50 protein-coding genes and 1 pseudogene (1 of these 51 cut by a window edge) are annotated in these 57,409 nt (G+C 66.9%); 21 read left to right on the top strand and 30 right to left on the bottom strand.

Annotated features, from left to right (window positions below):
* Positions 1-686: pseudogene (locus tag Q4F19_RS09680) on the top strand (hypothetical protein); the annotation flags it as partial.
* On the top strand, positions 683-1,237 hold the full coding sequence (rsmD, locus tag Q4F19_RS09685) for a 16S rRNA (guanine(966)-N(2))-methyltransferase RsmD (protein WP_303542011.1): 555 nt from the start codon (positions 683-685) through the stop codon (positions 1,235-1,237). The pseudogene Q4F19_RS09680 and the gene rsmD, both read left to right, overlap by 4 nt.
* Here rsmD and Q4F19_RS09690 read toward each other — a convergent pair.
* From Q4F19_RS09690 to dapA, 8 genes are all read right to left on the bottom strand, one after another.
* Complete coding sequence (locus tag Q4F19_RS09690) at positions 1,197-2,465, bottom strand: MFS transporter (protein WP_303542013.1); 1,269 nt, start codon at positions 2,463-2,465, stop codon at positions 1,197-1,199. The genes rsmD and Q4F19_RS09690 overlap by 41 nt on opposite strands.
* A 167-nt stretch (positions 2,466-2,632) precedes the next feature.
* On the bottom strand, positions 2,633-3,703 hold the full coding sequence (recA, locus tag Q4F19_RS09695) for a recombinase RecA (RefSeq protein ID WP_303542015.1): 1,071 nt from the start codon (positions 3,701-3,703) through the stop codon (positions 2,633-2,635).
* Positions 3,704-3,809: 106 nt separating this feature from the next.
* Complete coding sequence (locus Q4F19_RS09700; RefSeq protein WP_303542016.1) at positions 3,810-4,166, bottom strand: response regulator; 357 nt, start codon at positions 4,164-4,166, stop codon at positions 3,810-3,812.
* A 53-nt stretch (positions 4,167-4,219) separates the two neighbouring features.
* Complete coding sequence (locus Q4F19_RS09705; protein WP_303542019.1) at positions 4,220-6,616, bottom strand: hybrid sensor histidine kinase/response regulator; 2,397 nt, start codon at positions 6,614-6,616, stop codon at positions 4,220-4,222.
* Between the two features lie 14 nt (positions 6,617-6,630).
* Positions 6,631-7,113 (bottom strand): SsrA-binding protein SmpB, encoded by a 483-nt coding sequence (smpB, locus tag Q4F19_RS09710; RefSeq protein ID WP_303542021.1) that lies wholly within the window; start codon positions 7,111-7,113, stop codon positions 6,631-6,633.
* Between the two features lie 38 nt (positions 7,114-7,151).
* The gene (locus Q4F19_RS09715) at positions 7,152-7,418 is read right to left on the bottom strand and encodes a BrnA antitoxin family protein (protein WP_303542023.1); all 267 of its coding nucleotides are present in this window, start codon (positions 7,416-7,418) and stop codon (positions 7,152-7,154) included.
* On the bottom strand, positions 7,411-7,668 hold the full coding sequence (locus Q4F19_RS09720; RefSeq protein WP_303542025.1) for a BrnT family toxin: 258 nt from the start codon (positions 7,666-7,668) through the stop codon (positions 7,411-7,413). The genes Q4F19_RS09715 and Q4F19_RS09720 overlap by 8 nt, the downstream gene beginning before the upstream one ends.
* Before the next feature lie 43 nt (positions 7,669-7,711).
* On the bottom strand, positions 7,712-8,587 hold the full coding sequence (gene dapA, locus Q4F19_RS09725; protein ID WP_303542026.1) for a 4-hydroxy-tetrahydrodipicolinate synthase: 876 nt from the start codon (positions 8,585-8,587) through the stop codon (positions 7,712-7,714).
* A gap of 44 nt (positions 8,588-8,631) precedes the next feature.
* Between dapA and Q4F19_RS09730 the strand changes: the two genes are divergently transcribed.
* Together Q4F19_RS09730 and greB are read left to right on the top strand one after the other, a co-directional pair.
* A complete protein-coding gene (locus Q4F19_RS09730; protein ID WP_303542028.1) occupies positions 8,632-10,716 on the top strand; it encodes a lytic transglycosylase domain-containing protein in 2,085 nt (694 codons plus the stop codon).
* Between the two features lie 146 nt (positions 10,717-10,862).
* Entirely contained in the window at positions 10,863-11,339 is a 477-nt protein-coding gene (greB, locus tag Q4F19_RS09735) for a transcription elongation factor GreB (RefSeq protein ID WP_303542030.1), read from the top strand.
* Here greB and Q4F19_RS09740 read toward each other — a convergent pair.
* The 3 genes from Q4F19_RS09740 to aspS form a co-directional block, all read right to left on the bottom strand.
* Positions 11,327-12,112, bottom strand: coding sequence for an EAL domain-containing protein (locus Q4F19_RS09740; RefSeq protein WP_431312390.1), 786 nt, complete (start codon positions 12,110-12,112; stop codon positions 11,327-11,329). The two genes, greB and Q4F19_RS09740, sit on opposite strands and share 13 nt — an antisense overlap.
* Positions 12,113-12,172: 60 nt before the next feature.
* Positions 12,173-12,967, bottom strand: a complete 795-nt coding sequence (locus Q4F19_RS09745; RefSeq protein WP_303542032.1) for a polyphosphate kinase 2 family protein — start codon at positions 12,965-12,967, stop codon at positions 12,173-12,175.
* A gap of 154 nt (positions 12,968-13,121) precedes the next feature.
* The gene (aspS, locus tag Q4F19_RS09750) at positions 13,122-14,921 is read right to left on the bottom strand and encodes an aspartate--tRNA ligase (RefSeq protein WP_303542034.1); all 1,800 of its coding nucleotides are present in this window, start codon (positions 14,919-14,921) and stop codon (positions 13,122-13,124) included.
* A gap of 136 nt (positions 14,922-15,057) precedes the next feature.
* Between aspS and rnd the strand changes: the two genes are divergently transcribed.
* Both rnd and Q4F19_RS09760 read left to right on the top strand, forming a co-directional pair.
* On the top strand, positions 15,058-16,227 hold the full coding sequence (rnd, locus tag Q4F19_RS09755; protein WP_303542036.1) for a ribonuclease D: 1,170 nt from the start codon (positions 15,058-15,060) through the stop codon (positions 16,225-16,227).
* 32 nt (positions 16,228-16,259) lie between these two features.
* Positions 16,260-16,511, top strand: a complete 252-nt coding sequence (locus Q4F19_RS09760) for a hypothetical protein (RefSeq protein ID WP_303542038.1) — start codon at positions 16,260-16,262, stop codon at positions 16,509-16,511.
* Positions 16,512-16,540: 29 nt separating this feature from the next.
* Here Q4F19_RS09760 and Q4F19_RS09765 read toward each other — a convergent pair whose 3' ends face one another.
* The 4 genes from Q4F19_RS09765 to Q4F19_RS09780 form a co-directional block, all read right to left on the bottom strand.
* The gene (locus Q4F19_RS09765; protein ID WP_303542040.1) at positions 16,541-18,034 is read right to left on the bottom strand and encodes a Ppx/GppA family phosphatase; all 1,494 of its coding nucleotides are present in this window, start codon (positions 18,032-18,034) and stop codon (positions 16,541-16,543) included.
* A 59-nt stretch (positions 18,035-18,093) separates the two neighbouring features.
* On the bottom strand, positions 18,094-20,217 hold the full coding sequence (locus Q4F19_RS09770; RefSeq protein ID WP_303542042.1) for an RNA degradosome polyphosphate kinase: 2,124 nt from the start codon (positions 20,215-20,217) through the stop codon (positions 18,094-18,096).
* A 63-nt stretch (positions 20,218-20,280) separates the two neighbouring features.
* Positions 20,281-20,901 (bottom strand): HdaA/DnaA family protein, encoded by a 621-nt coding sequence (locus tag Q4F19_RS09775; protein WP_303542044.1) that lies wholly within the window; start codon positions 20,899-20,901, stop codon positions 20,281-20,283.
* Positions 20,898-22,124 (bottom strand): heavy-metal-associated domain-containing protein, encoded by a 1,227-nt coding sequence (locus Q4F19_RS09780; protein ID WP_303542045.1) that lies wholly within the window; start codon positions 22,122-22,124, stop codon positions 20,898-20,900. The genes Q4F19_RS09775 and Q4F19_RS09780 overlap by 4 nt, the downstream gene beginning before the upstream one ends.
* Positions 22,125-22,336: 212 nt before the next feature.
* Between Q4F19_RS09780 and purM the strand changes: the two genes are divergently transcribed.
* The 4 genes from purM to Q4F19_RS09800 are packed head-to-tail and all read left to right on the top strand — an operon-like array spanning position 22,337 to position 24,998.
* A complete protein-coding gene (purM, locus tag Q4F19_RS09785) occupies positions 22,337-23,428 on the top strand; it encodes a phosphoribosylformylglycinamidine cyclo-ligase (protein ID WP_303542047.1) in 1,092 nt (363 codons plus the stop codon).
* Entirely contained in the window at positions 23,429-24,001 is a 573-nt protein-coding gene (purN, locus tag Q4F19_RS09790; protein ID WP_303542049.1) for a phosphoribosylglycinamide formyltransferase, read from the top strand.
* Entirely contained in the window at positions 23,998-24,375 is a 378-nt protein-coding gene (locus tag Q4F19_RS09795; protein ID WP_303542051.1) for an MmcQ/YjbR family DNA-binding protein, read from the top strand. Before purN ends, Q4F19_RS09795 begins: the two co-directional genes overlap by 4 nt.
* Positions 24,372-24,998 (top strand): hypothetical protein, encoded by a 627-nt coding sequence (locus Q4F19_RS09800; protein WP_303542053.1) that lies wholly within the window; start codon positions 24,372-24,374, stop codon positions 24,996-24,998. Before Q4F19_RS09795 ends, Q4F19_RS09800 begins: the two co-directional genes overlap by 4 nt.
* 9 nt (positions 24,999-25,007) lie before the next feature.
* Here the strand turns inward: Q4F19_RS09800 and Q4F19_RS09805 are convergent, their stop codons facing one another.
* The 7 genes from Q4F19_RS09805 to tldD form a co-directional block, all read right to left on the bottom strand.
* Positions 25,008-25,631, bottom strand: a complete 624-nt coding sequence (locus Q4F19_RS09805; RefSeq protein WP_303542055.1) for a TMEM175 family protein — start codon at positions 25,629-25,631, stop codon at positions 25,008-25,010.
* Between the two features lie 96 nt (positions 25,632-25,727).
* Positions 25,728-26,150 (bottom strand): nucleoside-diphosphate kinase, encoded by a 423-nt coding sequence (ndk, locus tag Q4F19_RS09810; RefSeq protein WP_303542057.1) that lies wholly within the window; start codon positions 26,148-26,150, stop codon positions 25,728-25,730.
* A gap of 348 nt (positions 26,151-26,498) precedes the next feature.
* Complete coding sequence (locus tag Q4F19_RS09815; protein ID WP_303542059.1) at positions 26,499-27,923, bottom strand: ammonium transporter; 1,425 nt, start codon at positions 27,921-27,923, stop codon at positions 26,499-26,501.
* A 16-nt stretch (positions 27,924-27,939) separates the two neighbouring features.
* Positions 27,940-28,278: a P-II family nitrogen regulator gene (locus tag Q4F19_RS09820; RefSeq protein WP_303542061.1), complete on the bottom strand. Its 339-nt coding sequence runs from the start codon at positions 28,276-28,278 to the stop codon at positions 27,940-27,942.
* A gap of 224 nt (positions 28,279-28,502) precedes the next feature.
* The gene (locus Q4F19_RS09825; protein ID WP_303542063.1) at positions 28,503-28,898 is read right to left on the bottom strand and encodes a bleomycin resistance protein; all 396 of its coding nucleotides are present in this window, start codon (positions 28,896-28,898) and stop codon (positions 28,503-28,505) included.
* A complete protein-coding gene (locus Q4F19_RS09830; protein ID WP_303542065.1) occupies positions 28,885-29,346 on the bottom strand; it encodes a MarR family winged helix-turn-helix transcriptional regulator in 462 nt (153 codons plus the stop codon). The genes Q4F19_RS09825 and Q4F19_RS09830 overlap by 14 nt, the downstream gene beginning before the upstream one ends.
* A gap of 126 nt (positions 29,347-29,472) precedes the next feature.
* Positions 29,473-30,897: a metalloprotease TldD gene (tldD, locus tag Q4F19_RS09835; protein ID WP_303542068.1), complete on the bottom strand. Its 1,425-nt coding sequence runs from the start codon at positions 30,895-30,897 to the stop codon at positions 29,473-29,475.
* A gap of 154 nt (positions 30,898-31,051) precedes the next feature.
* On the opposite strand from tldD, the gene Q4F19_RS09840 reads away from it, so the two are divergent.
* Positions 31,052-32,062 (top strand): SDR family oxidoreductase, encoded by a 1,011-nt coding sequence (locus tag Q4F19_RS09840; protein WP_303542070.1) that lies wholly within the window; start codon positions 31,052-31,054, stop codon positions 32,060-32,062.
* Here the strand turns inward: Q4F19_RS09840 and Q4F19_RS09845 are convergent.
* A complete protein-coding gene (locus Q4F19_RS09845) occupies positions 32,053-32,244 on the bottom strand; it encodes a zinc-finger domain-containing protein (protein ID WP_303542072.1) in 192 nt (63 codons plus the stop codon). The two genes, Q4F19_RS09840 and Q4F19_RS09845, sit on opposite strands and share 10 nt — an antisense overlap.
* A 72-nt stretch (positions 32,245-32,316) precedes the next feature.
* On the opposite strand from Q4F19_RS09845, the gene Q4F19_RS09850 reads away from it, so the two are divergent.
* Positions 32,317-33,240 carry an ABC transporter ATP-binding protein gene (locus Q4F19_RS09850; protein ID WP_303542074.1) on the top strand — a complete coding sequence of 308 codons (924 nt, stop codon included), beginning with the start codon at positions 32,317-32,319 and terminating at the stop codon, positions 33,238-33,240.
* A gap of 94 nt (positions 33,241-33,334) precedes the next feature.
* On the opposite strand, the gene Q4F19_RS09855 is transcribed toward Q4F19_RS09850, so the two are convergent.
* On the bottom strand, positions 33,335-34,516 hold the full coding sequence (locus Q4F19_RS09855) for an acyltransferase family protein (protein WP_303542076.1): 1,182 nt from the start codon (positions 34,514-34,516) through the stop codon (positions 33,335-33,337).
* 195 nt (positions 34,517-34,711) lie between these two features.
* On the opposite strand from Q4F19_RS09855, the gene nadB reads away from it, so the two are divergent.
* The 4 genes from nadB to Q4F19_RS09875 all read left to right on the top strand — a co-directional run bounded on the left by nadB (position 34,712) and on the right by Q4F19_RS09875 (position 39,439).
* Positions 34,712-36,310, top strand: coding sequence for an L-aspartate oxidase (gene nadB, locus Q4F19_RS09860; RefSeq protein ID WP_303542077.1), 1,599 nt, complete (start codon positions 34,712-34,714; stop codon positions 36,308-36,310).
* Positions 36,311-36,684: 374 nt separating this feature from the next.
* Positions 36,685-38,106 carry a pilus assembly protein gene (locus tag Q4F19_RS09865; protein WP_303542078.1) on the top strand — a complete coding sequence of 474 codons (1,422 nt, stop codon included), beginning with the start codon at positions 36,685-36,687 and terminating at the stop codon, positions 38,104-38,106.
* Entirely contained in the window at positions 38,103-38,690 is a 588-nt protein-coding gene (locus Q4F19_RS09870) for a TadE/TadG family type IV pilus assembly protein (RefSeq protein ID WP_303542080.1), read from the top strand. Before Q4F19_RS09865 ends, Q4F19_RS09870 begins: the two co-directional genes overlap by 4 nt.
* Positions 38,687-39,439, top strand: coding sequence for a TadE/TadG family type IV pilus assembly protein (locus Q4F19_RS09875; RefSeq protein WP_303542082.1), 753 nt, complete (start codon positions 38,687-38,689; stop codon positions 39,437-39,439). Before Q4F19_RS09870 ends, Q4F19_RS09875 begins: the two co-directional genes overlap by 4 nt.
* A 15-nt stretch (positions 39,440-39,454) precedes the next feature.
* Here the strand turns inward: Q4F19_RS09875 and Q4F19_RS09880 are convergent, their stop codons facing one another.
* The 4 genes from Q4F19_RS09880 to Q4F19_RS09895 all read right to left on the bottom strand — a co-directional run bounded on the left by Q4F19_RS09880 (position 39,455) and on the right by Q4F19_RS09895 (position 45,036).
* Positions 39,455-40,114: a TadE/TadG family type IV pilus assembly protein gene (locus Q4F19_RS09880; protein WP_303542084.1), complete on the bottom strand. Its 660-nt coding sequence runs from the start codon at positions 40,112-40,114 to the stop codon at positions 39,455-39,457.
* Positions 40,111-40,695: a TadE/TadG family type IV pilus assembly protein gene (locus Q4F19_RS09885; RefSeq protein WP_303542086.1), complete on the bottom strand. Its 585-nt coding sequence runs from the start codon at positions 40,693-40,695 to the stop codon at positions 40,111-40,113. Before Q4F19_RS09885 ends, Q4F19_RS09880 begins: the two co-directional genes overlap by 4 nt.
* On the bottom strand, positions 40,695-42,629 hold the full coding sequence (locus Q4F19_RS09890) for a TadE/TadG family type IV pilus assembly protein (RefSeq protein ID WP_303542088.1): 1,935 nt from the start codon (positions 42,627-42,629) through the stop codon (positions 40,695-40,697). The genes Q4F19_RS09885 and Q4F19_RS09890 overlap by 1 nt, the downstream gene beginning before the upstream one ends.
* Before the next feature lie 118 nt (positions 42,630-42,747).
* Complete coding sequence (locus Q4F19_RS09895) at positions 42,748-45,036, bottom strand: MHYT domain-containing protein (protein WP_303542090.1); 2,289 nt, start codon at positions 45,034-45,036, stop codon at positions 42,748-42,750.
* A 104-nt stretch (positions 45,037-45,140) separates the two neighbouring features.
* Between Q4F19_RS09895 and Q4F19_RS09900 the strand changes: the two genes are divergently transcribed.
* From Q4F19_RS09900 to Q4F19_RS09915, 4 genes are all read left to right on the top strand, one after another.
* On the top strand, positions 45,141-46,067 hold the full coding sequence (locus Q4F19_RS09900; RefSeq protein ID WP_303542780.1) for a histone deacetylase family protein: 927 nt from the start codon (positions 45,141-45,143) through the stop codon (positions 46,065-46,067).
* Positions 46,064-47,284 (top strand): cell wall hydrolase, encoded by a 1,221-nt coding sequence (locus Q4F19_RS09905; protein ID WP_303542092.1) that lies wholly within the window; start codon positions 46,064-46,066, stop codon positions 47,282-47,284. Before Q4F19_RS09900 ends, Q4F19_RS09905 begins: the two co-directional genes overlap by 4 nt.
* A 90-nt stretch (positions 47,285-47,374) precedes the next feature.
* Positions 47,375-49,891, top strand: coding sequence for a TonB-dependent receptor (locus tag Q4F19_RS09910; RefSeq protein WP_303542093.1), 2,517 nt, complete (start codon positions 47,375-47,377; stop codon positions 49,889-49,891).
* Between the two features lie 230 nt (positions 49,892-50,121).
* Positions 50,122-50,430 carry a hypothetical protein gene (locus Q4F19_RS09915; RefSeq protein ID WP_303542094.1) on the top strand — a complete coding sequence of 103 codons (309 nt, stop codon included), beginning with the start codon at positions 50,122-50,124 and terminating at the stop codon, positions 50,428-50,430.
* Positions 50,431-50,574: 144 nt separating this feature from the next.
* On the opposite strand, the gene lepA is transcribed toward Q4F19_RS09915, so the two are convergent.
* Both lepA and Q4F19_RS09925 read right to left on the bottom strand, forming a co-directional pair.
* Positions 50,575-52,368 (bottom strand): translation elongation factor 4, encoded by a 1,794-nt coding sequence (gene lepA / locus Q4F19_RS09920; RefSeq protein ID WP_303542096.1) that lies wholly within the window; start codon positions 52,366-52,368, stop codon positions 50,575-50,577.
* Between the two features lie 73 nt (positions 52,369-52,441).
* The gene (locus Q4F19_RS09925) at positions 52,442-53,737 is read right to left on the bottom strand and encodes a putative bifunctional diguanylate cyclase/phosphodiesterase (RefSeq protein WP_303542098.1); all 1,296 of its coding nucleotides are present in this window, start codon (positions 53,735-53,737) and stop codon (positions 52,442-52,444) included.
* A 1,183-nt stretch (positions 53,738-54,920) separates the two neighbouring features.
* On the opposite strand from Q4F19_RS09925, the gene Q4F19_RS09930 reads away from it, so the two are divergent.
* Positions 54,921-57,409 carry the 5' portion of a PAS domain-containing protein gene (locus Q4F19_RS09930; protein WP_303542100.1) on the top strand. Its footprint extends 439 nt past the window's final position, so 2,489 of the gene's 2,928 nt are visible here — the first part of the coding sequence; its start codon is at positions 54,921-54,923; the stop codon falls past the right edge of the window.

Here is a 57,409-nt window from a genome sequence, read left to right on the forward strand (position 1 = left end):
GTCCTGCCCGGCCTGCCGGCGACGGCGCGCGTCCGGCCAGGGTCGATCGCCGACCGCTGCGCGACGATGCGCGCCCGGCGGCGGCAACGGATCGCCGGCCGTCGCGCGACGGCGTTCGCGCTGCACCCGCGACGGAGCGCCGTTTCCTGCGCGACGGCCCGCGTCCGACGCCCGCGCCGGATCGCGACGCGTCGCGCCGCTCGAACCGGGGCGAGCAGGAGCGGCCTTCTTCGGCAGTCCGCGCGCCGAACCCGCGCGCTGCGCGCGGCCCGGATCGGGACGCGGCACGGCCAGTCCGGCCGACGCCGCGCAATGTCGCCCAGCGCGCGGATCGCGCCCCGTCATCCGAGCCGCGTTCGATCGAAAGCGGGGACGCGCCGCGTCCGCCGCGGCCGGTCAAGGGCAAGGGCTGGGCCAAGGCGACCAAGCCGACCAAGCGCGTCGGCAGCGGCAGCAAGCGCCCGACGCGCGCCGACCGGCCGATGACCGACGAGCGCAAGGATTATCATTTCGACGCGCCGCGCCCGCCGCGTGTGCCCGAGGCGGAAGGAAAGCCGTTTCGCGCGCGGCCCACGGGCGGTGATGCCGCTCCGGCACGACCGTCGCGCCCGGCAGGTCCGCCGCGCGCGACGCCCGGCGGACGGGGGCCGCGGCCGACCGGTCCCCGGCCGGACAAAAACCGGTGAGGATCATCGCCGGCCAGTGGCGCGGGCGCGCGCTCGTGGCGCCCGCGGGCGATGCGACGCGGCCGACCGCCGATCGCACGCGCGAGGGGCTCTTCTCGATGCTCGCGAGCCGGATCGGCAGCTTCGAAGGATTGGCGGTGGCCGACATCTTCGCCGGCACCGGCGCGCTCGGGCTGGAGGCGCTGTCGCGCGGCGCGGCCAAGGCGACCTTCGTCGAGATGGACAAGGCCGCGCTGACCGCGCTCAAGGCCAATATCGCCAAGCTCGGCGCGGCCGCCGACGTCGTGCCGACGAGCGTCTCGGGCCTGAGCGCGGCGCGGACCGCGCACGATATCTTGTTCTTCGATCCGCCTTATGGATCGGGCGGCGCGGGCGCGCTGATCGAGCGGCTGACGCGGCTCGGCTGGGCGAGCGAGTCCGCCTGGGCGAGCATCGAGACCGCGGTCGGCGAAGAGGTCAGCGCCAAGGGCTGGACGGTCGATGCCGTCCGCCGCCACGGCAAGGCGCAGCTTACGCTCTTGCGGCGCGGGTCATCAGAGCCAGAAGACTGATCGCGGCCATAGCGCTCAGATAATAGCCGACCTCGGTGAGGCCGCCATGCGCGGCCAGCCATTGCGCCGCGAACGGCGTCAGCCCGCCGCCGAGCACGCCCGCCACGTTGAAGGCGATGCTCGCCCCCGTATAGCGGACGCGCGCCGGGAACAGGTGCGGGATCCAGGCGCCGAGCGGGCCATAGACGAAGCCCATCACGAACAGCAGCAGGCTCAGGAACACGAAGACGAGGGCCAACGTGCCGCCGCCCATCAGCGGCTGGATCGCGAAGCCAAGAGCGATCGCGCCGACGCAGCCAGCGGCGAGCACGCGCCGCTCGTCATAATGCGCGTCGGCGGCATAAGCCGAGAGCATGATCCCGAGCGCCATGAACAGGATCGCGCCGAGCTGGACGCCGAGGAAGGCCTGCATCGAATAACCGAGCGTCTTGACGCCGTAGCCGAGCGCGAAGGCGGTCGCGATATAATAGACCGCGAAGCAGGCGATCGCGCCGAGCGTGCCGATCACGAGCGCGCCGCCATGACGGCCGATCGTCTCGGCGAAGGGCACCGACGGCGGCGGCCCCTCCTCCAGCACCTTCGCGAAGGCGGGCGTCTCGTGGAGGCGCAGCCGGATCCACATGCCGACGCCGACGAGCGCGGCGCTGACCGCGAAGGGCACGCGCCAGCCCCAATCGTGGAATTGGGCCGGGGTCAGCGCCAAGCCGAGCAGCAGGAACAGGCCGTTGGCGGTGACAAAGCCCAAAGGCGCGCCCAATTGCGGGAACATGCCGTAGCGCGCGCGCCAGCCGGGCGGCGCATTCTCGACCGCGAGCAGGGCCGCGCCGCCCCATTCGCCGCCTAGCCCGAAGCCCTGGCCGAAGCGGAGCAGGCACAGGATCAAAGCGGCCGGCCAGCCGATGCTGGCATAGGTCGGCAGAAAAGCGACGAGCGTGGTCGACAGGCCCATCGTCAGCAGCGAGGCGACGAGCGTCGACTTGCGGCCGATGCGATCGCCGAAATGACCGAAGAAGACCGAACCCAATGGCCGCGCGACGAAGGCGACCGCGATCGTGGCGAAGGCGAGCAATTGCGAGGCGGCGGGCGAGGAGCGGGGAAAGAAGAGCTCGCCGAAGACGAGCGCCGCCGCGGTCGTATAGACATAGAAATCGTAGAATTCGATTCCGGTGCCGACGAGGCTCGCGAGCAGGATACGGCGCGTCGAGGCCGGGCTGTGTGTCAGGTCCATGCTCCGCCTCTTGGCGGGAGCGGCGGCGCGAGACAAGCGGTCCTCGCGCAAGAACGGAGCGCTAAACCCGCAATTGCCTCACGCAACGCATGGCGTCTGACGCGCGGCGGCGTAATTTTATTGCGCGCGCCGATAGTCCTCCCCGGCTTTGCCGGGGAGGATCCGGATCAGAGATCGTCGTCCGGCTCGGGGCCCGTCATCATCTTGTCGGCGACGTCGGCGGCATTGCCGCGGATCGCGCGCTCCAGCTTGAGCGCCATTTCGGGATTTTCGCGCAGATAGGTCTTCGAATTCTCGCGGCCCTGGCCGATGCGGACGCTGTCATAGCTGAACCACGCGCCCGATTTCTCGACGACGCCCGCCTTGACCCCGAGATCGAGGATCTCGCCGACCTTCGAGATGCCCTCGCCATACATGATATCGAATTCGACCTGCTTGAACGGCGGGGCGACCTTGTTCTTGACGACCTTCACGCGCGTCGTGTTGCCGACGATATCGTCGCGATCCTTGATCTGCCCGGTGCGGCGGATGTCGAGGCGGACCGACGCGTAGAATTTGAGCGCGTTGCCGCCCGTCGTCGTCTCCGGATTGCCGTACATCACGCCGATCTTCATGCGGATCTGGTTGATGAAGATGACGAGCGTCTTGCTGCGCGAGATCGAGCCGGTGATCTTGCGGAGCGCCTGGCTCATCAGCCGCGCCTGCAGGCCGACATGGCTGTCGCCCATCTCGCCTTCGATCTCCGCCCGCGGCACGAGCGCGGCGACGGAATCGATGACGAGCACGTCGATCGCGTTCGAACGGATCAACGTATCGGTGATCTCCAGCGCCTGCTCGCCCGTATCGGGCTGGCTGACGATGAGCTCGTCGACATCGACGCCGAGCTTCTTGGCATAGCCCGGATCGAGCGCATGTTCGGCATCGACGAAGGCGGCGGTGCCGCCGGCCCTCTGCGCCTCGGCGATGGCATGGAGCGCGAGCGTCGTCTTGCCCGACGATTCAGGGCCGTAAATCTCGACGATGCGCCCGCGCGGCAGGCCGCCGATGCCGAGCGCGATATCGAGGCCGAGGCTGCCGGTGGAGATCGATTCGATCTCGATCTTCTCGCGGCTGCCCAGCTTCATCGCCGAGCCCTTGCCGAAGGCGCGATCGATCTGCGCCAGCGCGGCGTCGAGCGCCTTCTGCCGTTCGGTTGCACTCGCCATATTGTTGTCGATCACCTTCAGGGAAGCCGCCATGTCGATGCCCTTTCGCCTGCCGGATGTCCATCACCCGTTCGGTCTGTGACACGCATGTACACGGGATGTTCCCCGGGAACAAGATGGGAACAGAGCGAAAGCGAAATCAGCTGCGGCCCAGGGCCTCCAGCGCGGCGCGGACGCCATCGAGCGTGAAGGGCTTGGCGAGGTGGCGCGCGCCGGCATGGTGCGCGGGCGGCGGCTCGACGAAGCCGCCCGAGGCGATCACGAACGGCTTGTTCGCGGCGGCAAGCGCATCGGCGACGGGCCAGCAGGCGCCGTCGCGCAGATTGACGTCGAGGATCGCGACATCGAACGCACCGACGGCGACCTTTTCGAGACCCGCGACCACGGTATCGCAGCTGCCCGCAATCTGGTGCCCCAGCAGATCGACGAAATCCTCGATCATCATGGCGATAAGCGGCTCATCTTCGATCACGAGCACGGAAAGGCATTCAGTCATCGCCACGTCCATATGATCGTTGCGGCCCCGCGCCAATCGCTTTCATGCGCCGATCAGGCATCCGCCATCGCGTCGCGCGCGGCCTGGCCGAGCTGCTGGACCGAAAAGGGCTTGGAGAGGAAGCTGACGCGATCGATCGCGATCGATTTGCGCAGCTGTTCCTCGGCATAGCCCGACATGAACAGCACCTTCAGATCGGGGAAGCTTTCGCGCGCGTGGCGGACGAGCGTCGGCCCGTCCATCGCCGGCATGACGACGTCGGAGACGAGCAGGTCGATCACGACACCGTCGCGATCGAGGATCTCTAGCGCTTCCTCGCCATTGCCGGCGACGAGCACCTTGTAACCCTGACGGGTCAGCGCGCGTTCGGCGACGGCGCGGACCATCGCCTCGTCCTCGACGAGCAGGATCGTGCCCGTGCCCCACAATTCGCCCGTCGCCTCGACGCGCACCGGCGCCTGCGGGACCGGCGCGGCCGAATGGTTGACGGGCAGATAGATGACGAAGCTGGTGCCGTGGCCCATCTCCGAATTGGCGAAGATGAAGCCGTCGGTCTGTTTGACGATGCCGTAGACGGTCGAGAGGCCCAGCCCCGTGCCCTTGCCCACTTCCTTCGTGGTGAAGAAGGGCTCGAAGATCTTGCTGAGATTCTCCTGCGGGATGCCGACGCCGGTGTCGGAGACCTTCAGCGCGATATAATCGGCGATCGGCATGATATCGCTGCGCATCCGCCGCACTTCGGAGGCCGGGACCGAATAGGTCTGGAGGATCAGCCGCCCGCCTTCGGGCATCGCATCGCGCGCATTGACGCACAGATTGACGATGACCTGCTCCAGCTGGCCGGGATCGGCGCGGATCAGGCCGAGATTGCGGCCATGCTTGACCTCGAGCTTGATCGTCTCGCCGATCAGGCGGCGGATCAGCTGCGAGATTTCGGAGATGACCTCGGGCAGCTGCAGCACCTGCGGGCGCAACGTCTGCTGGCGCGAGAAAGCGAGCAGCTGGCGGGTCAGCGCCGCGGCGCGATTGGAGTTGTGCTTGATCTGCTGGATATCGTCATAATCGATGTCGCCCGGCGTGTGGCGCATCGCCATCAGATCGCAATGACCGATAATCGCGGTCAATATGTTGTTGAAATCGTGGGCGACGCCGCCGGCGAGCTGGCCGACCGCCTGCATCTTCGTGGCCTGTGCGATCTGGCGCTTGAGCGTCGATTGCTCGCTATCGTCCTTCAGGCTGAGCAATACCGCCGCATCGCCCAGCCCCTTGGCATTGGCGATGGTGAGCGCGACGGGATCCTCGGGCCGGTTCTTGAGCCGCACCGCGAGATCGCCGGGCAGCGCGCGCCCGCTCGCGAAGCGGCGTACCGCATCCGAGACCGCGCCCTTGTCCTCCTCGACGACGAGGTCGCTCGGATAGACGATCTGGTCGGCGGCGGCGATGCCGGCGGCGCGCGCGAAGGCCTCGTTGAGGAACAGGAAGCGGCCGTCGCGCTCGACCAGCGCGAGCCCGAGCGGCAGCATCGCCAGCAGACCGTGGAGGTGGTGCGTGGCGGCGCCGCGCGCAGCGGCGGCGGTGATCGCCTCGGGATCCTCGTCGAGGATCAGGAAGGCGGTGGGTCCCTCCTCGTCGCCCTGCTCGCTGCCGAGCGGGATCGGAATGATGCGCAGCGAAGGCGCTCCCTCGCCGTCGCTGGCCAGGCGGATCGTGCCGTCGGCGCCGGTGCGCAGCAGATCGACCAGCTGCCGGCCCTGGACCGACTCGCTCTCGGGAAGCGCGATGCGGCGGAGGAACACGGCGTTGGCGGCCATGAGCAGGCCGCCGCCATCGACGACGACCATCATCACACCGGCCTCGCCCAGCCGCTGCCCGCCGCTGCCCATGGTGATCGCGCGCGCGCGATCGAGCGGGGTCTCGGCGGCGGTGACGCGGAAGCGCCAGACGATATGATCGTCATGCTGGCCGCAGCGGCGCAGCAGCGCCGAAAAGCGCCGCTGTCCCAGCTGGACGTCCTCGACCACGGCCTCGCCATCGCGCCAGGCGGCGCGACAGGCTTCGGTCAGCTGCTCGGGGCCGGGGATCGTGAAGGGCAGCTCGCGCGGCAGCATCAGATGCCCGGCCAGTTCCTCATAGCGCGGGCTGGCGCAGACCAGCTTGCCCGCGCGATTGGTGATCGCGACCGCATCCTGCGAATCGGTGAACACCGATCGCATCAGGCCCCAGTCGGTCGCGAGCGGCGCGACCGGGCCGGCGGCGGCAAGATCGATCCGCCAGAGCAGGAAGGCAGCCCCGAAGCCCGCCATCAAGGCGGCGGCGTAGAGCAGGAATTGCGTTCCGCCGAGATAGCGCCAGCCGATCCCGAGCGAGGCGGCGAGCGCCACCGCGAGCGCGATCCCGATCACGAGCCCGGAGCGGGAGGCGTGCGGCGTGATCGGGCTGAGCGATGCCATCGGCGCGGGTCCCGTCAGCCCCGATCGCGCATCAGGCGCTGTTGATCGCGCTTCCAGTCGCGCGCCTTGACCGTCTCGCGCTTGTCGTGGAGCTTCTTGCCCTTGGCGAGCGCGAGCTCGACCTTCGCGCGGCCGCGGCCGTTGAAATAGACCGACATCGGGATGAGCGTCATCCCCTCGCGCCCGATCGATTTCTGCATCTTTTCGATCTGGCGCTGGCGCAGCAGCAATTTGCGCGGGCGCTTGGGCTCGTGATTGAAGCGATTGCCGAAATTATATTCGGGGATGTTGCAGTTGATCAGGCTGACCTGACCGTCCTTCACCTCGGCATAGGCCTCGGCGATCGTGCCCTCGCCGAAACGGAGCGATTTCACCTCGGTGCCGGTCAGGGCGATGCCGGCCTCGAAAAACTCCTCGAGGAAATATTCGAAGCGCGCGCGCCGGTTCTCGGCGACGACCTTGGTCTTTTCGAATTCGGGGGGATGCGGACGGGCCATCGACAGCAGTTAGCGACGAACGCCGCCTACGGAAAGGGTCAGAGCCCGACGGCCTTGCGCAGCGCCGCATTCATGCGCGTCTGCCAGCCGGGGCCGCCCTCACGGAAGCGGGCGAGCACGTCATGGTCGATGCGAAGCGCGACCTGCTCCTTGGTGGTGCCAAGCGGACGGCCGGGTTGCTTGACCAGCAGCGCGACGATCTCCGGCGGAAACATCTCGCTTGCCGGACGCGCGCGCGCGAAATCCTCTGCGGTCCATTCCGGATTGTCGTCATCGAAAACGACAGGCGGCAACTCCTTACTCATACCGACGCATCTCCTTCTCGTGGGCACGGCGGAAACTGATGAGGCGGATACCCTCCACCGTCCGCGTGAACGCAATCGAATGGCCTACTCCACCGATCCGCCCAAAACCCCGAAACCGCAGTTCTCCGTAATCGCGCCCAAGATCGACCTCGATGAACGGCTCCGCATCGAATTCCGAAAAGTCGGCAAAGGACAGGCCGTGCTTCTCGACGTTCGCAGCATCTTTCGTCGGATCGAAGATCACCTTCACCCGAATTTATGTAGATGCACAAACCCCGGACGACAAGCCGGCGCTACGCGAGCCCCGCATGCGCGAGCGCCGCATCGACCGCCTTGCGGCTCGCCTCGCTTGGCCAGGTCATCGGCAGGCGCAGCTCCTCGGGGAAGCCCGGCCGCACCTTCGTCAGCGCATATTTGGTCGGCCCGGGCGAGGCATCGCTGAAGAGCGCGGCGTGGAGCGGGAACAGACGGTCCTGCAGCGCGAGTGCGTCGGCCCAGCGGCCTTCGGCGCAGGCGGCCTGGAAATCGGCGCACAGCCGCGGCGCGACGTTGGCGGTGACCGAGATGCAGCCCTTGCCGCCCATCGCCATGAAGCCGAGCGCCATGTCGTCATTGCCCGAGAGCTGGCAGAAGTCCGGCCCGCAGGCGAGGCGCTGCGCGGCGACGCGCTCGACCTTGCCGCTCGCATCCTTGACGCCGACGATCGTGGGCAAGGCGGCCAGCGCCGCCATCGTCTCGACCGTGATGTCGGTGACGGTGCGGCCGGGGACGTTGTAGATCAGGATCGGCATGTCCGACCGCTCGGCGAGGAAGCGGAAATGCGCCTCGACGCCGTCCTGGTTGGGGCGGTTATAATAAGGCAGCACCACCAGGGCAGCGTTCGCGCCGGACGCCTGCGCGCGATCCATGTGGCCCGCGGCCACGCTCGTATGGTTCGATCCGCAGCCGGCGATGACGGGCACGCGCCCCGCCGCCTGCTCGACGCAGATGGCGACGACGCGATCATGCTCCTCGATCGACATCGTCGCGCTCTCGCCGGTCGTGCCGCACGGCACGAGCGCGGACGAGCCGTTCTCGATCTGCCAATCGACGAACGCACGGAACTCGGCCTCATCGATCCGCCCATCGCGGATCGGCGTGACGAGCGCAGGAATCGACCCGCTGAACATGTGACTCCCTTCACCTCGCTGACCGGGTGGCCCATATGGGCACCATGGATCCGAACCCCGACCACCGCTCTCCCAAGCCCGATCGATCGCCCGCAGATAGGGACCGAGCGGGGCGCCTGTCCAGCCGGGCGGCGCGCGGGGCGATCCCGTTCGTGCTGTTGGCGTCGGTCGCCACCGCCGCGGCGGCGCTGACGATGCAGCAGCCGTTCGTCGCGCCCGAGGGGCTCGGCACGGCCCCGCCCCGCCCCGCCTCGATCATCCCGCCGCTGCCGCCCGAGACGGATCCCCTGTGGGGCGCGATCGGCACCTGGAATCGCCTGCGCCAGAGCGACGGTCTGCCCTTCGCCGATTATGCGAATTTCCTGCTCGCGCATCGCGGCTGGCCGGGCGAGACCGCGACGCGCCGTGCCGCCGAGCGCGCGATCCTGCCCGACCAGACCGATCCGCGCATGGTCGTCGCCTTCCTGACCGCCTTCCCGCCGCAGACGGGTGCGGGGCGCGTCCGGCTGGCCGAGGCGCTGGCGGCGACCGGGCGAACCGGAGAGGCGCAGATCGCCGCGACCGCCGCATGGGTCGGCGGCGCGCTTTCGGCCGACGACGAGGCGCGGCTGACGGGCCGGTTCGGAGCAGGCTTCACGCCGACCGACCAGGACCGGCGGATGGAGCGGCTGCTGTGGAGCGGCGCGACGTCGGCGGCGCAGCGCCAGCTCGCTTTGGTGAGCCCTGCGCGCCAGCCGCTCTACGGCGCGCGCTTGGCCTATCAGACGCGCGCGGCGACTGCGGATACGGCGATTTCGGGCGCGGATCGCGATCCGGGCTATGCGATCGACCGCGCCAACTGGCTGCGCAATTCGGCGCAGAGCCCGGCGATGCGCGCCTATCTCGCGCGGCCCGCGCGCTGGGACGGCGTGCCGTTCGACGCGGAAGTCTATCTGAAGACGCTGCTGACCGCCGCGCAGGGCGCCGCGACCGATAACCAGTCGTCGATCGCCTACGACATCGCCGGCAACGCCGACGTGGCGTTCGCGAGCGGCACGCTGATCCGCGATCGGCCGCTTTCGGAGCGCGATCCCTATACGAGCCTCGTCTGGCTCGCCGGGCAGACCGCGCTGAAGAAGCTCGCCCGGCCGCGCGATGCCGAGGCGATGTTCATGCGCTATGCCGCCGCCTCGCAATCGCCGGGCAGCCAGGCCAAGGGCGAATATTGGGCGGGCCGCGCCGCCGAGGCCGCGGGTGATCGGCCGGGCGCGCAGGCGCATTATGCCAATGCCGCGCGCAACGTGGACCAATATTACGGACAGCTCGCGACCGAGCGGCTCGGCCGGCCGATCGCGATCCCCGCCGATCCGGCCGCGATCGTCGTGCCCACCGCGACGCGGACCGCCTTCGGCCAGAGCGAAATCGTCCGCGCCGCACGGCTGCTCGGCCAGCAGCGCCGCTGGCAGGACCAGACGCAGTTCGTCCGCACGATCGCGGCCAATGCGAAAACGGATCAGGATCATGTGCTGGCGGGTGAGCTGGCGCGCGAGATCAGTCGGCCGGATCTCGGCGTGATCGTCTCGCGGCAGGCGCGCCCGTCCGGCGCGCGCGATTCGATCCGGATCGGCTTCCCGACGATCCCCGTCCCGCCGACGATGCTGAGCCACTGGACGATGATCCACGCGATCTCGCGCCAGGAGAGCCAGTTCGATCGCGAGGCGCTGAGCGCAGCCAACGCCAAGGGGCTGATGCAGCTGATGAACCCGACCGCCAAGGAGCAGGCGGGGAAGCTCGGCATGCCCTGGGATCCGGCCCGGCTGACGCAGGACCCGGCCTATAACGTGATGCTGGGATCGAGCTTCTTCGATCGGATGCTCACATATTATAACGGCAGCTATGTGCTCGCGGTGGCGAGCTACAATGCCGGGCCGGGCAATGTGAACAAATTCATCCGCGCCAATGGCGATCCGCGGATGCCGGGTATCGACATGGTCGATTGGGTGGAGGCGATCCCGTTCACCGAGACGCGCGCGTATGTGCAGAAGGTTCTGGAGAATGCGGTCGTCTACGACCTGCTCAATCCCGAGCGCGCGCGGACGCCGGAGAAGGACAGGCTGAGTTACTATCTCGGCAAGAAGAGCGCGGGGTGAGGTGCCTTCATTCCTCCCCGGCACGGGGAGGGGGACCATCCGCAGGATGGTGGAGGGGGCTCTCGATCAGCGCCGCGCCTCGCCGAACTCCCCCTCCACCTCTCGCTTCGCGAGCGGTCCCCCTCCCCGTGCCGGGGAGAATTTAGGTGGACGAAGCGCCCATCACCCCTGCCGGCTATGGCGCGCTCAAGGCGCGGTACAATCAGCTCTTCTCGGACGAACGGCCCAAGCTCGTCGAGGTGATCTCGTGGGCGGCGGGCAATGGCGATCGTTCGGAGAATGGCGACTACATCTATGGCCGCAAGAAATTGCGCGAGATCGATCGCGAGCTTTCGCATCTGTCCCGCCGGCTGAAGGCGGTGCGCGTCGTCGATCCCGCGCAACAGGCCGACCATGCCAAGGTCTGGTTCGGCGCGACGGTGACGATCGCCGACGAGGACGACAATCAGCGCGTGCTGACGCTGGTCGGCGAGGACGAGGCCGATGCGAGCGCGGGCCGGATCAGCTGGCGATCGCCGATCGCGCGCGCGATGCGGGGAGCGGCGGTGGGCGACCTGCGGCGCGTCGAGCTGCCGGCGGGCGCCAAGGAATGGGAAGTGCTTGCGATCGCCTATCCGGCGTAGGGCCAGGGGCCTTCGGCGAGCGGCAAGGTCTGGAAGCCCGGGTGCGCGAACAGATAGCCCTGCATGTAGCGCACGCCGAGATTGCGCAGCGTGCGCGCCTCGGCCTCGGTTTCGATCCCCTCGGCGATCACAAGCGTGTCGAGTTCGGCGCACATCGCCATGATCCCGCCGACGATCGCGCGGCGGCGGGCGTCGCCATCGATCCCGCGCACCAGCTCCATGTCGATCTTGATCATGTCGGGGCGGAAGCGCGCGAACAGGCCGAGCCCGGCATGGCCCGCGCCGAAATCGTCGATCGCGACTCCGAAGCCCATCCGCCGATAGGTATCGATGATCCGCTCGACGTGATCGGGCGCGGCCATATGCTCGACCTCGGTGAATTCGAAGATCAGCCGGTCGAGCGGCATGCCGCAGGCGGCAGCCGTCTTGAGCGTCAGCTGGATGCAGGCGACGGGCGAATAGACCGCATTCGGCAGGAAGTTGATCGAGAGGCGCGCGGGCGTCGCCATCAACCCCGCCGCGATGGCGGTCTCGATCGCCTTGACCCGGCAAGCCTGATCGAAGGCGTAGCGATTGGCCTCGTCGACCGCATCGAGGATCGTCATCGCCCCCTCGCCCGCCGGTCCGCGCACGAGCGCCTCATAGGCAAAGACGGTGAGCGTCTCGAGATCGAGGATCGGCTGGAACGCCATCGCAAACGGCCGGGCGAACGCATCCCCGTCGCGGCAGCCGGTGCAGGAGGAAGGAACGGACATGGGCACGTGGACTGTCATCCCGCCCGCCTACCCACGCAAGCCTTAAAAAAGCGGCAACTTGCTCATTTAGGCCGTTTATTATTGATCCAGGTTAGAAACATCGATTCCTAACACATTTTGCGCCAGCACCGCGATCTCGGGGTCGAGCGCGGGCGGATCCATCGGCACCGCCGCCTCGAGCCGATCGGCGATGATTTCCAGCGCCGCGATGCGCGCCGCCTTCTTGTTGTCGCCGTCGATCGCGAACCAGGGACCCGCCTCGGTATCGGTGCGCGCGAACATGACCGCCATCGCCTCCAGATAGCCGGCGCGGTGCGAGCGGTTCTTGAAATCGTTGATGCCCGTCTTCCAGCGCTTCCACGGATCCTTGATCCGCGCGCGCAGGCGCTTGTCCTGTTCCTCCTGCGTGATGTGGAGGAAGATCTTCACGAGCGTGATGTCGTCCTCGGCGAGGCCCGTCTCGAACGTGTTGATCTCGCCATAGGAGGCTTCGAGGTCCTCCGGAGACGACAGCGCCTCGACCTTCTCGACGAGCACGCGGCCATACCAGCTGCGATCGAAGATCACGATCTGGCCGGGACCGGGCAGGCGCGTGCGGAAACGCCAGAGGAAATGATGCGCGGCCTCCTGTGCGCTGGGCGCGCCGATCGGATAGACTTCGTAATGGCCCTGCGACCAGCCCGAGGTGAGCCGCTCGATGATCCCGTCCTTGCCCGCGGCATCCCAGCCTTCGAGCATGATCACCGCGCGGCGGCCGTGGACGATATAAGCCGTCAGGATGCGTTCGAGCCGGTCCTGGATGATGGCGAGATCGGCGGAATAGTCGCCATGATAGCGGGCACCCGACTCATAGTCGGCAAGATTGATCGTCATGGCGACGTAACGATCCTGATGTGAGGTCGATCCGTGCAAACTTCCCCTCCCTGAAAGGGAGGGGATTGAGGGGTGGGTAGGCTGCGCCGGGGTAGCGCGCCTGATCGACAGACCCACCCCCGGCCCCTCCCTGCGTGCAGGGAGGGGAGACGGATCACGCCTTGCCCTGCCCGCCCGTATCGACCGTGCGGATGTGGAGTTCGCGCAGCTGGCGGGGGGTTGCGGGCGCGGGCGCGCCCATCATCAGATCCTCGGCCTTCTGCGTCATCGGGAAGACGATGACCTCGCGGATGTTGGGCTGATCGGCGAGCAGCATGACGATGCGATCGACGCCCGGCGCCGAGCCGCCATGGGGCGGCGCGCCATATTTGAACGCGTTGATCATGCCCGCGAAATTGGTGTCGACCTCGGCCTGGCTATAACCGGCGATCTCGAACGCCTTGTACATGATCTCGGGCTTGTGGTTCCGGATCGCGCCCGAGGACAGCTCCACGCCGTTGCAGACGATGTCATACTGGAAGGCGAGGATGTCGAGCGGGTCCATGCTCTCCAGCGCGCCCAGCTCGCCCTGCGGCATCGAGAAGGGGTTGTGGCTGAAATCGACCTTCTTGTTGTCCTCGTCATATTCGAACATCGGAAAATCGACGATCCAGCAGAATTCGAACCGCGTGTCGTCGATCAGCCCGAGCTGCTCGGCGACGCGCGTGCGGGCGAGGCCGGCGAGCTTGGCGGCCTGGGCCGCCTTGCCGGCGGCGAAGAACAGGCCGTCGTCGGGGCCGAGGCCGAGCGCGTCGGCCATCGCCGTCATCTTCTCCTCGCCATGATTCTTGGCGATCGGGCCGCCCCATTCGCCCGCCTTGCGCGTCGCATAGCCGAGACCCGCAAAGCCTTCGGACTGCGCCCAGGCGTTCATGTCGTCGAAGAATTTGCGGCTCTTCTCGGCGGTCTTCGGCGCCGGAATCGCGCGGACGACGTCGCCCGTCTCGACGATCGAGGCGAAGCGGCCGAAGCCCGAGCCGACGAACTCCGCGCTCACGTCCGCGATCAGGATCGGGTTGCGCAGATCGGGCTTGTCGTTGCCGTATTTCAGCATCGATTCCCGGTAGGGGATGCGCTGGAAGGGCAGCGGGCTGACGGTGCGGCCCTTGCCCTGCCAATCGGCATATTCCTCGAACACGCCGTGCAGCACCGGCTCGATCGCGGCGAACACGTCTTCCTGCGTGACGAAGCTCATCTCGAAATCGAGCTGGTAGAATTCGCCGGGCGAGCGATCGGCGCGCGCATCCTCGTCGCGGAAGCAGGGCGCGATCTGGAAATAGCGATCGAAGCCCGCGACCATCATCAGCTGCTTGAACATTTGCGGCGCCTGCGGGAGCGCGTAGAATTTGCCGGGGTGGACGCGGCTGGGAACAAGATAGTCGCGCGCGCCCTCGGGGCTCGACGCGGTCAGGATCGGCGTCTGGAATTCGGTGAAGCCCTGATCGATCATCCGGCGGCGCAGCGACGCGATGACGCCCGAGCGCAGCATGATGTTCGCGTGCAGCGTCTCGCGGCGCAGATCGAGGAAGCGGTTCCGCAGGCGGATCTCCTCGGGATATTCGGCCTCGCCCGCCACCGGCATCGGCAGCTCCTGCGCCATCGACTGGACGGTGACGGTCTGCGCGAAGACCTCGATCTCGCCGGTCGCGAGGTTGGCATTGGTCGTGCCCTCGGCGCGCGTCTTGACGAGGCCATCGATCGTGACGACCGATTCGACGCGGACGCTCTCGAGGATCGGCAAGGCCGGGCTGTCCGCGTCGGCGACGATCTGGGTGATGCCGTAATGATCGCGCAGATCGAGGAACAGCACGCCGCCATGATCGCGCTTGCGATGCACCCAGCCCGACAGGCGGACGGTCTCGCCGACATGCTCGGCGAAAAGCTCGGCGCAGCTATGGGTACGGTAGGCGTGCATGGGTCTGGGCCTTCTGGCGTCGGTCGTCTGGGAAGCCGCTGCGCTTTGCGTTCGCCCTTGCTCTTGTCAAGCGACGGCACCTTACGGAAGCGCTCTGACGCTTTGTGTTGCGGTAAGGTTGCGATAAGGCCTGCAGATGCACATCCATCCGTTGATTTCCGATACTGCCACGCTCACCGCGCTCTGCGAGCGGCTCGCCAAGAGCGATTTCGTCGCGGTCGACACGGAGTTCATGCGCGAGAACACCTATTGGCCCGAGCTCTGCCTCGTCCAGATCGCCGATCGCAACGAGGCGGCGGCGATCGATCCGATGGCGCCGGGGATCGACCTGAAGCCCCTGCTCGATCTGATGACCGAGAATGAGGACGTGCTGAAGGTCGTCCATGCGGGCGGCCAGGATATCGAGATCGTCCACAATCTCACCGGCAAGACGCCGCACCCTCTGTTCGACACGCAGATCGCGGCGATGGCGATGGGGATGGGCGAGCAGGTCGGCTATTCGAACCTCGTCGAGAGCATGACCGGCGTGAAGCTGGACAAGGGCGCGCGCTTCACCGACTGGAGCCGCCGCCCGCTCGACAAGCGCCAGATCGATTATGCGATCGGCGACGTCACCTATCTCTCCGACATCTTCCCGCGCATGCTCGACAAGCTGCGCACGACCGGGCGCGGCGCCTGGCTGGACCAGGAGATGGAGCGCATCGCCGATCCCGCCAATTATGTGAACGATCCCGATCAGGCATGGCAGCGCATCAAGGTGCCGAGCCGCAAGCCCGAGGTGCTGGGCCGCCTGAAGGCGATCGCCGCCTTCCGCGAGCGCGAGGCGCGCAAGAAGAATCTGCCGCGCGGACGGCTGATCAAGGACGAGACGATCGCCGATCTCGCCGCGCACCCGCCGCGCACACAGGGCGATCTCGCCAAGGTGCGTGGGCTCGCCGCGAGCTGGGCGGGCAACGACATCGGCGCGCGGCTGCTCGGCGCGATCGAGGCGGCGACGGCGATGACCGAGGCGGAGATGCCGCCGCGCGAGGATCGCCGCCCGGGCCTCGGCAAGGACGGCGCGCTCGTCGCGGATCTGCTCAAGCTGCTGCTCAAGGTCCGCGCCAAGGATGCGGATGTCGCGCCGCGCCTGATCGCGCGCACCGACGAGATCGACGCGCTGGCCGCCGGCCAGCGCGAGGGGCTTGCCATCCTCACCGGCTGGCGCAACGATGTGTTCGGCAAGGATGCTCTGGCGCTCGTCGAAGGGCGACTGGGCTTCAGCGTGAAGAGCGGCAAGATGGTGATGAGCGAGGTCATCGTTTGAGCGGTCTGCGGGCCATCGCCGCTGCGGCGGCTATGGTCGCGTTGGCTCAAGGCGCGACCGCCGCGCCGCTCTGCCGCGACAGCAAGGGGCTGTTCACCCCTTGCCCGCACGGCGCCAACCGCACCGCGCGCGCGATCCTGAGCAGCGCCCCCGCGCAGGAGACCGAGAGCTTCGCGGTCAGAAAGCCGCCGACGGCTATGCGGACGACCCTCACCGCCGGCACGACGCGCAGGACGCGACTGTGCACCGACAGCAAGGGCCTCTTCACGCCCTGCCCGCATTAGACGGCGCCCGCGGTCGCTGGCCGCTCGGCTCAGTTCGAGGTGAGCGTGGGCTTCAGGCCGAAGGATTCGGCGAGCAGGCGGTGGCGGCGTTCGACCGCCTCGCCGTAGAGCGCGACATCGCCGCCGGCGAGCTCGAGCCGGAGCGTCGCACCGTCGATGGTGAGCTTGCTCGATTCCAGCGGCCCGGCGACGCCGCCCGACAGCCTCTGCCCGAGCCGCATCGCGAGACCCCAGCGGCGCGCGGCGGCGATCGTCTCGTCGTCGAGCAGGTCGCTTACGATATGCGGCACGCCCTCCCCGCCGAAATGCGTGAAGAGCGACTGGCCGAGCATGCCGCGCCCGGCCGCGTCGATCGCGACCCAATGGCCGTGGATCGCGGTCTCGAAGCCGCGCTCGGCGCGAAACTCCGGATGTGCGCGCCAGCCGACATCGGCGAGCAGGCAGGCGGCGTGGCGCAGCCGCGCATGATCGGCGGGCGCGGCGTGGAACAACGGCGCGATCCAGCGATCGAGCAGGTCGCCATGTTCGGGGAAGCGGCCCTGGCGGACGCCCTCCTCGCGCGCGGCGCAGATCAGGGGATCCTGCGCGCGCACGTCGGCGGGCAGGCTGCGGTGGAGCAGGCCTTCGCGCAGGCCGTAGGCCGAGACGATCAGCACCGAGGGCTTGAGCAGGCGGACGAGCACCGCGAGCAATTGCGCCGCGTGCGGGAGCGCGGGGACGCGCGACGAGGAGATTCCGCCGACATTCTTGACGCGCTTGGGATCGAGTTGGCTGAGCGAGCGGACGAGCCGCACCGCCTCGCCCGGATCGATCTGATATTGGTGGATGATCGGCAGCGGGAAGCTGGACAGCGCCATGTGCAGCCGCGCAAGCGCGCGCCACGAGCCGCCGACGAGATAGAAAGGCCTGTCCACGGGCGCACCGGTCCAGCCCGCCTTGATCAGCGCCGCGACGACCGCGCGCTCCAGATCGCGCGCGGTGTGCGCCTTCATCGCCGCGATGCGCAGAACGCCGAACGGGATCGAGACGCCCTCGCCCACTTCGCCATCGGCGACGGGCGCGAGTTCGAGGCTTCCGCCGCCGAGATCGCCGACGAGGCCGTCCGCATCGGGGATCGCGGCGAGCACGCCATGTCCGGCCAGCGCCGCTTCCTCGTGCCCGGGCAGCAGCTCCACGGGCAGGCCGATCGCCGACAGGCGCGCGATGAAGTCCTTGCCGTTGCTCGCATCGCGCACCGCGGCGGTAGCGACGGTGCGCAGCGAGGCGGCGCCCATATCCTCGGCGAGCCGCTTGAAGCGGGCCAAGGCGACGAGCGCGCGCTCCACCGCCTGCGGATCGAGCGCGCCCGATTTGGCAAGGCCGCGGCCCAGGCCCGCCATGATCTTTTCGTTGAACAGGATCGAGGGCATCCGGTTCGCGCCCTCGTAGATGACGAGGCGAACCGAGTTGGAGCCGATATCGATGATGCCGACAGGCCCCTGGGCCCGCGACGTCGCGGCCCGGAAGAAGGGAATCGACGTCATGCGCATGCGAACCTAGCGGCGATTGGCCGGCCCGCAAACCGGAAGGTGGTCGTCACGGCTCAGGAACGACGCAATGTGAGCTTCGGCACCTTGCCGCCGGACCGCTTGAGCGCGGCACCGCGGCCCGACAAAGACGGGTTGGTCATGAAATAGCGGTGGAGATTGAACGGGCGATCGCTCGGCTTCAATCGTTCGTAGCGGCCGTCGGGCAGCAGGTTCCAGCTTTGCTCGTCGTCGATGAAATTGGCGACCATCACCTGATCGAGGATCTGGGCGTGGACCGTCTCATTCTCGATCGGCAGCAGATATTCGACGCGGCGATCGAAGTTGCGCGGCATCCAGTCGGCCGACGAGATGAAGACCTTCGCATCGGGATTGGGGAGGCCCGCGCCGTTGCCGAAGACCATGATCCGGCTATGTTCGAGGAAGCGGCCGACGACCGATTTCACACGGATATTATCGGACAGGCCCGGCACGCCCGGGCGAAGGCAGCAGATGCCGCGCACGACGAGATCGACCTGCACGCCCGCCGCGCTCGCGCGATAGAGCTTCTCGATGATCGCGGGATCGACGAGGCTGTTGAGCTTGGCCCAGACCGCGCCGTCGCGGCCTTCGCGCGCATGATCGATCTCGTCGTCGATCAGGTCCGAGAGCTTGTCGCGCAGGCCGTGCGGCGAGAGCGTGAGCATCTTGAGATCGGCGGGTTCGACATAGCCGGTCACGTAATTGAACAGTTGCGCGGCATCGAGCCCGGCGCGCGGATCGGCGGTGAAGAAGCTGAGATCGGTATAGATGCGCGCGGTGATCGGGTGATAATTGCCCGTGCCGAAATGGCAGTAGGTGCGGAAATTCTCGCCCTCGCGCCGCACGACCATCGAAACCTTGGCGTGCGTCTTCCAGTCGATGAAGCCATAGACGACCTGGACGCCCGCGCGCTCGAGCTGATCGGCCCAGGCGAGATTCTGCTCCTCGTCGAAGCGGGCCTTGAGCTCGACCACCGCGGTCACCGACTTGCCCGCCTCGGCGGCGTCGATCAGCGCGCGGATGACAGCCGACTGCTTGCCCGCACGATAGAGCGTCTGCTTTATCGCGACGACATCGGGATCGGCCGCCGCCTGCATCAGGAAGGCCAAGACGACGTCGAACGTCTCATAGGGGTGATGGACGAGCAGGTCCTTCGAGCGGATCGCGGCGAAGCAATCCCCGCCGAACTCGCGCACGCGCTCCGGGAAGCGCGGCGTGAAGGGCGGCCATTTTAGATCGGGCCGCTCCTCGTCGACGAGCTGGGCGAGATCGGTGATGCCGAGGAATTCCTGCGTGTCGACGATGACCTGATCGATCTCGCCAAATTCCTCGCGGACGAGGCTGGCCAGCGCCTCGGGCATGTTCGGATTGGGCTCGAGGCGGATCACGCGGCCGCGGCGGCGGCGCTTGATCGCGGTCTTGAAGAAGAGGACGAGATCCTCGGCTTCTTCCTCGACCTCGATGTCGCTGTCGCGGATCACGCGGAAGCTGGTCTCGCCGAGCAGTTCGAAGCCGGGGAAAATCACGTTGGTGAAGCGGCGGATCAGCGTCTCGATCGCGACGTAGCGCGCCGGCTCGCCCGGCAGCCGGAAGAAGCGCTTCGCCGTCGCGGGGAGCATCAGCAATTCGCGCGTCGGCTCGCCATCGGACAGGCGCTTGAGATCGAACAGCAGCACGAAGCCTTTGTTGGGCACGAACGGGAACGGATGCGACGGATCCAGCGCCTGCGGGGTCAGGATCGGAAAGATCTGCTCGCGGAAATTGGCCTCGCAAATGTCGGCGATCTCGCCGGTGATGTCGCGCACGTCCAGCACGTGGATGCCCGCCTCGCGCAGCGAATTGCGCAGCGCGATCCATACGGTCTGCTGGACGTCGGTCAGCTGATCGGCGGCATGCGCGATCGCGGCGAGCTGCTGGACCGGCGTCAGCCCGTCGGGCGAGCGATCCTCGATCGCCTGCAATTGCTGGCCCTTCAGGCCCGCGACGCGGACCATGAAGAATTCGTCGAGATTGTTGCCGGAGATCGAGAGGAACCGCAGCCGCTCCAGCAGCGGGTGCGCCGGATTGCAGGCTTCCTCCAGCACGCGCTCGTTGAACGCGATCCACGAAAGCTCGCGATTGAAATAGCGGTCCTTCAGCCCGATCGGGGACTGGGGCATTTCGCCGCGGTCTTCGCTGGCGCTGGCGCTGATGATACTTCCGGGATGATCCATCCGCGCCTTTTAGCCGCCCGCCTGCGACTCGTCGATGACGCCGAGCGTAATCAATGCCCGGCGCGCCAGCGGCACGGTCAGAGCCTGCCGGCGCTGGAGCGCAAGCTCGTCCAGCGCGTCCATCGTGCGGTGGATGCCGAGAAAACTGCGCTCGATCCGCGGCACGACATAGCGAATCAGCTCGGGCGAGGCGGCGAGCCCGCGCAGGTGGCACAGCTTCTCGATCAGCATCGACGCCAGCGCCTCGTCGGGCTCGGGCATCGCGACGACGGGCGTCGCCATCATTCGCGAGCGCAGATCGGGCAAGGCGATGTCCCAGGCGGGCGGCGGCGCATCGACGACGATGATCAGCGGGCGGCGCTGGCCCTGCGCGCGGTTCCAGGCGTGGAAGATCGCTTCCTCGTCGGCATCCTCGCCCGGATCGATCAGCTCGCCGCCCGTCTGCGCCGCGACGATCCGGCCGAGCAGCGAGCGTCCCGATTTGCGCGGGCCGGTCAGCATCGTCGCCATGACGGGCCAGAGCGACCAATGCTGGAAATGACGGACGATGGGTTCGTTCGCGGGGGTAACGATGAAATCGCGCTCCTCGCTGCCTTCGGGCCAGTCGAGCGGGAGCGCGATCTGGCTCACGGGACGGACCGTCGCAGTCTCAGCCCTTCGTCGAGGGCGAGGCCGCGCGGGGCGAGCGCCGCCCGAAGCGCGGCGGCATCGCCTTCATATTCGACCCGCACCACCGAGACGCCGCCGAGCGCGAGGCTGGTGGTGGTCACCGATCGCACGCCGAGGACGCCGCGCAACTGCGCCTCGATCGCGGCGCGGGCGGCATCGTCGGGCGTATCGACCTGCAGGCTGAGCGTCTGCGCGGGGGCGAGCGAGGTCGCGGCCTCGGTCGGCGCGACATCGCCTTCGACGATGCCCTGATCTTCGGGCAGCGCTTCGATCGGCGCGGGCTCGGCGAGCAGGCTCGGATCGCTGATCAGGCCGCCTGCGCGCAGCGCGGCGGACAGCGCCTCGTCGATCCGCCGTACGCCTTCGTCGAGCATCGCGGGCAGGCCGCGGCTGTCGGCGGCGGCGAGATCGAAGCGCGCGATCACCTCGCCGTCCGGGCCGTGGATCGCCTTGAAATGCGCGAGCACCGGTCCGCCGGGCCAGCGGCGCACGATCTGGACGGTCGGCACGACGACATCGGCCGCGCCATATTGTTCGAGCAGGGTCCGCCACTGGCCGCGTCCGGGGCGGCCCGCCTGCGCGATGTTCAGGACCAGCGGATCGATGCCCGTGCCGACGGGTCGGACATAATCGATCGGGCTGCCGCCCGAGCGGAAGCGCGCCCAGGCCTTCTGCCACTCGGTCTTCTTTTCGAAGCTCTGCGCGACGCCGCCCGACCACATGACGGGAATCACGAGCATCGGCGCCGAGCGCGGCCCGCCGCCGCGCGCGCCCAGCAGATCGCCCGCGCGGCCGCGATCGAACAGCACGCCGAGGCGCGCGATATAGCGATGCGCGCCGATCTCCTCGTCTTCCACCGAGATGCCGGCGGTGATCGCATCGAGCGTGCCATCGGGCAGGCCCGGCGCGGATTCGGCGGGCTGGCCGTTGGCGCGGCCCCACAGCAGCTTCCACGCCTTGCGCTGCGCCAGCCGCCAGCCGAAGCTGCGCGCCTGCTCGGATGTCTTGGCGGTGACATCGACCTGGACGCCGCCGACCTCGTAATTGGCGGAGCTGTCGATCGGCGGCACGCCGCGATCATTGCCCTCGATCTGGGCGCGCAGAAGCGTCGCGAGACCGAACGCCACGACGAACATCGCCGCGAGGAAACCAGCGAGCAGGGGATTTCGGCGGACGATCGTCACGCTTGGCCTTCTGGCGAGTTGCCGTGCCTGTGCCAAGAGGCGATGGCGTTAAACGAGCCCGCCCGCTACGGGCGACCCATCCTCACCCGTTCGCTTCGAGCGGAGATCGAGCTCGTCGAGATCGAAGTCGAGAAGTTCTCGACGGACGCTTCTCGACTTCGCTCGAAGCTGCTCGAACCAAACGGACCATGATTGTACCGCACGGAGATCGAATGGCCGACGACAGCTACACCTACGCCAAGGCCGGCGTCTCGATCGCCGGCGGCAATGCGCTGATCAAGGCGATCGCGCCGCTCGCGCGCGCGACGCGCCGGCCGGGCGCCGATGCCGAACTGGGCGGCTTCGGCGGCTTCTTCGATCTGAAGGCCGCGGGCTATGACGATCCCTTGCTCGTCGCCGCGAATGACGGCGTCGGCACGAAGCTTAAGCTCGCGATCGACAGCGGTCGGCACGAGACGGTCGGCATCGATCTCGTCGCGATGTGCGTCAACGATCTGATCGTGCAGGGCGCCGAACCCTTGTTCTTCCTCGATTATTTCGCGACCGGCCGGCTCGACAACGGCGTCGCCGAAAAGGTCATCGCCGGCATTGCCGAGGGCTGCCGCATCGCCGGCTGCGCGCTGATCGGCGGCGAGACCGCCGAGATGCCCGGCATGTATCAGGAAGGCGATTATGATCTCGCCGGCTTCGCGGTCGGCGCGGTCGAGCGCGCGAACGTGCTGGTCGGTGATCGCGTCCAGGCGGGCGATCTGCTGCTCGGCCTCGCCTCGTCGGGCGTCCATTCCAACGGCTATTCGCTCGTCCGCAAGCTCGCCGCCGACAAGGGCTGGAAGCTCGATCGCCCCGCCCTCTTCGATCAGGATCGCCTGCTGATCGACTGGCTGATGGAGCCGACGCGGATCTACGTGAAGAGCGTGCTGCCGATGGTCCGCGCGCGCCAGATCGGTGCGCTCGCGCACATCACCGGCGGCGGGCTGCTCGAAAATGTGCCGCGCGTGCTGCCCGAGGGGCTCCACGCCGAGATCGACGCCGATTCGTGGCCGCAGTCGCGGCTGATGGCGTTCCTGCAGGCGCAGGGGCAGATCGAGCCGGAGGAGATGGCGCGCACCTTCAACTGCGGGATCGGCCTGATCGCCGCGGTCCGCCCGGATGCCGCCGCCGACGTCATCCACAATCTGGAATCGGCGGGCGAGACCGTGTTCACGGTCGGCCGGATCGTCGAGGGCACGCGCGGCTGCACCGTGTTCGGCGCGGACGAGACGTGGAGCGCGCGCGGCGCGTGGCGCGCGACGCACGAGGCCTGAATGTCGGGCAAGGCGCGCGTCGGCATCCTGATCTCGGGGCGCGGCTCGAACATGGCGTCGCTCGTCGAGGCCTCGCACGCGCCGGACAGCCCCTATGAGGTCGTGCTCGTCGTCTCGAACGTGCCCGATGCGGCGGGGCTCGCCTTCGCCGCCGCCAACGGCATCCCGACCTTCGCGATCAACCACAAGGGGATGACGCGCGTCGCCTTCGACACGCTCGTCGATGGCGCGCTGCGCGATGCGAGCGTCGAATATGTCGCGCTGGCAGGCTATATGCGACTGCTGTCTCCGGGGTTCGTCGCGGGCTGGGCCGGTCGCATGGTCAATATCCATCCGTCTTTGCTGCCGCTCTACAAGGGGCTCGACACGCACCAGCGCGCGCTGGATGCGGGCGATGCGCGCCACGGCTGCACCGTCCACCTCGTCACGGAGGCGCTCGACGACGGGCCGATCCTCGCGCAGGCCGAAGTGCCGATCCTGGAGGGCGACGATGCCGAGGCTTTGGCGACGCGCGTGCTGATCGAGGAGCATAAGCTCTATCCGGCTGCGCTTGCGGAGCTCATCCGGCGGTGAGCCCGGATCCCGCAGGGGATCTGGAGAAGCTCCGCGCGATCGCGCTCGCGCTGCCCCGCGCGGTCGAGAAGATCAGCCACGGCCAGCCCATCTTCTCTATCGAGAAGGGCAAGGTCTTCGCCCAATATTGGCACGATCATCATCGGGACAACGAGACCGCGGTGATGGTCAAGACGAGCGGACCCGACGAGCAGGCGATGCTCATCGAGGCCGACCCCGATCTCTACTATCGCCCCGCCTACATCGGCCATTCAGGCTGGATCGCGATAAGGACCGATCAGCCGGGCAGCGATTGGGGGCATATCGCCGATCGCGTCGCGGCGAGCTGGCGCCTGGTGGCGCCGGCGAAGCTGGTGGGGATGGGACCGGAATGAGCGACGTGCCGGACGAAAAGAAGGAAGCCGCGCGCGTCCGCCGCCGCTGGCTCAATCTCGGCGAATTGCTCGCGATCGCCGGCGTCGTCATCTCGGGCGCCGCTTTGTGGAACAGCTATCGCGAGCGCACGCATGCCGAGGCCGAGCAGGCGACGAGCGAAGCGCGGACCGCGCGCGCGGCCGAACTGCTCGTGCTGAAGGCGAGCGTGGCCAAGGACGGCAATCTGCTGACGCTCGTGCCGCGCGACGACACGCAGACGATCCAGGCGCAGACGATCCGCTTTCCCGCCGCCCTCGGCGTCTCCCCGGTCGAGACGACGGGCGACGCGCGGATCGAGCGCGACTGGTTCGAGAAAGGGCTGACCGAGGCGCTGGAGAAGGCCAAGGCGAACAAGCGCGCGCCGGGCGACCAGCGCCTGCCCGTGCTGATCACGACGCATTTCCTCGTCGATGGCGTCGAGCATCAGGACAATGCGCTCTATTCGGTCGGCTATACGCTCGGCCACGGCTTCCTCGCGGGCACGACGATCAAGCTGCGCGGACTGTCGCGCAGCGGCACCGCGCCGGCGGGGGCCGCGGGCGACAAGATGCTCGACGTGGCCGCGAAGCGCACGTTCAGCTGACGGTACGGCTCAGGCGAGCCGGGCGATGTCGCTCTCGCTGACGGGCCTCCTCATCAGCAGCCAGACGAGCAACGGCAGGAGGCCCATCGCCAGATTGCTGAACGACGGCGCGAGCCAGGCGACGACCGAGGCGATCACGGCCGTGATCGGCAGCGCGAACAGGCGGCGGCGCAGCCGGACCAGCTCGGCGGGATCGACCTGCGCGCCGACGAAGCGCCGCTGCAAAACCCGGTGGCCGAGCCGGACCTGGCACAGACCGGCCACGAAGAGCGTCGCGGTGTAGAAGAGATGGGTCGCGATCTGGCCCATATTGTTGCTCATGAACGCGGTCGCGAACGGGATGAACGCGATCAGCAGCAACAGATGCAGGTTCGGCCAGACGAAGCTGTTGTCGTAGCGTTCGACCAGACCGAAGATCCGGTGGTGGAGCGCCCAGAAGCTGCCGATCGCGAGGAAGCTGACGACATAGCCGGTGAACTGCGGGACGAGGTGGCGCAACGCTTCCGCCGCGGGCCGCCAGCCGGCGTCGGTCGTCAGGTGCGGCACGTGGATCTCGATGACGAGCAGGGTGATCGCGATCGCGATCACGGCATCGGAAAAGAAGACGAGTCGCTCGAGCCGCGAGTCATGCATGTGCCGGTTCCCCCGGCACATCCTACGAAGAAGGGCGACGCTCGCAAGCGCCGCCCCCGTTCATCACGTAGCGGCGGCCGAAGCCCCCGCCCGGATTCAGCCGACGATTTCTTCGGGCTGGAAGAAGAAGGCGATCTCGATCGCCGCATTCTCGGCGCTGTCCGAACCGTGGACCGAATTGGCCTCGATCGACTCGGCGAGCTCCTTGCGGATCGTGCCCGGCTCGGCATTGGCCGGGTTGGTCGCGCCCATCACCTTGCGGTTGGCGGCGACGGCGTCCTCGCCCTCGAGCACCTGCACGACGACGGGTCCGGAGATCATGAAGCCGACGAGATCGGCGAAGAAGGGGCGCTCCTTGTGGACGCCGTAGAAGCCCTCGGCCTGCTCGCGGGTCATGTGGATGCGCTTCGAGGCGACGACGCGCAGGCCGGCTTCCTCCAGCATCTTGGTGACCGCGCCGGTCAGGTTGCGGCGCGTCGCGTCGGGCTTGATGATCGAAAAGGTGCGTTCGGTCGTCATGGCCGAGCGGTCTCCGTGCTGAAGGTGTAGAATGGGCGCGCCTCTAGCGGGAGAGCGCGGGGGAGGCAACCTGCCCCGCTTCCACGTCACCCAACCCGCTCATCCTGAGGAGGGACTGAGCGAAGTCGAAGGCCCGTCTCGAAGGACGGTCGCCCTGGGGCAAGTCCTTCGAGACACCACTTCGCCAGGCTCAGTGGCTCCTCAGGATGAGCGGAAAGAGGACGTTCAGCGGATGATGGGCACCGTCCCTCGAAAAAAATGGCCGGCGAGTTGCCTCGCCGGCCAAGTCGTTCGCAGGAGGAACCTGGTGGGGAGGACGGGCTTCTGCGGGCCCGCCCTCCGATCTTGTCAGTAGTTGTAGGCGCGTTCGCCATGCTCGGAGATGTCGAGACCGTCATGCTCGACATCCGCGGTCGGACGAAGCCCGATCGTGTATTTGAGCGCGAGGAACAGGACCGCCGAAACGCCGCCCGACCAGACCAGGGTCAGCAGCACGGCCTTGAGCTGCGTGACCAGCTGCGCCGAGATGCTGTAGGCCTCCGGATGGAAGCCGGCCGGGAAGACGGTGTAGTCGAAATAGCCCTGCCCGCCGAGCGCCGGCGAAGCGACGACCGCGGTGCCCAGCGCGCCGACGATACCGCCGATGCAGTGGACGCCGAACACGTCGAGGCTGTCGTCATAGCCGAGCTTGTTCTTCACCGTGGTGACGAAGAAGAAGCAGATGATCGAGACGAGGAAGCCGAGGACGATCGACGTCATCGGCGCGGCGTAACCCGATGCGGGCGTGATCGCGACGAGGCCGGCGACGGCACCCGAAGCGGCACCCAGCAGCGAAGGCTTGCCGTGGACGATCTGCTCGATCACCGCCCAGGCCACGGCGGCAGCGGCCGTCGCGACATAGGTGTTGATGAACGCGACGCCCGTCACGCCATTGGCTTCGAGGTTGGAGCCGGCGTTGAAGCCGAACCAGCCCACCCACAGCAGGGAGGCGCCGATCATCGTCATCGTCAGCGAGTGCGGCGGCATCGGCTCGGTCTTGTAGCCGAGACGCTTGCCGATCACGAGGCAGCCGACGAGGCCGGCGATGCCCGCATTGATGTGCACGACGGTACCACCGGCGAAATCGAGCGCGCCCAGGCCCCAGAGATAGCCATAATCGGTCGGGCTATCGGGCAGGAAGTCCGGGCCGGCCCAATACCAGACGCAGTGCGCGATCGGGAAGTAGACGAGCGTCAGCCAGGCGACGACGAAGATCATCAGCGGCGTGAACTTCACGCGCTCCGCGAAGGCTCCGACGATCAGCGCCGGCGTGATGCAGGCGAAGGTCATCTGGAAGATCACGAAGGCATATTCGGGGATATAGACGTTGTTCGAGAAGGTCGCGGCCATCGTCGTGCCGTCGACGCCCTTCAGGAAGGCCTTCGAGAGGCCGCCGAAGAAGTGGTTCGTGCCACCGCTCGTGAAGGCTTCCGAATAGCCCCAGCAGACCCAGACGAGGCTGGCGACCGAGACGACCATCAGCACCTGCATCAGCACCGAGAGCATGTTCTTGGTGCGGACGAGGCCGCCGTAGAACAAAGCGAGCGCGGGCACCGACATCAGCAGCACGAGCGCCGACGAGATCAGCATCCAGGTCGTGTCGCCCTTGTTGACCATCGTCGCCATCTGCGCCGCGGTCGGGGCCTTGATCAGATCCGCTGCGAGAGCGGGGGCGGTGGCGAGCGCGGCGATCAGGCCGGCCGCGGCACCCCCCAGTTTGTTGGAAAGCTTCATGTGTCCCCCTTGTCGCTCAGAGAGCCGTTTCGTCGGTCTCGCCGGTGCGGATGCGCACCACCTGGCCGAGATCGACCACGAAGATCTTGCCGTCGCCGATCGCGCCGGTGTTGGCCGCCTGCTGGATCGATTCCACGACCCGCGGGGCGAGATCGGTGGCGCAGGCCACCTCCACCTTGATCTTCGGCACCATGTTGGTGCTGTACTCGGCACCACGGTAGATCTCGGTCTGGCCCTTCTGACGGCCGAACCCCTTGACCTCCGTGACCGTCATGCCCTGGACGCCGAGCGCGGACAGAGCCTCGCGCACTTCGTCGAGCTTGAACGGCTTTATGATGGCAATGACGAGTTTCATCGGGCCTCCCTGCCTGTTGTTGCTATGCTGCGACGCAATAAGCGTGCCAGACACAGTCCAAGGGCGGTGAGGATGCGCAAGCCTATCCGCTACGCAGGAATCCGCGCAAAACCAGCCCGAGGCTTAGGCAGGTTTGAAGGATTGCACAAAAAACGTGCAACGCTGTCATGCGCTTGTCATCGTGGATCGGCCGGCGCGCGCGCATTCCGCGACGCGGCAGTCGCTCAGCCCGGATCGCCCGCGAACGCGATCAGATTGCCATCCGGATCGCGGACGATGCAGGTGCGTGCGCCCCACGGCTCGGTCCTCGGCCGCTGGTGCCAGTCAATGCCGGCGGCATCATAGTCGCGGGCCAGCGCGTCGATGTCCTCGACGGTGATCGTCGCGGACAGAGCGTCGCGCTCGCGCAGGCGGAAGCCGGGCGAGAAGACGGGCCCGGGCACCTCGCGCAGATTGAGCCGCGCGCCACCCCGGCGGACCTGCGCGTAGAAGGGCGGATTGCCGTGGGCAAAGACGAGCGTGAAGCCGAGTTGCTCCAGATAGAAAGACAGCGCCGCGGGCAGGTCGCCAACGAACAGCTGCGGCTCGGCCGCCAGCAGCACAGGCTCATCCAGTGGCATGCGCGTCCTCCTGCGGGGCAGCCGCGATCCTGAGCATGATCTCGGCGGCGGCGAGTAAGGTCGCCCGTTCGGCGCCCGCGAGATGCCCCGCCACGGCCGTGCTCAGCCACCGGCGCCGTAGAGCCATCGCGTCGTTCAGCGCGGCGCGGCCGGCTCGGGTGATCGCGATCACCTGCCGCCGCCGGTCCAGCGGATCGACTGGCCGATCGATCAACCCGTCTCGCTCCAGGCGCGCCAGCAGCCGGCTCAGCGACTGCGGCTGAAGCCCCTCGCCGCTCGCGAGCGCCGCCGCGCTCATCGGACCGTCGCGATGAAGCCCGGCGAGCAACGCCAGCCCGCTGCCGGTCAGCGCCGCACTGGCGGAGGATCGGCGGAGCCGGCGCGCGAGCCGAAGAACGGCGCGGACAATCCTGGCTTCGTCGCTTTCGGATATGGTGATTGCGTCCATTCAATACGCATTGCGTACTAAATTAGTTGCGTCAACAGCGCGCATTTTCGCAATCGCGTTGCCGCCTTATCTGGGAATGAAAGAAGAGCCGCCCGCCTCATCGGCCGGCGCGCCCGGGCTTTTGGATCAGGCGGCGGTGCCGCCCACCGTCAGCCCCTCGATCAGCAGGGTCGGCTGGCCGACGCCGGCCGGTACAGACTGCCCGCCCTTGCCGCAGATGCCGACGCCTTCGTCCAGTTCCATGTCGTTGCCGATCGCGGCGACCTTGGTCAGCACGGTCGGGCCGTCGCCGATGAGCGTCGCGCCCTTGATCGGCGCGCCGAGCCTGCCGTTCTCGATGCGATAGGCCTCGGTGCAGGAGAAGACGAACTTGCCGCTCGTGATATCGACCTGTCCGCCGCCGAACGACTTGGCATAGATTCCGTTCTTCACGCGGCTCAGGATCTCGGCGGGATCGTCCTTGCCGCCATACATGAAGGTGTTGGTCATGCGCGGCATCGGCGCATGCGCGAAGCTCTCGCGACGGCCATTGCCGGTGGGGGCGACACCCATCAGCCGCGCGTTGAGGCGATCCTGGATATAGCCCTTGAGGATGCCGTCCTCGATCAGGACGTTGGTCTGCGTGGGCGTGCCTTCGTCGTCGATCGTGAGGCTGCCGCGGCGATCGGCGATCGAGCCGTCGTCGACGACGGTCACGCCGGGCGCCGCGACGCGCTCGCCGATCCGGCCGGCGAAGGCGGACGATCCCTTGCGGTTGAAATCGCCTTCCAGCCCGTGGCCGACCGCCTCATGCAGCAGCACGCCGGGCCAGCCGGGGCCGCAGACGACGGTCATCTCGCCGGCGGGTGCGGGCACGCTGTCGAGATTGACGAGCGCCTGCGCCAGCGCCTGATCGATCGCGCGGTTCCAGCTCGCCGGCTCGAACAGGCGATCGTAGAGATAGCGGCCGCCCAGCCCGAAGAAACCCGTCTCGCGCCGCCCGTTCTGCTCGACGACGAGGCTGACATTGAGGCGGACGAGCGGGCGCACGTCGGTCGCGACGAAGCCGTCGGGACGGACGATCTCGACGACGCTCCACGAGCCCGACAGGCCGACCGTCGCCTGGACGATGCGCGGATCGCGCGCGCGCGCCGCCGCATCGATCTGCTGGCAGAGCGCGACCTTGCGCGCGAACGGGATCGCCGAGAGCGGGTCCTCGCCCGTATAGAGCGCGGCATTGGTCCGCCGCGGCGGCGCGCCGCGCCCGGTCTTGGTCGGGTCGAGCAGCGTCATCGTCTCGGCGGCGCGGCGGATCGCGGCCTCGCTCATCTCGTTGGCGTGCGCGAAGGCGGTCGTCTCGCCCGAGAGACCGCGCAGGCCGAAGCCCGCCTGCGTGTTGAAATCGGCGGTCTTGAGCCGCCCGTCATCGAAGCCGAAGCTCTCGCTGGCGATATATTGGAGATAGAGTTCGCCATCGTCGCAGTTGCGCAGCGCGTCGCCGGTCAGACGGATCGCCATCTCCGGATCGAGTTCGCGATAGAGGAAGCGGCGGGGATCGGCGGGATGGGTCATGGAGCGAATATAAGCCGGACTGTGCCGCGCGTAACCCCGAACCGCGACAAGCCGCCGAATTCGCGGCGGAACGGCGGCCTCCGCCACCGGTTGAGGGATCGATACGCAAGCGAAGCGGCGATCGCCGGAACTCGCTTGCCCCCAGGAGACATGAATGACGCGCCTGCATTTGAAGCCGATCGAACAGCAGGTGATCGTCATCACCGGCGCGAGCTCCGGTATCGGCCTGGCGACAGCGCACCGCGCCGCGCTGGCCGGCGCCTGCGTGTTCCTGATCGCGCGCAACGAGGAGGCGCTGGCCGCGATCGCGCAGGAGATCCAGTCGCGCGGCGGGATGGCGGGCCATGCGGCCGCCGACGTCGGCGATCCGGACGCCGTCGCCGCCGCGGCGGACGCGGCGATCGCCCGCTTCGGGCGGATCGACACATGGGTGAACAATGCCGGTGTCGCGATCTACGCACCGCTCGTGGAGACTCCGTTCGACGAGCATGAGCGCCTGTTCCGCACCAATTATTTCGGCGTGGTCAACGGCGCGCTGGCGGCCCTGCCCCATCTCCAGAAGCAGGGCGGCGCGCTGATCACGATCGGCTCGATCGTCTCGGACCTGCAGACGCCGATCATGGGCGCCTATGCGGCATCGAAGCACGCCGCCAAGGGCTTCATCGACTCGTTGCGCGCCGAGCTGACAGCCGCCGATGCGCCCGTCTCGGTGACGCTGATCAAGCCCTCCGGCATCGATACGCCGATCGCGCAGCACGCCGCGAACCACCTGCCCGGCGAGGCGATGATTCCCCCGCCCGTTTATGATCCGGAGCTCGTCGCCGAGGCCGTGCTCCACGCCGCGATTCATCCCCAGCGCGAGATCACGGTCGGCGGGATCGGCCGCGCGGGCGAGTTGATCGGCCAGCATGTGCCGGGGCTCGTCGATCGCCTGTCGGGATTGATCACGCCGGTCCTGGACGATCAGGACCAGCCTCGCACCGAAAGCAACAATCTGTTCGAGCCGACCCGCGACGGCGAGATCCGCTCGGGCCGGCAGGCAGGCCGGCGATTCAGCGTCTATGGCAGCGCGGGGCGTCACCCCGTCGCCATCGCCGCGCTCGGTGGGCTGGCGACGCTCGGGCTCTACCTTACCCTGCGCCGTCCGCCTGCCGATCAGGCGTGATCGGCGGGACCGCCCTTCAGGATGAAGCGGCGATCGCAATAGCCGCATTCGACATAGCCCTTCTCGTCGATCTCGAGAAAGACGCGCGGATGGCCGAGCGCCGCGCCGCCCGGTATCTCGGTCGCGCCGTCGCAGGCGACGCGGGGGCTGGTGACCAGGGCGGTTTCGGGGGCGGGAAGCATGGCTCCATCCGATAGCGAAGCGCCCGGCCAAGGGCAATTGCCCGCGCCCCGATCGGCTTCTATGGCCCGCACATGACCGACGCGGCAATTTCGATCCAGGGCCTGAGCAAGACCTACAAGGGCGGCAAGCAGGCGCTGACCGACGTCTCGCTGGATGTGCCGCGCGGGAGCATCTTCGGATTGCTCGGGCCGAACGGCGCGGGCAAATCGACGCTGATCAACATCCTCGCCGGGCTCGTGACCAAGAGCGCGGGTCACGCCGCGATCTGGGGCTTCGACATCGACGCGCATCCGCGCAACGCCAAGGCCTCGATCGGGATCGTGCCGCAGGAGGTGGTGTTCGATCCCTTCTTCACGCCCTTCGAGATGCTCGAAATCTATGCCGGCCTCTATGGCGTGGCCAAGGGCCAGCGCCGGACGATGGAGCTGCTGCGCGCGGTCCATCTCGAGGACAAGGCCAATGCCTATGCTCGGACGCTCTCGGGGGGCATGAAGCGGCGTCTGCTCGTCGCCAAGGCGCTCGTCCACAATCCGCCCGTGCTGGTGCTCGACGAGCCGACCGCGGGCGTCGATGTCGAGCTTCGCCAGCAGCTGTGGGCCTATGTGCGCGAACTGAACGAGCGCGGCACGACCGTGATCCTGACCACGCACTATCTGGAGGAGGCCGAGGAGCTGTGCGATCGCATCGCGATCATCAACCATGGCCGCGTCGTCACCAACCAGCCGACCCGCCAGTTGCTCCAGCTCGCGCAGGAAAAAGCGGTCACGGTCACGGTCGATCGCGACCTGACCACCCTGCCCCAGGCGCCCTGTTTCGAACGCACGCAGATCGTCGGCGAACGCTCGCTCAAGATCACCTATTCCAAGGACAAGGTGAATGCGGGCGAGGTGCTCGCGGCCCTGCAGGATGCGGGCCTCGGCATCGTCGACGTCTCGACGCACGAGGCCGATCTGGAAGACATCTTCCTCAATCTGACGCGCGAACCTGCTGTCTAGAACGTCCCGTCATGCTGAACTTGTTTCAGCATCCAAATACCGGCCGATCGTCACGCCCGGCGACGAAATCCGGGCGATGGATCCAAGAACAAGTTCAGGATGACAAAGGGACTGGGCGCTTCGCCGCCTTGCCCGTCTGAGTGGGCTGAGCCCCCGATGGTGCGATCCCGTTGAACAGCAGGTTCAGCGCAGGCGAACGCTCGACCACCCGCCACACCGCCCACGACAGGCCGAAGGTCAGCAGCAGGATCACGGGAAAGCCGATCGCCGGCGCCAGATCCGCGCGCTTCGCCAGATCGTAGAGCCCGATCAGGATCGGCAAATGGAATAGGTAGATCACGAACGATCCCGCCACGAGACGCTGTACGGCGCGGCTCGGCCGATCGAACAAGGCGCGCGCGCCCGAGACGACCACCTGCGTCATCGCCACGGCCGCGACCCCGCCGATGAAGCGGCCGAGCGGCGGCCAGGCCTGCTCCGCATAGAGGATGCCGGCCACGACCGAGACGATCGCGCCCGCCAGCATCGGCAGCGAAGGCTTGCCGAACGCGTCGAGCAGGCGCGGGCTGCGCTGGAGGAAGGCGCCGAAAAGGAAGAAGGGCGCGGCCATGATCAGATCGTCGAGGCGCAGTATCTGCTGGACGAGATTGGTGTTGAGCCCGGCACGATAGAAAAGCTCGATCCCGCCGGCCTCGACCAGGCCGATTACGGCGGCGATCCCGAGCATCGCCAGCGGCAGCCAGCGCGCGAGCGCGCCGTCGCGGCGGTCTGCTAGCTGCCACCCCGCCAGCGAAGGAAACAAAGCGACCGCACCCGCCGAGAGCGCGCTCAGGTAGAGCAAGACGATCAGGAACCACAGATGGCGGACCCAATAGCCGCCCGAGGTCGCGGTCTGGTATTTCCATTCGGCGAAGGCGGCATGCGGCGCGCGGCCGGACAATTCGCCCAGCATGTTGAGCACCGGGACCAACACGATCAGGCTGGTGATCAGCGGCACACCCAGCCGGAAGAAGCGCGAGCGCACCCAGGTTCCGGCCTCGCGCCGCGCGAGCAGCAACGCCGCGAAATAGCCCGCCACGACGAAGAAGGCGGGCATCCGGAACAGGTGGATGAAGGCGGCGATCGCGCCGAGCAGAGGCGATTCCCGATCGACCGCGACGATCCAGCCGCCCGGATGATAGAGCATCGCCACATGATAAGGCAGGCCGAGCAGCATCAGGAACGCGCGCGTCACGTCCCAATAATGCTGTCTCTGGCTCGCCGGCTCTGCGCCCATCTGTCACTCGCTCCGTTCGATCCCGTCATCGCGGGCTCCGGCCTTGAACGCCCGGTGAACTCGCGCCGCGAAGGCGCTCTGTCGAAAGGAACGCGCGACGACGGCTTAGGTCCCTCATGCTTTCGCGATTGGCTTGCCTCGCGCGCCGCGCCCGCCTAGCCCCTCTCGCTTCGCGGAGCGGCAGAAGGTTAAAGAGTGGGCGCTATCAGGGATTTCGACGTGCTCGTCGTCGGCTCCGGCGCGGCCGGGCTGACCGCCGCCTTGAACCTCGCCGATACGCTGCGCGTCGGCGTTCTCGCCAAGGGCGGGCTCTCCGAAGGCTCGACCGCCTGGGCGCAGGGCGGCATCGCCGCGGTGCTGGAAGCCGGCGACACGTTCGAAAGCCATATCGAAGATACGATGGTCGCGGGCGCGGGTCTCAACGATCGCAAGACGGTGGAGTTCGTCGTAGAGAATGCGCCGATCGCGATCGAGCGGCTCGCGGCGCTTGGCGTCCCCTTCACCGCCGATCACGGCTCGCTCCATCTGACCCGCGAGGGCGGGCACAGCCATCGCCGCATCGTCCATGTCGACGACGCGACCGGCGCCGCCGTCCAGCGCGCGCTGGAGACCGCGGCCATCGCGCATCCGAACATCACGCTCATCGCCAATCATGCCGCGCTCGATCTGGTCACCGGCCGCCACGGCGAGAAATATTCGGCCGAGGGGCATGTGTGGGGCGTCTATGCGCTCAACCGCGAGACCGACCGCGTCGAGCTGTTCACCGCGCGCGCGACGGTGCTGGCGACGGGCGGGGCCGGCCGCGCCTATCTCTATTCGACCGCTCCGCGCGGCGCGACCGGCGACGGCATCGCGATGGCGTGGCGCGCGGGCTGCCGCGTCTCGAACATGGAATTCATGCAATTCCACCCGACCTGCCTGTGGAATCTCGACGTCAAGAATTTCCTGATCACGGAAGCCGTGCGCGGCGAAGGCGGCCAGCTGAAGCTGCCGATGGGCGTGCCCAATGGCGGCCACCGCTTCATGCCCGATTTCGATTCCCGCGCCGAACTCGCCCCACGCGATGTCGTCGCGCGCGCGATCGATCACGAGATCAAGCGGCTCGGGCTCGATTTCGTCCATCTCGATATCAGCCATATGCCCAGCGCGTTCATCCGCGAGCATTTCCCGAACATCGATGCGCGCCTGATCACGCTCGGCATCGACATGACCAAGGAGCCGATCCCGGTCGTCCCCGCGCAGCATTATACGTGCGGCGGCATCGTCGTCGATCTCGACGGCCGCACCGATCTGCCCGGACTCTATGCCGCGGGCGAATGCACCCAATCGGGCCTCCACGGCGCGAACCGGCTCGCCTCCAATTCGCTGCTGGAATGCCTGGTCTTCGGCGAGGCGGCGGCGCGCGACATCCTCGCGCGCTGGGAGCAACTCCCCGCCCCGCCCGCGATCCGGCCATGGGACGAAAGCCGCGTGTCCGAGGCGGACGAGGATGTCGTCGTCCAGCACAATTGGCGCGAGATCCGCCGCTTCATGTGGGATTATGTCGGCATCGTCCGCACGACCAAGCGGCTGGAGCGCGCCAAGCACAGGGTCGACATGCTGCGCCACGAAGTCGCCGATTATTACGGCAATTACCGCGTCACCGCCGACCTGATCGAGCTGCGCAATCTCGTCGACGTGGCGGACCTGATCGTCCGCTCCGCGCTCCACCGCCACGAGAGCCGCGGGCTCCATTATACGCTCGATTATCCGGACATGCTGCCCGAGGCGAAGGACACGATCCTCGTTCCTTGAGCGCCGAGCCGACCGACCCAGGACTGGAGCTGCCGTGGAGCGCCTTCTCGATTTCCTCCGCCGGCAGAGCAGCTGGCTGCTCGGCGTGCTCGCGCTCGCGGCTTGGCTGCTAATGCTCTACAAGATGTTCGGCGACGTGCTTTAGAACAAATTCGTTGATGAGCGCAGTCAAGGGTTGCCGGCGTCCGAACTAGACCGAAGTCGTAGGGAGTTCGTCGATTCCTCCACTCGCTTCGTCCGATCGGTGACAGCGCCTTAACGACCGCAGGTTAACCGCGGCCGCCTGACATCACAGGTGGCTTGTGCGTATCAAATCCGTAGTGCGGGTCGGCTTGGCGATGGCCCGCGCTCTTCTTGCCGAAAACCGCGGAAACGTGCTGATCCTGACGGGGGCGTTCCTGCTGCCGTTGCTCGCGTTGGTCGGCTCGGGAATCGATATCGGCCGGGTCTATGTCGCGCGCTCGCGCATCCAGCAGGCGTGCGATGCCGCGTCGCTCGCGGGGCGCTGGTCGTTCAGCCAGGGGCAGACGAGCGATACCGCGACGGCCGAGGCGCTCAAATTCTTCAACTTCAACTTCAAGCAGGGCGCGTTCGGCACGCTCGCCTTCACGCCGACCGTGACGGTGACCGGCAGCAACACCAAGGTCGTCACGGTCGCGGCGAGCACGACGTTGCGGATGACGGTGATGAGCCTGTTCGGCTTCCAGCCGATGACGGTCGCCGCGACCTGTACCGCCGAGCAGAATTTCGTGAACACCGATATCGTGCTCGTGCTCGACACGACCGGATCGATGGCGAGCAAGGCGACGTCGTCGGACACGCAGACCAAGATCCAGGGCCTGCGCTCGGCCGTCCTCGCGCTCTACGATCAGTTGGCGCCGATCCAGACGCAGTTGGCGGCGGCGGGGATGCGGATGCGCTTCTCGGTCGTGCCTTATTCCAGCACGGTGAACGTCGGATTTCTCATCGCCGGCCAGGATATCAACTATATCCGCAACCCCGCCTTCTATCAGCAGGGTTATTGCAGCGCCTATAACACGAATAATACCTGCAAAACGACGAGCTACCGTGCAGTCAGCGTCAGCCACGACTATAACTGGGGCGCGACCAAATGGGGTGGTTGCATCGAGGAACGGCAGACGACGTCGATCATCACATCGTCGACCTCTGCCATACCGGCAGCTGCCTATGACCTCGATATAGACAGGATCCCCAACGACAGCGCCTCGCGCTGGCCGCCTTATGATCCGGACGCCGAGCAGGCGAACACACAGGTCGCGTGCCCGCAAGCCGCGAAGCGGCTCCAGACGTGGACCCGCTCCGATTTGAACACCTATCTCAACTCGTTGACCCCCGACGGCGGCACCTATCACGATATCGGCATGATCTGGGGCGCGCGGATGATCTCGGCGGGCGGCATTTTCGCCGACAGCCCGGCCAGCTACAACAGCATGCCGACCAACCGCTTCATCATCTTCATGACCGACGGCCTGCTGGACACGGGCCCCACGCTGTACAGCGCATATGGCGTCGAGAAATACGACCAGCGCGTCACCGGCGGCGACACCTCGACGCAGGATGCGCGCCACCAGCAGCGCTTCAACCTGATGTGCAGCGCGATCAAGAATCGCAGCGTCTCGATCTGGGTGGTCGCCTTCGCGAGCAGCCTCGACGCGAACCTGACCAAATGCGCGAGCAATGCCGGCCAGGCATCGACCTCGGCCAATTCGGCGGATCTGACCACCAAGTTCACCGAGATCGGCAAGAGCATCGGCGCGATGAGGCTGACGCAGTGATCGGCCGGTTGCGCGTCCGCCGGCTTGCGGGCGATCGCACGGGGCTGGCCGCGGTCGAGTTCGGGCTCGTCTGCGTGCCCGTCATCATCATGCTGCTGACGCTCGTCGATCTCGGCTTCCGCAGCTATATCGCGGCGCAGCTGCAGGGCACGATGGACCAGGCCGCGCGCCGCGTGACGATCGGCGGAGTCAGCACTTCGACGGTGACGACCTTCGTCTCCGATCGCGTCCACCGCATCCTGCCCGGCGCCTCGGTCAACGTCGTCCCGAAAAGCTATGACGACTTCTCCGACGTCGGGAAGCCCGAGCCGATCACGACCGACACCGCGCCGCTCGGCACCTACAATGCGGGCGACTGCTTCCTCGATCTCAACGGCAACGGCGCGTGGGACAGCGACGGCGGACAGACGGGCAACGGCACGGGCGACGACATCGTCTATTATGTCGCGACCGTTACCTATCCCGCGCTGATGCCGCTGCGCAGGTTCCTCGGCTGGAGCAACACCGAAACCGTCACCGCGACGATGATGATGCGCAACCAGCCTTATTCGGGGCAGGCGCAGCCCGTGACGATCTGCACATGATCGCGATGCTCGCCCGCCTGCGCGCGTCAGAACGCGGCGCGACGCTCGTCGAGACCGCCTTGGCTTTGCCGATCGTGCTGCTGCTCGGGCTCGGCGGCCTGGAGGCGTGCCATTATGTGCTCGCCGTGCTGAAGGTGAACCAGATCGCCTATGCAGTCGCCGACAATGCCGGCCGCGTGCGCCAGGCGCTGGACGAGACCGACATCAACGAGATCATGATCGGCGCCAAGCTGATGGGCGGAACCGATTTCGCCGCGAACGGCCGCGTCATCCTGAGCGATCTCGAACAGCGCACGAACACGAGCGGATCGGGCGGCACGGGCGCGATCACCGCCGCCAATCCCAACGGCTATCGCCAGTGGATCCGCTGGCAGCGCTGCGCCGGCGCGCTTTCGCGCACCTCAAGCTACGGCCTGCCGAAGGACGCCAGCGGCAATGCCGTCGTCAATCTCGACAGCACGACCAACACCGATCACGGCGCGGTGCAGACCGCCTCGACGATCGACGGGATGGGCCCCGCCGCACAGCAGATCTCGTCCTCGGGCGGCACGGCGGTGATGGTCGTGGAGGTCTTCTACGCCTACAAGCCGCTCGTGCCTCTCTATGCCTATGGCGCCTCGACGCTGCGCGTGTTCGAGGCGTTCAACATCCGCCAGCGCACCGATTTCACCGTCTATAATGCGAGCAACCTGAGCGGGAATGCGCGCTCGGACTGCCGCCTGTTCAACAGCGCCGTGCCCGCCGCCTGACCCGGCAAACGGCGCTCAGGTGCCGGTCGCGGTCGTGCAATTGCTCTTGACCGGGTGGACGCCGTCATTGGTGATGTTGAACGTGTTTTTCCGCATCCGGAACACAGCCGTGCGCGTGATCGTCGCGGGCACCGAGAAATAGCTCAGCACCTGCGATCCGGCGAGCAGCGGCGCATATTGATACGTCACCTGCGCATGAACCATGATCTCGTTCGCCGGAAGCGTGCGCGCATAGGTCGGCAGCGTCGCGGTCGAGTGGCAGCCGAGCAGCGGCACCGCACCGGTATAGCCGCCGTCGAACTGCTGCGCGTAGATCGCGTCGGCAAACTCGTTGCGCACCGTGTTGTTGCTCTGCGCGACGCCCTTGATCACCGTGAGGATCACGCGTCCGCGGTGCCGCAGGTCGAGCGGCTTGGCGGCGACGTCCAGCGCATAGAACATGTCGTAGATCTGCGATTCACTGGTCGAGATATTGTTGACGCCGGTCTGCGAGAGCATGTCCGCCGCTGCCGTCGCCAGCCGCTGCACGGTGTTGCTGGCGATGATGAAGTTCGACATTTCCAGCGCGCCGAGCGTGAGCCCGAGCAGCAGCGGCAGGCCGAGCGCGAACTCCATCAGAGCGAGGCCGCGCTCGTTCCGCGCGAGGCGGGCGGGAAAGGCGCGCAGCGCGATCATTCGGTCTTGGTCGCTTCGTTGCGGACGACCGCATAGGCCTTCAGGTTCACGGTGGAGGTGCCCCAGCCCAGGAAGCCGAACAGATGGCGGACGGGCAATGCCGCCGAATAGCTGACGACATCGCCGACATCGCCCATCGTGCTGGATCCGCTCGTGACGGGCACGTCGGCATCCCAATGGCCATTGTTGTTGCGATCGACGAAAGCCTCGCCGGGAAACGTCCCCGACGGCGCGTCGTACACGCCATTATGGTTGGTGTCGGTATAGTCCTCGGGAAAGGTCGTGCCGAACGTGTGGAACACCTTGGTGACCACCACCGGCTGCTGCGGCGCGAACGCCGCCATCGATGCGTAGATGCCGTTGCGCAGCGTCGTCTGGCGCTGCGCCTCGGTGCGCTCCATGCTGGTCGAGGCGACCTGCGCGCCCTGCATGATCGCGCCGTTCAGCGTCGTCTGCGCGAGGAACAGAAAGCCGAGATCGATCGCGCCGCAGATGATCAGCAGCAGCACCGGCAGGATCAGCGCGAACTCGACGATCGTTGCGCCGCCCTCGTCGGCGCCGATCTGGCGGGGCTCGCGCATCACTGGACGAGGTGGACGTCGGTCAGCGTCCGCGCGATCTGCTGGAACGCGGCGTTGAGCGCCGCTGGCGAGGTCGTCAGCCAATAGCCCGACGTGCCGCAATTCTGCAGGCGCGTCGCCGCATCGCTGTCGATATCCGATCCCCTGTTGATCGCGACTGTGAAGATCATCGGCGGCTTGCCGCTGTCGGGCAGGTTCAGCGCATTGGCGATCGAGCAGGCTTTGGTGAAACGCAGCTTTACCGCGTCGAGAAAACCGTTGGCGGTCGTCGCGATCTGAAGTTCGGCCGGCGCGCCGTAAGCGGTGAACACACGATCCTTGTTATTGCTGTCGATCGTGAGTGCGCTGAGGCCGTCCGTCATGAACACCAGCGCGCGACGGGGCGTGCCCGAGCCCGCCGGCTTGGTGCGTGTGAACACATCATAGCGCGTCAGCAGCCTCCAGCCCCACAGGAAGCCGATATGGTGCATCGTTCCGTTGGCAGGCTTGACCGGCCAAACCTTCGTGTCGACGTAATTGTCGAATGTAGTCTTCGGTACGCCATAAGTGATCGGCAGACCCGGTTCCGGGCACTGATAGTTCGGAGATGGCTGATTAACATTAACCTTGTTGATATCGTAGTGGACGACATCGCGCCAATACACGGTGCTTGAAGGTGGGTTCGAGTAAAACGGGATCTTATCAGCGCGAACGTAAAAATCGGTGCCGGTGTTCGTGAGGTCGTTATAGGCGCCGGCGGCGGTCGTGTCGTAATAGCTCGTTCCGTCGGCGCCGACGATCACATCGTCCGCCATATTGGCCGAGCCATTGTTCAGCGCCTTGTACATCCGGAAAATGTATCTCTTGTAGATCGGCAGGTTGTAGAGCGTCGTCGCCGAGACTCCGCTCGTCGGACGGAAAAGATTGAAATCGCCACCAGGCGTGGCTGCTGTCGACGTCGTGGTCGACGCATAATAGTCGCTTCCCGGGTTGGTACGGTCGACGATGTTCGCGCCGGTCGTGGCCTGCGATTTCGGATAGAAAATCGGAGGATAGAAATAGGGCTTTATTGGCGCCATGACACGCGGAGAGCTGGGCTTCGGCTTCTCGCCGGGCAGCGCCGGCCAGATATCGTAAGCGTCCGCCTCAGACACCGTCATGCTCGTGCTCATGGTATTGACGGTTTCGTCGTCGGACACGCAGCCCTTCCAGCCAAGACTGTCCGGCGCGGTGCCTGCCCAGGTCCGATCGGTGAAGCCCTCCATGTTCTGAGTCGGAATGGAATAGGCCTGCAGGATCGAGCCGACGTTGGTTGTGATCGTATAGTTGATGATCCCGATCGCCAAATCCGGCTGGCTTGCCGCGCCTTGGTAGAGCACATTGAGGAAGCTGTGCATCGCTGTCTTCAGCGACGCCATCTTGCTGACGCCGTCAATCTGGTCGTTCATCGATCCGGTGTTGTCGAGCACGACCATCACCTCCAGCGGATGCGGCTGGAATTCGGCGTGCGCGGTGACGGTGATCCGGTAGGTGCGCATGCCGAAGATCGACATGAAGGTCAGCGGGATATTGCCCGTCGCGGTCACGTCGGTGCGGCTGATGCCGCTGCTGCTCAGCGAAAAGGCCGGGCGCAGCAGCGTCGTCGTCCCGCCATAAGGCGTCACGCCTTCGGGGGTGGTGACCCCCATATAGCCGTTGCGCACATTGTCCTGAAAATAGCGGACCGCCTGCAGATAGCGGCCATTTTCATCGGTTTCGGACGCATTGTCCTGCGCGTTCGCGGCGGCGAGCGCGGCGGCGTTGACGCCGGCCTGCATCTGGCTGCGCGTGATGTAGATCCGCCCGATATCGACCGAGCCGCCGAGCGCGGCCATCATCGGCATCAGGCCGAAGGCGATCAGCGGCATCGTCGCGCCGCGGCGCGATCGCCACAGCCGCGCGAGCTTCGCCGTCAAGAGCTTGCCATATCCGCGCACACGCCAATCCCGCTTCCAGACCGGCAGCGGGGGATATAGACAAAGGTCTAATACAATGTGAAAAAATGGCCGTTCCGAGCGAACGCGCGCGGCAGCGTCAGCTCCGCCTGCGCAACGGGATCACCTCGCCCCCGCCCAGCGCCGCGCGCACCGCCTGTGCCAGCGAACGCTGCGTGAAGGGCTTGGTCAGCAGATGGACGTCCGGTGCGTCCGCCGGCGCGAGATCGGCATAGCCGCTCACCAGCAGCACGGGCAGGCCCGGCCGATCGGCCCGGATGCGCGCGATCAGCTCGAGACCGGTCATCCCCGGCATCAGCTGATCGGTGACGACCAGATCGGGCACCGCATCGTAGATCAGCCGATCCAGCGCCTCCGCGCCCGATCCGGCGGTGATCGGGCGATGCCCGAGATCCTCCAGCAATGCGGCGGTGTTGGTCAGCACCAGCGGATCGTCGTCGACGACCAGTACGGTGCAGGGCGGCATGGCGGCGATCTCGCCTTCCTGCGCGGGCACGTTCGCGCGTGCGGCCGGATCGTCGGCGACGGGAAGATAGAGCGCGGCGACCGTGCCCTGCCCGACCTTGCTCTTGAGCAGCAGCCGCCCGCCCGATTGCGCGGCGAGGCCCTGCACCATCGACAGGCCGAGCCCGGTGCCCTTGCCGACGCCCTTGGTGGTGAAGAAGGGATCGACCGCGCGCGCGAGCGTCTCGGCATCCATGCCCTGCCCGCTGTCGCCCAGCGTCAGCCGGACATAGCGGCCGGCGACGAGGCCACCCTCGCCGCTGCCGACCGTCTCGTCGGACGCCGATATGTCGAGCAGCCCGCCGTCGGGCATCGCGTCGCGCGCGTTCACGGCGAGGTTGAGGATCGCCATTTCCAGCTGGTGCGCATCGGCGCGCGCGGCCGGCAGGCGCAGCGGGAAATGCGTCTCGACGCGGATCATGGGCCCGAGCGAGCGCTGGAGCATGTCGGTCATGCCGCGCACGAGCTCGGGCACGTCGACCGCTTCGGGGCGCAGATCCTGACGGCGCGCGAAGGCGAGCAGGCGCTGCGTGAGCGCGGCGCCGCGCTGCGCGCCCTCCAGCGCGCTCGCCACATAGCGCGCGGCGCGCTCGTCCTCGGAAACGCGCTTCCGCAGCAGTTCCAGATTGCCGATGATCACCGCGAGCAGATTGTTGAAATCGTGCGCGACGCCGCCGGTCAATTGGCCGATCGCCTCGATCTTCTGCGCCTGGCGCAGCGCCTCCTCGGCGACCTTGCGCTCGGTGACGTCGGTGATGCCGCCCAGCACGTGGCGGAAGCTGCCGTCGGCGCCATATTCGACGCGCGCGGTGCAGACGATGTCGAGGAAGCGGCCGTCCTTGGTGACGATCCGATATTCGCGCGGGCTGATCGCGCCGCGCTCCAGCAGTTCGGGCCAGTCGTGCTGGCGCCGCTGCCGTGCCGAGGCTTCGGTCATGAAGTTGATGAAGGGCCGCCCGATCACCTCCTCAGCCGGATAGCCCAGGAGCTGCAGCCACATGTCGCTGACGCGCTCGATATTGCCCTGTCGGTCGAGCGAGTGGAGCGGCAGCGGCGTGCCGTGATAGAGCGTCCGAAAGCGCTCCTCGCTTTCGCGCAGCCCCGATGCCTCGCGCTCGGCGAGCAAGGCGAAGCGACGATCGAACATCGCCGCGACCAGCGCCAGGAACAGGATCAGGAAGGTCGCGGTCGCCACCGACAGCGCGAGCAGCGGCCGGCCGACGTCGGTCGCGTCCGCCATCTTCGTCGACGCGGCGCGCGTGAAGGTCGCCGCCGCCATCCCCGTATAGTGCATGCCAGCGATCGCCACGCCCATCAGCAGGGCCGCGCCGATCCGCTCGACGAAGATGCGATTGTGCGTGGAGAGCCACAAGGCCGCGGTCGCCGCGCCGATCGCGATCAGCACTGAGAGCGTGGCCAGCATCGGATCGTAGCGGACGGCCATGCCCATCCGCATCGCCGACATGCCGATATAGTGCATCGCCGCGACGCCGCCGCCCATCAGCAGGCCGGCGAGAATCAGCGCGCCGCGCGGCCGGACCGAACGGTAGATCGAGGTGAAGGCGACGCCCGTCGCGACGATCGCGACGACGAGCGAGAGCGCGGTCAGCCCGAAATCATAGGCCACCGCCATGCCGGGAAGGACGAAGGCCAGCATCGCGACGAAGTGCATCGCCCAGATGCCGCCGCCCATCGCCACCGCGGCTGCCGCGAGCCACAGCCGCCGCGCCCGCCCCTCGCCCGCGCGGACGCGCCCGGCGAGGTCGAGCGCGGTGAACGACGCGACCACCGCGATCAGCAGCGAGATCGCGACGAGGACCGGATCGTGCGATCCGGCAAAAGAGAGGTCCGGTGCGCTGTTCATCTGCCTGCCTTGTCTTGCCGTTTGCGGGCCGGCCAGACAAGGGGCGGCGCAACCATCGCCCGCCGGACGGGTTCACCCCGCGCCGCTACCCACGAGGCCCCACGATCCTCCACCTCTGCCACCACCCGGATTATGTCGTGCCGCGCTTCCAGAACGGCGCGCTCGCGCCGGACAAATATACGTGCGTCCTGGCGGCGATCCGCGAAAGCGGCGCGCCGCTGACCGTGCACGCGCCCGAGCCGATGCCGATCGAGTGGATCGCGGCCGTCCACGATCCCGATTATGTCGAGGAGGTGATCTCCGCCGCGGTGCCGGCCGCCAAGGAGCGCCGGATCGGCTATGCGATCACGCCCCCCATCGCGCGCCGCTCGCGGCTCACCGTCGGCGGCACCTGGCTCGCGGCCCAATTGGCGCTGCGCCACGGCTTCGCCGCCAACGGCGCCGGCGGCAGTCACCATGCCTTGCCCGATACGGGCGCGGGCTATTGCGTGTTCAACGATCTCGCCATCGCCGCCAATCGCCTGATCGCCGAGGGCGATGTCGCGCGCATCCTGATCCTCGACTGCGACGTCCACCAGGGCGACGGCACCGCGGTGCTGACCGAGCGTCGCGACGATATTGTCACGATCTCGCTCCACGCCGATCGCAACTTCCCCGTCCGCAAGGCGCGCTCGACGATCGACGTGGCTCTGCCCGACGGTCTCGACGATGCCGGCTATCTCGCCGCGCTGGCCGGGACGCTCGGCCCCGCGCTGGACCGCTACCGGCCCGATCTGATCCTCTATCAGGCCGGCGTCGATCCGCATCGGAGCGACCGGCTCGGCCGCCTCGGCCTGTCCGACGAGGGGCTGCTCGCGCGCGACCGGTTCGTCATCGGCGAGGTAAAGCGGCGCGGCATCCCGCTCGCCAGCACGCTCGGCGGCGGCTACGGCGACGACATGCACGAAATCGGCAGGCGCCACGCGGCGACCATCCTCGCGCTCGCCGCCGCCGCGCGCGATCCCGCCGACGACGTACGCAGCGCGTCGTGAGCGCCGTGACGAAACGATCGGGCAGGACCGCCGCGGCCGTCTTCGTGCTGCTCGGCACGCTGATGCTCGTGACGATCGTGGGTCTGTGCATCTACGTCGTCGCCAGCGCGCCCACGGGTCAATCTAGCGCCAAGCGGCCAGGTGTGCCGCACCGCCTCCCCGGCCGCGGCGCACCGCTCAGCCTGGCCGAACCGCCGCCGGTCGAGCCGCTCGAATTCGCCGAGATGAGCGCGGATCAGGCGCGCGCCTTCAACGCGACCGTGCCCTTCGCGCCGGGCCGCGTCGTGCCCGCCGCGCCCTTTCGCTATGGCGGCGATCCCGTCGACAAGGCGCGCGCCACCGCCTGCCTCGCCGCCGCCGTCCTGTTCGAGGCCGGCGATCAGGCGGTGGGCGAAGCCGCGGTCGCGCAGGTCGTGCTGAACCGGCTGCGCCATCCCGCCTTTCCCAAGTCGGTGTGCGGCGTCGTCTTCCAGGGTTCCGAGCGGCGCACCGGCTGCCAGTTCACCTTCACCTGCGATGGCGCGCTCGCCCGCACCCCCGCCCCCGCCGCCTGGGCCCGCGCGCGCTTCATCGCCGAGCGCGCGCTGGGCGGCTATGTCGTCAAGGCCGTCGGCACGGCGACGCATTACCACGCCGATTATGTCGTCCCCTATTGGGGATCGAGCCTCTCGAAGATCGCGATGGTCGCCCCGCACATCTTCTATCGCTGGCCGGGCCGCTGGGGCTCGCCGAGCGGCTTCGCGGGAGTCGCGCCGGGCGGCGAGATCGTCGATCGCCGCGTCGCCGCCTTCGCCGGGATCGAGCCCGGCATCGCCGGCCTGCCGCCGATGGACGATGACGGCCCGCTTCCTCCGACAGCGCCGCTCCAGACCCTCGCGATCGCGGGCGTTCCCGAGTCGGCGCTCAAGGGCAGCCTCGTCCGGCTCAAGGACGAGGAAGGCGGCCAGTTCGTCCTGCAGCTCGATCCAGGCGCCTATCCGGGCAGCTATGCGATCGTCGGTTTCACGATCTGCAACGGCAAGCCCAACTGTATCGTCATGGGCTGGACGAGCGCCGATCAGGTGCCGCGCACCTTTCCGATCCTGCCCGATGCCTTGCGCTCGCTGGCATTCCTGTATCGCCGCAGCAGCATCGTCGACAGCGCCCAGCCCTTCTGGGATTGCCGTCGCTTCCAGCGCCCCGTCGCCAGCCAGTGCCTCCCCGGCACGGGCAACTGAGCGTCCCTGCCGTCAAAGCCGCTGTCACATAAGCGTCATCGCCGCTGCCTAATGCGCCCCCAACAATCAGCAAACTAAAGGGGCTACTTTATGCGATTTGGCGCGGGATTCCGCTCGGGACTCATGCTCGGCGGAGCGATCTTCGTGGCGATGCCGGCGGTTGCGGCTGCGGCTGCCCCGGCCGACGCAGCCGGCGCGGCCGACGTCGCTCCTCCCAGCGAGGATCAGGCCCTCGGCGAGATCGTCGTCACCGCCACCAAGCGCGAGACGAACCTCCAGCAGACCCCGATCTCGATCAGCGTCGTCAACGCCGCCGCGGTCGAGGATCGCCACATCCAGAGCCTCTATGACCTGTCCGACGGCAGCGTGCCCTCGCTCCGCGTCGCCACGTTCGAAGCGCGCCAGAGCGCGCTCACGATCGGCATCCGCGGCATCGTGCCGCTCGACGCCAACCAGCCCGCGCGCGAGCAGGGCGTCGGCATCTATATCGACGGCGTCTATCTCGGCCGCCAGCACGGCCTGAACGCCGGCCTGTTCGACATCGAGCGCGTCGAGGTCCTGAAGGGTCCGCAGGGCACGCTCTTCGGTCGCAACACCGAGGGCGGCGCGCTCAGCATCGTCACCAAGGCGCCCACCGGCGAATTCGGCGGCCGCGTGACCGCCGGCATCGGCAATCTCAACTCCTACAACGGCGATCTCCACATCGATCTGCCCGCCTTCCATGACTTCGCGGTCAAGGTCGATGCGATCAAGCAGTATCAGGGTGCGGTCACCAAGAACCCGCTCGAGGGCCAGAAGGGCTTCGGCTATTTCGATCGCGTCGGCGGCCGCGTCGCCGTCCGCTGGAAGCCGGCCGAGCTGGACATCACGGACGATTTCTCGGCCGATTATGCCCAGGACAAGAACACGCCGTTCTACAGCCAGCTGCTGAACTACAATCCGAACGGCTGCGTCGCCGGCCCGCAGGCGGCCGTCGCAGGCTGCGCCCTGCCCGGCACGCAATATACCACGCTGACCGGCACGGTCCGGCCGACCCTCCCCGGTGTCATCGTCGAAGGCGATAAGCGCCAGCGCACCGCCGATATCGGCGTTCCGCAGCAGCCCAGCGTCGACAAGACGCACGGCTTCACCAATACGCTGAAGTGGAAGGCCGCCGACGAGATCGAGATCCGCGCGATCTCCGCCTGGCGCGGTGTCGACGCCACGCAGTTCGACAATAGCGGCGGCGCGCACCGCCCGCCCATCGTCAACCTGACCACGGCCTGCACCGTCGCGGCGCCCTGCGGTTTCAGCCGCTACAGCCTCGCCTCGCTGCACCAGGATCAGTTCAGCCAGGAACTGCAGGCGGTCGGCTCGGTCGGCACCTTCGATTATGTCGCGGGCCTCTACTATTTCAACGAGCGCGTCTCGGATGACGCCGCGACCCCGAACTCGAACGGCGTCGCGCTCGTCATCGGCGTCGCCCAGTATCTGATCCTCGATCCCTGCCGCGGTTCGGCCGGCTTCGGTTCGCAGCTCGGCTGCCGCAACATCGATCGCGCCTCGGCGGTGCAGTCGAAGAGCTATGCCGCCTACGGCCAGGTCACCTGGAACGCGACCGACGCGATCCACATCACCGCCGGCGGCCGCTACACGGAAGACAAGAAGAAGGGCCAGCTGCTCATCTCGCGCGGCGTCACCTATGCGCTGAACACCACCGCCGCCGCCGCCGCGGGCTACACGCCGCTCGACGAAAAGTGGCATCGCTTCAATCCGATGGCGACGGTCGCGTTCGACGCGACGGACGACATCCACCTCTACGCGAAATATGCGACCGGCTATCGCGCCGGTGGCGCCAGCTCGCGTACGCAGAACTACCAGGCCTTCGATCCGGAAGACGTGAAGTCCTACGAAATCGGCGCCAAGACCGACTTCTTCGACCACAAGGCGCGCCTGAACCTCGCGGGCTACATCATGGATCGCAAGGATAGCCAGGTCGACATCAGCTCGATCCAGTTCTTCAACGGATCCAGCTTCAACAACCTCGTCACGATCAATGTCCCGGGCAACACCAAGATCCGCGGCATCGAAGCGGACCTGACGGTTCGTCCGACCCGCGGCCTGACGCTGAGCGCCGGCTATGCCTACACCTACACCAAGATCCCGCTCGTCCCGATCACCTATACGGGTGGCGGCGCGACGACCTCGGTGCTGCAACAGTTCTACATCGTGTACACGCCGCGCAACGCGGGCAACGGCGCGATCGATTACGAGCTGCCGATCGGTGGCGCGGGCACCAAGGTGCGCTTCCACTTCGACGGAAATTACGCGCAGGCCACGCAGGCTTTCGACCAGTATTCGACGAAGGCCGATGCCTCGACGATCTTCAACGGCCGCATCGCGCTGACCGACATCCCGATGGGTGAAGGTGGCCAGAAGCTGACGATCTCGGCGTGGAGCCGCAACCTCTTCAACAAGGCCTATGTGTACCGCCGCGATCCGTCGAACAGCCTGCCCGCCGCGCCGACGACCAGCGCGACGACCGGCAATATCGGCAACGTGCTCGGCGATTACGGCAACTTCAACATGCCGCGCACCTTCGGCCTCGAAGGCACCGTCAACTTCTAAGGCTCATCACCCAAGGTGGGAGCGCAGCGCGCTTCCACCGATGGCGTGACCGGAACCTTCGACAGAATTTCCCCCGAAGACTGGCCGCCGGAGTCGCTCACCGCAAGGTGCACGCCTCCGGCGGCTTTTTCGTGGGCCCTGCCCTTCTCCGCCGACGATCAAATGGGGGCGGATCGTGCAACCCCAAGCGGCCGCTTTCGTTCGCCACCTGACCCTTTCAGGAGAACGACATGCGCATCAAGATCCTCACCATCGCCGCGGCCACCGGCCTGCTCGGCCTCGCCGCCTGCAGCGAGAAGACCGGCAACGCCGCCGATACGACGCTCAACAGCGCCGCCAACGATACCGAAGCCAATTTCGACAATCTGGGCGACGCCGCCGGCAACGCATCGGACAGCGCAGCCCCTGCCATCGACAATGCGGGCGAAGCGATCTCGAACGGCGCCGACAAGGCCGGCAACGCGATCGACAACGCCGCCGCCGCAACCGGCCAGGCACTCACCAACGCCGGCAACACGATCTCGAACTCGGCGCGTTAGGTACTTGCCGCCGCTCATCCTGAGGAGCCATTGAGCTTGTCGAAATGGCATCTCGAAGGACTAGCGCTACGGCTGGTCCTTCGAGATGGGCCTTCGACTTCGCTCAGTCCCTCCTCAGGATGAGCGGCTGACCTAGAAGCTGCTCTAGTTCTCGTCGCCCATCCGGAGCGCGGCGATGAAGGCTTCCTGCGGAATGCTCACCGAGCCATATTCGCGCATCCGCTTCTTGCCCTCTTTCTGCTTCTCCAGCAGCTTCTTCTTCCGGCTCGCATCGCCGCCATAGCATTTGGCGGTCACGTCCTTGCGCATCGCCGCGATCGTCTCGCGCGCGATCACCTTGCCGCCGATCGCCGCCTGGATCGGGATCTTGAACAGATGGCGCGGGATCAGGTCCTTAAGCCGTTCGCACATCCCTCGGCCCCGGCTCTCGGCCGTGCCCCGATGGACGATCATGCTCAGCGCATCGACCGGCTCGGCATTGACCATGATGCTCATCTTGACGAGGTCGCCCTCGCGATAGCCGATCTGATGATAGTCGAAGCTCGCATAGCCGCGGCTAATCGACTTCAGGCGATCGTAAAAGTCGAACACCACTTCGTTGAGCGGCAGATCGTAGGTCACCTGCGCGCGCCCGCCCACATAGGTCAGGTTCTTCTGCACGCCGCGCCGGTCCTGGCACAGCTTCAGGATGCTCCCGAGATATTCGTCCGGGCAATAAATGACCGCCTCGATCCACGGCTCCTCGATCGACGCGATCTTGCTGGGATCGGGCATGTCGGCGGGATTGTGCAGCTCGATCTCGCCGCGATCGTGGGCGAGCTGGATCTTGTAGACCACGCTCGGCGCGGTCGTGATCAGGTCGAGATCATATTCGCGCGTCAGCCGCTCCTGGATGATCTCCAGGTGGAGCAGGCCGAGGAAGCCGCAGCGGAAGCCGAAGCCGAGCGCCGCGCTCGACTCCATCTCGAAGGTGAAGCTCGCATCGTTGAGCCGCAGCCGGCTGATGCTTTCGCGCAACTTGTCGAAATCGGCCGCATCGACCGGGAAGAGCCCGCAGAACACGACCGGCTGGACGAGCTTGAAGCCCGGCAGCGCCTCGGCCGCGGGCTTCTTGGCGTCGGTGATCGTGTCGCCGACCGCGGTCTGCGCGACCTCCTTGATCTGCGCGGTGATGAAGCCGATCTCGCCCGGCCCCAATTCGGTCAGTTGCTCGATCTTCGGCCGGAAGCAGCCGACGCGATCGACGAGGTGCTTGGTCCCGCCCGCCATGAACGCGATCTCCGCGCCCTTGCGCAGCACGCCCGCCATCACGCGGACGAGGATGACCACGCCGAGATACGGATCGTACCAGCTGTCGACGAGCATCGCCTTCAGCGGCTGGCTCGCATCGCCCTTCGGCGCCGGGATCCGCTCGACGATCGCGTCGAGGATCTCGTCGATGCCGATGCCGGACTTGGCCGAGGCGAGGATCGCGTTCGAGGCGTCGAGCCCGATCACGTCCTCGATCTCCTTGCGCACCTTCTCGGGCTCGGCGGCGGGCAGATCGATCTTGTTGATGACGGGCACGATCTCATGATCATGCTCGATCGACTGATAGACGTTGGCGAGCGTCTGCGCCTCGACGCCCTGCGCGGCATCGACCACCAGCAAGGCACCCTCGCACGCGGCGAGACTGCGGCTGACTTCGTAGGCGAAGTCGACATGGCCCGGCGTGTCCATCAGATTGAGGACATGGCCCTTCCAGTCGAGGCGCACGGTCTGCGCCTTGATCGTGATGCCGCGCTCCTTCTCGATATCCATATTATCGAGCACTTGCGCGCTCATCTCGCGCTCGGTGAGGCCGCCGGTGCGCTGGATCAGGCGATCGGCGAGCGTCGATTTGCCATGATCGATATGCGCGATGATCGAGAAATTGCGGATCTTGTCGAGGGGAGTCATGGCGTGCGCCTAGCAGGCTGCGCGGATCAGCCCAAGCCCGTGTCGCGACGGCGCCGACAACAAGCGTGGCGTGTCAGTGAATCCCGCCGCGCGGAGCCAGACGGCTGCGCTCGACCGACTGGCGCGGCAGGCGGCGGGCGGCCGGCGGCCGCTTGCGCCCCGCCGGCGCCTCGCTGGCGCCCTCCAGCCACGTGAGCAGCGCCGGCAGCGGCATCGGCCGCGCGAACAGATAGCCCTGCGCCATGCCGTAGCCGAGATCGCGCACCTGGCGCAGCTGGCGCTCGGTCTCGACGCCCTCGATGATGCAATCCAGCTCCAGCGTGACGCACAGGCCGAGGATCGCGGCGATGATCTTGCTGCCCGAATCCTCGTCCATATCCGCGATGAAGCTGCGATCGACCTTCACCTTGTCGAGCGGCAGGCGGTTGAGATAGCTCAGGCTTGAATAGCCCATCCCGAAATCGTCGAGCGCGATCGAAACGCCCAGCCCGCGCAGCAGATTGATGCCGACCACGGCGGCGTCGAAATCGCGCATCAGCGCGGTTTCGGTCAGCTCGAACGTGACGCGCCTGGGATCGACCCCCGCCTCCCCGATCGCCTCCACGAGCAACCGGATCGTGCCGGGCGAGACGATGTCGTGCGCGGACAGGTTGAACGACAGCCCGATCCCCGGCGGGATCGCGGCGAAGTGCGCGAGCGCGAGCCGGAACAGCTTCACGGTGATCGGATGCATGAGGCCGACGCGCTCGGCGGTGGTGATGAAGCGCTCCGGCCCGATCACCCCCATCGACGGGCTGGTCCACCGGCCGAGCGCCTCGACCGCGAGCACCGTCCTGGTCTCGGTCGACAGGATCGGCTGAAACTCGACATGCAATTCACGGTCGAGATCGGCGGTCTGCAACGCCGTCTCCAGCGCCCGTTCGGATCGGATCCGGGTCTCGTGATCGCTCGAAAAGACGGCGCAGCCGCCGCGTCGCATGGTCTTGACGTTGTAGAGCGCATAATCGGAGCGGTCGAACAGCTCGTTGGCGGTCGCGCCCGCATCGGGGAAGAGCGCCAGGCCGATCGAGCAGCCGAGCGCCACGCGGTGATCGTCGATATCGAACGGCTGCGTCAGCAGATCGCAGATCCGCTGGCCGATCGCCCGCGCACGATCGGTATTGCCGATCAGCAGCAGGCCGAACTCATCGCCGCCGAGCCGCGCGACGACCAGGTCGGGGCCCGACAATGCCTTCAGCCGCGCCGCGACCGCGATCAGCAGGCGATCGCCGACCGCGTGGCCATAAGCATCGTTGATCGGCTTGAAGCGATCGAGATCGAGCGCCCCGACCGCGAAGCGCTCCCCGCGCGCGGTGCAGTCGGCGAGCATCGTTTCGAGACGGGCGAAGAAAAAGCGTCGGTTGGGCAGGCCCGTCAACATCGGTGAGCGCGAGGCGGGCATTCTCCTCGCCCAGGCGCTGCGCCTCGGCCTGCTGCGCGGCCAGGCTCGCCTGCGATCGGATGAGCTTGGTGAAGCCGTCGAAGCTGTTGAGCAGCACGCGGATCATGACCCCGGTGACGAGCGCGGTGTTCAGCGCCATCGCGATGAACACCGGATTTCCGAGATAGAGATAATAGATCAGCAGCGGGGTCGTGATCGTGAAATAGACGAGCAGGGCCGCCTGCGGCAGATGGACGAGGCAGAAGATGCAGCCGATCACGGTGATCGCGATGAAGACCGAGACATGGGCATGTTCGAACGGCCCGCCATATTGATCGAGCGCCAGCGCCCAGCTCAGGAACGCGATGCAGATCGGCAGCGCGGACATCGTCGTGCTCCGCAGCGACGCATGCGCCCGCCGAAAGCCGATCGTCGCGGCAAGTTCCGCAAAGAAAGTCCATGTCAGAATCCGCCATGCGGAAATGCAGATCAGCACGCTGGTGACGCCCACCGTGAGCCAGCCCGGCGCATAGCGATAATGCGTATAGGTTACCGCCAGCGCATTGATGATCAATAGGGCGTAAAGGAGCGGTATCTGCCGTTTGAGCTCCTCATATTGCGCTGCGACTACGCCGGGATCGCGCGAGAAACCGGACCATTGCTTGATACGCTGAGGCACATCTTGTCCTATACGATTGTCCAGGCTCAGACTGCAGAATCGAATTTGCGCGACCGTCTTTGCACGGAAGATCATAATAAGACGCTAAACGGCGCTTTTTGCAAAAAGACCCGCGGCATTGCAGAATGTTATACTGAGCTCGTCGTGTAATCGAGTCGTTGCCGGAGATTAACCTTTTGCTCGCGCGTGCGAGCGAGCGGCTGAACTTCGCGCGGCAGGCCATTTCGTCGTCGCGGGTCTTCCCGCCGGGGCCGGCAGTTGCAGGGCGGCTATCGCCAGGACTATAGCTCTCGCGAATTAACTCTATGCTATTAACATAGATTATGTCAGGCATGCGGGGCGCTGCGAATTCGCCGGACCGCAGACGCGCGGTTTGTGATCTTGCGCAGACGCGGGAGTTCCTGTGCCGGCGAGTTTCCTGTCCGTTCCCGTTCTTTCGAAGGCGTGGTAGAAATGCCCGGTTCGCTCGGCTTTCTCGCGGGAGGCGGCGAGATGGGCGCGCGCATCCGCGCGCACGCCTGGTCTGATACGCCGCTCGGCCCGCCCGAAGGCTGGTCGCAGGCGTTGCGCATCGTCGTCCGCTTCCTGCTCGATACGCGTCACCCGACCAACATATTGTGGGGCGAGCAGGCGATCTGGCTTTACAACGATGCCTATCGCGTGTCGCTCGACGGGGACCGGCACGCAAACGGGCTGGGCTCCCCGGCCCATGACGTCTGGGGTGAGATCTGGCCGTTGATCGGTCCGCAAATCGATCAGGTGATGGCGGGCGGCGAAGGAACCTTTCACGAAGACCAAGCGATGCACGTTACGAAGGACGGACGCCTTCGGGAAGAATATTGGACGTACAGTTTGAGCCCGGTTGACGACGAGGAGGCCGACGGCGTCGGCGGGATATTGGTCATCTGCACCGAGACGACCGAACAGGTGCTCGGCGCCCGGCGGCTAATCGAGCAGAATGAGAAGCGCTACGCGCTCTTCCAGCGGCTGCCCGGCTTCGTCGGCATCCTGCGCGGTCCCGATCACGTCTATGAATATGTCAACGATTCCTATCGGGCGTTCGCCGGCTCGCGCGATCTGATCGGCCACCCCGTGCGCGAGCAATTCCCGGAGCTGCACGGGCAAGGCTTTTTCGAGCTGCTCGACGGGGTCTATGCGACCGGTGAGCCGATCGTGCTGCATTCGAGCCCGATCCGCTTGGCCGGCGAGGATCATGACCGGTACATCGATCTCCGCTACGATCCGATCTACGACGATTCCGGCGCGATCACCGGGATTTTCGTCGGCGGATACGACCTGACCGATCGTGTCCGGGCCGAAGCCCGCCGGGAAGCGCTGGCCGATTTCAGCGAGCGCGTGCGCCATCTGGCCACGGCACCGGACATCGCGTTCGCCGCTTCGGAGTTGATCGGCAGGACATTGGGGGTGAGCCGGGCGGGCTATGGGACGATCGATGCCGTCGCCGAGACGCTCTGCGTCGAGCGGGACTGGAATGCGCCGGGAATCGCGCCCCTGCCCCCCATCGTGCAGCTACGCGATTATGGCTCGTTCATCGATGATCTGAAGCGCGGCGCGGAGATCACGATCCCCGACGTGAGGCTCGACGTGAGGACGGCCGCGCTCGCGCCGGCGTTCGAGGCGCAGAGCGTGCGCGCCTTCGCGAATGTGCCGGTGATCGAACACGGCACGTTGGTCGCGGTCCTGTACCTCAACCATGTCACGGTTCGCCACTGGCCGGACGACGATATCGCCTTCATCCGCGAATTTGCGGAGCGGACGCGGACGGCGGTCGAACGGAATCGGAGCGAAGAGGCGCTGCGCGCGCTGACCGCGTCGCTGGAGCAGCAGGTCGAGGAGCGGACCCGCGAACGCGATCGACTGTGGGAGACGAGCGAGGATCTGCTCGTGACCGCCGGCTATCATGGCGAACTGTTTCGGGTGAGTCCGTCCTGGACCCGGAACCTCGGCTATGACGAGCAGACCCTGCTTGCCGGTTCCTACATGGATTTCGTCCATCCTGACGACGCCGCCAACGTCGTCGCGCGCATGACCGAGATGCTGGAAAGCGGGCAGCCGACCCGCTTCCAGAACCGGGTGATGGCCAGTGACGGAAAGTGGCGCACGATCGCCTGGTCGCTGGCGCCCGACCCCGATGGTCGGCGGCTCAACGCCGTCGGCCGCGATATCACCGGCGAGATCGAGTCCGACGAGACGCGCGCGATCCTCGAGGAACAGTTGCGTCAATCGCAGAAGATGGAAGCGGTGGGCCAGCTCACCGGCGGCATCGCGCATGATTTCAACAATATGATCCAGGGGATCACGGGCAGCCTGCAGATCGCGACCCGCCGCCTGGCGCAGGGCCGCACCGACGAGATCGACTCGTTCATGGCGCGCGCCATCACCTCGGCGGGCCGCGCCGCCGCGCTGACCCATCGGCTGCTCGCCTTCTCGCGCCGCCAGCCGCTCGATCCGCGCTCGGTCGATGCGAACGCGCTGGTCGTCTCGCTGGCGGACATGTTCCGCCGCACGATCGGCGAACGGATCATCCTCCAGCTCGTCCAGGCCCCCGGCCTCTGGAAGACGTTGTGCGATCCCAACCAGCTGGAGAGCGCGCTGCTCAATCTGGTGATCAATGCGCGCGATGCGATGCCGAACGGCGGCACGCTCACGATCGAGACGCGCAATGCCGAGCTGGACAAGGACTATGTCCGCAGGCTCGCGGACGTCCGCCCGGGCCAATATGTCTGCGTCAGCGTGTGCGACACCGGCACGGGCATGTCGCCCGAGACGATTTCGCGCGCCTTCGATCCTTTCTTCACGACCAAGGCGATCGGGCAAGGCACGGGGCTGGGTCTTTCGATGACCTATGGCTTTGCGCGCCAGTCGGAAGGCTTTGCCCGCATCTATAGCAAGCTCGGCGAGGGCACGTCGGTTAACCTCTA

Source organism: Sphingomonas natans, from assembly GCF_030546695.1.
Classification (GTDB): Bacteria; Pseudomonadota; Alphaproteobacteria; order Sphingomonadales; family Sphingomonadaceae; genus Sphingomonas_I; species Sphingomonas_I natans.

Excerpts from the sequence above, each read along its gene's own strand:
- Q4F19_RS09850 (WP_303542074.1), top strand. The coding sequence starts at position 32,317 with ATGACCGACGCGGCAATTTCGATCCAGGGCCTGAGCAAGACCTACAAG.
- Q4F19_RS09915 (WP_303542094.1), top strand. The coding sequence starts at position 50,122 with ATGCGCATCAAGATCCTCACCATCGCCGCGGCCACCGGCCTGCTCGGC.
- smpB (WP_303542021.1), bottom strand. The coding sequence starts at position 7,113 with ATGGCCCGTCCGCATCCCCCCGAATTCGAAAAGACCAAGGTCGTCGCC.
- rnd (WP_303542036.1), top strand. The coding sequence starts at position 15,058 with ATGCACATCCATCCGTTGATTTCCGATACTGCCACGCTCACCGCGCTC.
- Q4F19_RS09690 (WP_303542013.1), bottom strand. The coding sequence starts at position 2,465 with ATGGACCTGACACACAGCCCGGCCTCGACGCGCCGTATCCTGCTCGCG.
- Q4F19_RS09760 (WP_303542038.1), top strand. The coding sequence starts at position 16,260 with ATGGTCGCGTTGGCTCAAGGCGCGACCGCCGCGCCGCTCTGCCGCGAC.
- Q4F19_RS09880 (WP_303542084.1), bottom strand. The coding sequence starts at position 40,114 with ATGATCGCGCTGCGCGCCTTTCCCGCCCGCCTCGCGCGGAACGAGCGC.
- Q4F19_RS09770 (WP_303542042.1), bottom strand. The coding sequence starts at position 20,217 with ATGCCCCAGTCCCCGATCGGGCTGAAGGACCGCTATTTCAATCGCGAG.
- Q4F19_RS09800 (WP_303542053.1), top strand. The coding sequence starts at position 24,372 with ATGAGCGACGTGCCGGACGAAAAGAAGGAAGCCGCGCGCGTCCGCCGC.
- Q4F19_RS09875 (WP_303542082.1), top strand. The coding sequence starts at position 38,687 with ATGATCGCGATGCTCGCCCGCCTGCGCGCGTCAGAACGCGGCGCGACG.
- Q4F19_RS09910 (WP_303542093.1), top strand. The coding sequence starts at position 47,375 with ATGCGATTTGGCGCGGGATTCCGCTCGGGACTCATGCTCGGCGGAGCG.
- Q4F19_RS09830 (WP_303542065.1), bottom strand. The coding sequence starts at position 29,346 with ATGGACGCAATCACCATATCCGAAAGCGACGAAGCCAGGATTGTCCGC.
- tldD (WP_303542068.1), bottom strand. The coding sequence starts at position 30,897 with ATGACCCATCCCGCCGATCCCCGCCGCTTCCTCTATCGCGAACTCGAT.
- recA (WP_303542015.1), bottom strand. The coding sequence starts at position 3,703 with ATGGCGGCTTCCCTGAAGGTGATCGACAACAATATGGCGAGTGCAACC.
- Q4F19_RS09700 (WP_303542016.1), bottom strand. The coding sequence starts at position 4,166 with ATGACTGAATGCCTTTCCGTGCTCGTGATCGAAGATGAGCCGCTTATC.
- Q4F19_RS09855 (WP_303542076.1), bottom strand. The coding sequence starts at position 34,516 with ATGGGCGCAGAGCCGGCGAGCCAGAGACAGCATTATTGGGACGTGACG.
- Q4F19_RS09825 (WP_303542063.1), bottom strand. The coding sequence starts at position 28,898 with ATGCCACTGGATGAGCCTGTGCTGCTGGCGGCCGAGCCGCAGCTGTTC.
- Q4F19_RS09715 (WP_303542023.1), bottom strand. The coding sequence starts at position 7,418 with ATGAGTAAGGAGTTGCCGCCTGTCGTTTTCGATGACGACAATCCGGAA.
- Q4F19_RS09805 (WP_303542055.1), bottom strand. The coding sequence starts at position 25,631 with ATGCATGACTCGCGGCTCGAGCGACTCGTCTTCTTTTCCGATGCCGTG.
- purN (WP_303542049.1), top strand. The coding sequence starts at position 23,429 with ATGTCGGGCAAGGCGCGCGTCGGCATCCTGATCTCGGGGCGCGGCTCG.
- purM (WP_303542047.1), top strand. The coding sequence starts at position 22,337 with ATGGCCGACGACAGCTACACCTACGCCAAGGCCGGCGTCTCGATCGCC.
- Q4F19_RS09765 (WP_303542040.1), bottom strand. The coding sequence starts at position 18,034 with ATGACGTCGATTCCCTTCTTCCGGGCCGCGACGTCGCGGGCCCAGGGG.
- Q4F19_RS09840 (WP_303542070.1), top strand. The coding sequence starts at position 31,052 with ATGACGCGCCTGCATTTGAAGCCGATCGAACAGCAGGTGATCGTCATC.
- ndk (WP_303542057.1), bottom strand. The coding sequence starts at position 26,150 with ATGACGACCGAACGCACCTTTTCGATCATCAAGCCCGACGCGACGCGC.
- lepA (WP_303542096.1), bottom strand. The coding sequence starts at position 52,368 with ATGACTCCCCTCGACAAGATCCGCAATTTCTCGATCATCGCGCATATC.
- Q4F19_RS09705 (WP_303542019.1), bottom strand. The coding sequence starts at position 6,616 with ATGGCATCGCTCAGCCCGATCACGCCGCACGCCTCCCGCTCCGGGCTC.
- aspS (WP_303542034.1), bottom strand. The coding sequence starts at position 14,921 with ATGCACGCCTACCGTACCCATAGCTGCGCCGAGCTTTTCGCCGAGCAT.
- Q4F19_RS09925 (WP_303542098.1), bottom strand. The coding sequence starts at position 53,737 with ATGCTCGCCGACTGCACCGCGCGCGGGGAGCGCTTCGCGGTCGGGGCG.
- Q4F19_RS09745 (WP_303542032.1), bottom strand. The coding sequence starts at position 12,967 with ATGACGATCAATCTTGCCGACTATGAGTCGGGTGCCCGCTATCATGGC.
- Q4F19_RS09845 (WP_303542072.1), bottom strand. The coding sequence starts at position 32,244 with ATGCTTCCCGCCCCCGAAACCGCCCTGGTCACCAGCCCCCGCGTCGCC.
- Q4F19_RS09885 (WP_303542086.1), bottom strand. The coding sequence starts at position 40,695 with ATGCGCGAGCCCCGCCAGATCGGCGCCGACGAGGGCGGCGCAACGATC.
- Q4F19_RS09740 (WP_431312390.1), bottom strand. The coding sequence starts at position 12,112 with ATGACAGTCCACGTGCCCATGTCCGTTCCTTCCTCCTGCACCGGCTGC.
- dapA (WP_303542026.1), bottom strand. The coding sequence starts at position 8,587 with ATGTTCAGCGGGTCGATTCCTGCGCTCGTCACGCCGATCCGCGATGGG.
- Q4F19_RS09895 (WP_303542090.1), bottom strand. The coding sequence starts at position 45,036 with ATGAACAGCGCACCGGACCTCTCTTTTGCCGGATCGCACGATCCGGTC.
- Q4F19_RS09730 (WP_303542028.1), top strand. The coding sequence starts at position 8,632 with ATGGATCCGAACCCCGACCACCGCTCTCCCAAGCCCGATCGATCGCCC.
- Q4F19_RS09820 (WP_303542061.1), bottom strand. The coding sequence starts at position 28,278 with ATGAAACTCGTCATTGCCATCATAAAGCCGTTCAAGCTCGACGAAGTG.
- Q4F19_RS09815 (WP_303542059.1), bottom strand. The coding sequence starts at position 27,923 with ATGAAGCTTTCCAACAAACTGGGGGGTGCCGCGGCCGGCCTGATCGCC.